The sequence below is a fragment of the Streptomyces sp. NPDC127197 genome, assembly GCF_042672405.1.
Classification (GTDB): Bacteria; Actinomycetota; Actinomycetes; order Streptomycetales; family Streptomycetaceae; genus Streptomyces; species Streptomyces flavusporus.
The window spans coordinates 1-56,423 of record NZ_JBHXVG010000013.1 but is presented as its reverse complement, the minus strand read 5'-3'; the positions used below and the strand labels follow the sequence as shown (position 1 = coordinate 56,423).

Annotated in this window: 51 protein-coding genes and 1 pseudogene (1 of these 52 running past the window's edge); 27 read left to right on the top strand and 25 right to left on the bottom strand. The window is 70.6% G+C overall.

What is annotated here, in order from left to right:
• Positions 1–1,024, bottom strand: partial view of an MFS transporter gene (locus ACFVJQ_RS21470; protein WP_385785890.1) — the 5' portion only. It extends 233 nt beyond the left edge of the window; the window shows 1,024 of its 1,257 coding nt (coding positions 1–1,024); its start codon is at positions 1,022–1,024; its stop codon lies beyond the left edge, outside the window.
• Positions 1,025–1,297: 273 nt separating this feature from the next.
• Between ACFVJQ_RS21470 and ACFVJQ_RS21465 the strand changes: the two genes are divergently transcribed.
• The 9 genes from ACFVJQ_RS21465 to era all read left to right on the top strand — a co-directional run bounded on the left by ACFVJQ_RS21465 (position 1,298) and on the right by era (position 9,465).
• A complete protein-coding gene (locus ACFVJQ_RS21465; protein WP_385785887.1) occupies positions 1,298–2,602 on the top strand; it encodes a glucarate dehydratase family protein in 1,305 nt (434 codons plus the stop codon).
• Positions 2,603–2,703: 101 nt separating this feature from the next.
• Positions 2,704–3,834 carry a carbohydrate kinase family protein gene (locus tag ACFVJQ_RS21460; RefSeq protein ID WP_385513768.1) on the top strand — a complete coding sequence of 377 codons (1,131 nt, stop codon included), beginning with the start codon at positions 2,704–2,706 and terminating at the stop codon, positions 3,832–3,834.
• Positions 3,835–3,998: 164 nt separating this feature from the next.
• The gene (locus tag ACFVJQ_RS21455; RefSeq protein ID WP_385513767.1) at positions 3,999–5,072 is read left to right on the top strand and encodes a PhoH family protein; all 1,074 of its coding nucleotides are present in this window, start codon (positions 3,999–4,001) and stop codon (positions 5,070–5,072) included.
• A 12-nt stretch (positions 5,073–5,084) separates the two neighbouring features.
• Positions 5,085–5,582 carry an rRNA maturation RNase YbeY gene (ybeY, locus tag ACFVJQ_RS21450; protein ID WP_224738738.1) on the top strand — a complete coding sequence of 166 codons (498 nt, stop codon included), beginning with the start codon at positions 5,085–5,087 and terminating at the stop codon, positions 5,580–5,582.
• Complete coding sequence (locus ACFVJQ_RS21445) at positions 5,579–6,886, top strand: hemolysin family protein (protein ID WP_385513766.1); 1,308 nt, start codon at positions 5,579–5,581, stop codon at positions 6,884–6,886. Before ybeY ends, ACFVJQ_RS21445 begins: the two co-directional genes overlap by 4 nt.
• Positions 6,883–7,242 carry an MmcQ/YjbR family DNA-binding protein gene (locus ACFVJQ_RS21440; protein ID WP_385785882.1) on the top strand — a complete coding sequence of 120 codons (360 nt, stop codon included), beginning with the start codon at positions 6,883–6,885 and terminating at the stop codon, positions 7,240–7,242. The genes ACFVJQ_RS21445 and ACFVJQ_RS21440 overlap by 4 nt, the downstream gene beginning before the upstream one ends.
• A 35-nt stretch (positions 7,243–7,277) precedes the next feature.
• Complete coding sequence (locus ACFVJQ_RS21435) at positions 7,278–7,631, top strand: cytidine deaminase (protein ID WP_385513764.1); 354 nt, start codon at positions 7,278–7,280, stop codon at positions 7,629–7,631.
• 261 nt (positions 7,632–7,892) lie between these two features.
• Positions 7,893–8,369, top strand: a complete 477-nt coding sequence (locus ACFVJQ_RS21430; RefSeq protein WP_224738734.1) for a hypothetical protein — start codon at positions 7,893–7,895, stop codon at positions 8,367–8,369.
• A gap of 142 nt (positions 8,370–8,511) precedes the next feature.
• Positions 8,512–9,465 (top strand): GTPase Era, encoded by a 954-nt coding sequence (era, locus tag ACFVJQ_RS21425; RefSeq protein ID WP_385513763.1) that lies wholly within the window; start codon positions 8,512–8,514, stop codon positions 9,463–9,465.
• Between the two features lie 3 nt (positions 9,466–9,468).
• Here the strand turns inward: era and ACFVJQ_RS21420 are convergent, their stop codons facing one another.
• Genes ACFVJQ_RS21420 through ACFVJQ_RS21410 form a run of 3 tightly spaced genes read right to left on the bottom strand, consistent with a single transcriptional unit; the run spans position 9,469 to position 12,228 of the window.
• On the bottom strand, positions 9,469–10,818 hold the full coding sequence (locus ACFVJQ_RS21420) for a GH1 family beta-glucosidase (RefSeq protein ID WP_385513762.1): 1,350 nt from the start codon (positions 10,816–10,818) through the stop codon (positions 9,469–9,471).
• A gap of 46 nt (positions 10,819–10,864) precedes the next feature.
• Entirely contained in the window at positions 10,865–11,131 is a 267-nt protein-coding gene (locus ACFVJQ_RS21415; protein ID WP_129801844.1) for a protealysin inhibitor emfourin, read from the bottom strand.
• Positions 11,132–11,151: 20 nt separating this feature from the next.
• Positions 11,152–12,228, bottom strand: a complete 1,077-nt coding sequence (locus tag ACFVJQ_RS21410) for a M4 family metallopeptidase (RefSeq protein ID WP_385786092.1) — start codon at positions 12,226–12,228, stop codon at positions 11,152–11,154.
• 319 nt (positions 12,229–12,547) lie between these two features.
• Here ACFVJQ_RS21410 and leuA point away from each other — a divergent pair, with 319 nt between their 5' ends.
• From leuA to ACFVJQ_RS21395, 3 genes are all read left to right on the top strand, one after another.
• Positions 12,548–14,269 (top strand): 2-isopropylmalate synthase, encoded by a 1,722-nt coding sequence (gene leuA, locus ACFVJQ_RS21405; RefSeq protein ID WP_385513760.1) that lies wholly within the window; start codon positions 12,548–12,550, stop codon positions 14,267–14,269.
• Between the two features lie 290 nt (positions 14,270–14,559).
• Positions 14,560–15,255: a TerB family tellurite resistance protein gene (locus ACFVJQ_RS21400; RefSeq protein ID WP_385513759.1), complete on the top strand. Its 696-nt coding sequence runs from the start codon at positions 14,560–14,562 to the stop codon at positions 15,253–15,255.
• 112 nt (positions 15,256–15,367) lie between these two features.
• On the top strand, positions 15,368–16,564 hold the full coding sequence (locus ACFVJQ_RS21395; RefSeq protein WP_385785877.1) for an exo-alpha-sialidase: 1,197 nt from the start codon (positions 15,368–15,370) through the stop codon (positions 16,562–16,564).
• Here ACFVJQ_RS21395 and ACFVJQ_RS21390 read toward each other — a convergent pair.
• The 5 genes from ACFVJQ_RS21390 to ACFVJQ_RS21370 are packed head-to-tail and all read right to left on the bottom strand — an operon-like array spanning position 16,561 to position 23,103.
• Positions 16,561–17,496 carry a dihydrodipicolinate synthase family protein gene (locus tag ACFVJQ_RS21390; RefSeq protein WP_385785874.1) on the bottom strand — a complete coding sequence of 312 codons (936 nt, stop codon included), beginning with the start codon at positions 17,494–17,496 and terminating at the stop codon, positions 16,561–16,563. The genes ACFVJQ_RS21395 and ACFVJQ_RS21390 overlap by 4 nt on opposite strands.
• Positions 17,493–18,515: an oligopeptide/dipeptide ABC transporter ATP-binding protein gene (locus ACFVJQ_RS21385; RefSeq protein ID WP_385785871.1), complete on the bottom strand. Its 1,023-nt coding sequence runs from the start codon at positions 18,513–18,515 to the stop codon at positions 17,493–17,495. The genes ACFVJQ_RS21390 and ACFVJQ_RS21385 overlap by 4 nt, the downstream gene beginning before the upstream one ends.
• A complete protein-coding gene (locus ACFVJQ_RS21380) occupies positions 18,512–20,494 on the bottom strand; it encodes a dipeptide/oligopeptide/nickel ABC transporter permease/ATP-binding protein (protein ID WP_385513755.1) in 1,983 nt (660 codons plus the stop codon). The genes ACFVJQ_RS21385 and ACFVJQ_RS21380 overlap by 4 nt, the downstream gene beginning before the upstream one ends.
• Positions 20,494–21,453: an ABC transporter permease gene (locus ACFVJQ_RS21375; protein WP_385513754.1), complete on the bottom strand. Its 960-nt coding sequence runs from the start codon at positions 21,451–21,453 to the stop codon at positions 20,494–20,496. Before ACFVJQ_RS21375 ends, ACFVJQ_RS21380 begins: the two co-directional genes overlap by 1 nt.
• A gap of 18 nt (positions 21,454–21,471) precedes the next feature.
• Entirely contained in the window at positions 21,472–23,103 is a 1,632-nt protein-coding gene (locus ACFVJQ_RS21370; protein ID WP_385513753.1) for an ABC transporter substrate-binding protein, read from the bottom strand.
• 228 nt (positions 23,104–23,331) lie between these two features.
• Between ACFVJQ_RS21370 and ACFVJQ_RS21365 the strand changes: the two genes are divergently transcribed.
• Together ACFVJQ_RS21365 and ACFVJQ_RS21360 are read left to right on the top strand one after the other, a co-directional pair.
• Positions 23,332–24,030, top strand: coding sequence for a FadR/GntR family transcriptional regulator (locus tag ACFVJQ_RS21365; RefSeq protein ID WP_385785866.1), 699 nt, complete (start codon positions 23,332–23,334; stop codon positions 24,028–24,030).
• Positions 24,031–24,113: 83 nt separating this feature from the next.
• The gene (locus ACFVJQ_RS21360; RefSeq protein ID WP_385513751.1) at positions 24,114–24,557 is read left to right on the top strand and encodes a protein phosphatase; all 444 of its coding nucleotides are present in this window, start codon (positions 24,114–24,116) and stop codon (positions 24,555–24,557) included.
• 1,387 nt (positions 24,558–25,944) lie between these two features.
• Here the strand turns inward: ACFVJQ_RS21360 and ACFVJQ_RS21355 are convergent.
• Entirely contained in the window at positions 25,945–26,178 is a 234-nt protein-coding gene (locus tag ACFVJQ_RS21355; protein WP_385785862.1) for a DUF397 domain-containing protein, read from the bottom strand.
• Positions 26,160–26,916 (bottom strand): annotated as a pseudogene (locus ACFVJQ_RS21350) (helix-turn-helix domain-containing protein). Before ACFVJQ_RS21350 ends, ACFVJQ_RS21355 begins: the two are co-directional and overlap by 19 nt.
• A gap of 97 nt (positions 26,917–27,013) precedes the next feature.
• Between ACFVJQ_RS21350 and ACFVJQ_RS21345 the strand changes: the two are divergent.
• Genes ACFVJQ_RS21345 through ACFVJQ_RS21325 form a run of 5 tightly spaced genes read left to right on the top strand, consistent with a single transcriptional unit; the run spans position 27,014 to position 29,659 of the window.
• Positions 27,014–27,238 carry a hypothetical protein gene (locus tag ACFVJQ_RS21345; RefSeq protein ID WP_385513750.1) on the top strand — a complete coding sequence of 75 codons (225 nt, stop codon included), beginning with the start codon at positions 27,014–27,016 and terminating at the stop codon, positions 27,236–27,238.
• Positions 27,235–27,450: a hypothetical protein gene (locus tag ACFVJQ_RS21340; RefSeq protein ID WP_385513749.1), complete on the top strand. Its 216-nt coding sequence runs from the start codon at positions 27,235–27,237 to the stop codon at positions 27,448–27,450. Before ACFVJQ_RS21345 ends, ACFVJQ_RS21340 begins: the two co-directional genes overlap by 4 nt.
• Before the next feature lie 43 nt (positions 27,451–27,493).
• Positions 27,494–28,240, top strand: coding sequence for a DNA repair protein RecO (gene recO / locus ACFVJQ_RS21335; RefSeq protein ID WP_385513748.1), 747 nt, complete (start codon positions 27,494–27,496; stop codon positions 28,238–28,240).
• 22 nt (positions 28,241–28,262) lie between these two features.
• Positions 28,263–29,099, top strand: coding sequence for an isoprenyl transferase (locus ACFVJQ_RS21330; RefSeq protein WP_385513747.1), 837 nt, complete (start codon positions 28,263–28,265; stop codon positions 29,097–29,099).
• Positions 29,100–29,128: 29 nt separating this feature from the next.
• The gene (locus ACFVJQ_RS21325; protein WP_385513826.1) at positions 29,129–29,659 is read left to right on the top strand and encodes a YcxB family protein; all 531 of its coding nucleotides are present in this window, start codon (positions 29,129–29,131) and stop codon (positions 29,657–29,659) included.
• 6 nt (positions 29,660–29,665) lie between these two features.
• Here ACFVJQ_RS21325 and ACFVJQ_RS21320 read toward each other — a convergent pair whose 3' ends face one another.
• Genes ACFVJQ_RS21320 through ACFVJQ_RS21305 form a run of 4 tightly spaced genes read right to left on the bottom strand, consistent with a single transcriptional unit; the run spans position 29,666 to position 32,808 of the window.
• Positions 29,666–30,082: a Fur family transcriptional regulator gene (locus tag ACFVJQ_RS21320; protein WP_385513746.1), complete on the bottom strand. Its 417-nt coding sequence runs from the start codon at positions 30,080–30,082 to the stop codon at positions 29,666–29,668.
• Between the two features lie 58 nt (positions 30,083–30,140).
• Positions 30,141–31,043, bottom strand: a complete 903-nt coding sequence (locus tag ACFVJQ_RS21315) for a metal ABC transporter permease (RefSeq protein ID WP_385513745.1) — start codon at positions 31,041–31,043, stop codon at positions 30,141–30,143.
• Complete coding sequence (locus tag ACFVJQ_RS21310; protein ID WP_385785857.1) at positions 31,043–31,819, bottom strand: metal ABC transporter ATP-binding protein; 777 nt, start codon at positions 31,817–31,819, stop codon at positions 31,043–31,045. Before ACFVJQ_RS21310 ends, ACFVJQ_RS21315 begins: the two co-directional genes overlap by 1 nt.
• A gap of 17 nt (positions 31,820–31,836) precedes the next feature.
• Positions 31,837–32,808 carry a zinc ABC transporter substrate-binding protein gene (locus tag ACFVJQ_RS21305; RefSeq protein WP_385513743.1) on the bottom strand — a complete coding sequence of 324 codons (972 nt, stop codon included), beginning with the start codon at positions 32,806–32,808 and terminating at the stop codon, positions 31,837–31,839.
• A gap of 194 nt (positions 32,809–33,002) precedes the next feature.
• Between ACFVJQ_RS21305 and ACFVJQ_RS21300 the strand changes: the two genes are divergently transcribed.
• The 3 genes from ACFVJQ_RS21300 (at position 33,003) to ACFVJQ_RS21290 (ending at position 36,175) form a co-directional block, all read left to right on the top strand.
• Positions 33,003–34,385 (top strand): glycine--tRNA ligase, encoded by a 1,383-nt coding sequence (locus ACFVJQ_RS21300; protein WP_224736662.1) that lies wholly within the window; start codon positions 33,003–33,005, stop codon positions 34,383–34,385.
• 171 nt (positions 34,386–34,556) lie between these two features.
• Complete coding sequence (locus ACFVJQ_RS21295) at positions 34,557–35,561, top strand: aldo/keto reductase (RefSeq protein WP_385513742.1); 1,005 nt, start codon at positions 34,557–34,559, stop codon at positions 35,559–35,561.
• 26 nt (positions 35,562–35,587) lie between these two features.
• Positions 35,588–36,175: a TetR family transcriptional regulator gene (locus ACFVJQ_RS21290; protein ID WP_385513741.1), complete on the top strand. Its 588-nt coding sequence runs from the start codon at positions 35,588–35,590 to the stop codon at positions 36,173–36,175.
• On the opposite strand, the gene ACFVJQ_RS21285 is transcribed toward ACFVJQ_RS21290, so the two are convergent.
• Together ACFVJQ_RS21285 and ACFVJQ_RS21280 are read right to left on the bottom strand one after the other, a co-directional pair.
• Complete coding sequence (locus ACFVJQ_RS21285) at positions 36,164–36,370, bottom strand: hypothetical protein (protein WP_385513740.1); 207 nt, start codon at positions 36,368–36,370, stop codon at positions 36,164–36,166. The genes ACFVJQ_RS21290 and ACFVJQ_RS21285 overlap by 12 nt on opposite strands.
• 173 nt (positions 36,371–36,543) lie before the next feature.
• Positions 36,544–37,998 carry an MFS transporter gene (locus ACFVJQ_RS21280; protein ID WP_385513739.1) on the bottom strand — a complete coding sequence of 485 codons (1,455 nt, stop codon included), beginning with the start codon at positions 37,996–37,998 and terminating at the stop codon, positions 36,544–36,546.
• Positions 37,999–38,076: 78 nt separating this feature from the next.
• On the opposite strand from ACFVJQ_RS21280, the gene dusB reads away from it, so the two are divergent.
• Positions 38,077–39,207, top strand: coding sequence for a tRNA dihydrouridine synthase DusB (dusB, locus tag ACFVJQ_RS21275; protein WP_385785851.1), 1,131 nt, complete (start codon positions 38,077–38,079; stop codon positions 39,205–39,207).
• Here the strand turns inward: dusB and ACFVJQ_RS21270 are convergent, their stop codons facing one another.
• The 3 genes from ACFVJQ_RS21270 to ACFVJQ_RS21260 all read right to left on the bottom strand — a co-directional run bounded on the left by ACFVJQ_RS21270 (position 39,208) and on the right by ACFVJQ_RS21260 (position 44,459).
• Positions 39,208–40,950 carry a CDP-alcohol phosphatidyltransferase gene (locus ACFVJQ_RS21270; protein ID WP_385513737.1) on the bottom strand — a complete coding sequence of 581 codons (1,743 nt, stop codon included), beginning with the start codon at positions 40,948–40,950 and terminating at the stop codon, positions 39,208–39,210.
• A gap of 123 nt (positions 40,951–41,073) precedes the next feature.
• Positions 41,074–43,011 (bottom strand): glycogen debranching N-terminal domain-containing protein, encoded by a 1,938-nt coding sequence (locus ACFVJQ_RS21265; protein WP_385785848.1) that lies wholly within the window; start codon positions 43,009–43,011, stop codon positions 41,074–41,076.
• Positions 43,008–44,459: a hypothetical protein gene (locus ACFVJQ_RS21260; RefSeq protein WP_385785846.1), complete on the bottom strand. Its 1,452-nt coding sequence runs from the start codon at positions 44,457–44,459 to the stop codon at positions 43,008–43,010. The genes ACFVJQ_RS21265 and ACFVJQ_RS21260 overlap by 4 nt, the downstream gene beginning before the upstream one ends.
• Positions 44,460–44,584: 125 nt before the next feature.
• On the opposite strand from ACFVJQ_RS21260, the gene ACFVJQ_RS21255 reads away from it, so the two are divergent.
• Both ACFVJQ_RS21255 and ppdK read left to right on the top strand, forming a co-directional pair.
• Complete coding sequence (locus tag ACFVJQ_RS21255) at positions 44,585–45,793, top strand: ROK family protein (protein ID WP_385785843.1); 1,209 nt, start codon at positions 44,585–44,587, stop codon at positions 45,791–45,793.
• A gap of 414 nt (positions 45,794–46,207) precedes the next feature.
• The gene (ppdK, locus tag ACFVJQ_RS21250) at positions 46,208–48,958 is read left to right on the top strand and encodes a pyruvate, phosphate dikinase (protein WP_224738409.1); all 2,751 of its coding nucleotides are present in this window, start codon (positions 46,208–46,210) and stop codon (positions 48,956–48,958) included.
• 127 nt (positions 48,959–49,085) lie between these two features.
• Here ppdK and ACFVJQ_RS21245 read toward each other — a convergent pair whose 3' ends face one another.
• From ACFVJQ_RS21245 to ACFVJQ_RS21225, 5 genes are all read right to left on the bottom strand, one after another.
• The gene (locus ACFVJQ_RS21245; RefSeq protein WP_385513732.1) at positions 49,086–49,499 is read right to left on the bottom strand and encodes an LAETG motif-containing sortase-dependent surface protein; all 414 of its coding nucleotides are present in this window, start codon (positions 49,497–49,499) and stop codon (positions 49,086–49,088) included.
• A 161-nt stretch (positions 49,500–49,660) separates the two neighbouring features.
• On the bottom strand, positions 49,661–50,095 hold the full coding sequence (locus ACFVJQ_RS21240; RefSeq protein ID WP_385513731.1) for a TIGR03668 family PPOX class F420-dependent oxidoreductase: 435 nt from the start codon (positions 50,093–50,095) through the stop codon (positions 49,661–49,663).
• Between the two features lie 72 nt (positions 50,096–50,167).
• Positions 50,168–51,112: an SMP-30/gluconolactonase/LRE family protein gene (locus ACFVJQ_RS21235; protein ID WP_385513730.1), complete on the bottom strand. Its 945-nt coding sequence runs from the start codon at positions 51,110–51,112 to the stop codon at positions 50,168–50,170.
• 167 nt (positions 51,113–51,279) lie between these two features.
• Entirely contained in the window at positions 51,280–52,779 is a 1,500-nt protein-coding gene (locus ACFVJQ_RS21230; protein WP_385785838.1) for a sensor histidine kinase, read from the bottom strand.
• Complete coding sequence (locus tag ACFVJQ_RS21225; protein ID WP_224738484.1) at positions 52,776–53,555, bottom strand: response regulator transcription factor; 780 nt, start codon at positions 53,553–53,555, stop codon at positions 52,776–52,778. Before ACFVJQ_RS21225 ends, ACFVJQ_RS21230 begins: the two co-directional genes overlap by 4 nt.
• 224 nt (positions 53,556–53,779) lie before the next feature.
• Here ACFVJQ_RS21225 and ACFVJQ_RS21220 point away from each other — a divergent pair, with 224 nt between their 5' ends.
• Both ACFVJQ_RS21220 and ACFVJQ_RS21215 read left to right on the top strand, forming a co-directional pair.
• A complete protein-coding gene (locus tag ACFVJQ_RS21220) occupies positions 53,780–54,397 on the top strand; it encodes a carbonic anhydrase (RefSeq protein ID WP_385785835.1) in 618 nt (205 codons plus the stop codon).
• Positions 54,394–56,280 (top strand): SulP family inorganic anion transporter, encoded by a 1,887-nt coding sequence (locus ACFVJQ_RS21215; protein ID WP_385785832.1) that lies wholly within the window; start codon positions 54,394–54,396, stop codon positions 56,278–56,280. Before ACFVJQ_RS21220 ends, ACFVJQ_RS21215 begins: the two co-directional genes overlap by 4 nt.
• The last annotated feature ends 143 nt before the right edge of the window (positions 56,281–56,423 follow it).

Sequence of the window (56,423 nt, the reverse complement as noted above, 5' to 3'; positions counted from 1 at the left end):
TGCCGGTCAGCGGGCCCGCCGCCGTGCCGAGCGATGACGCCGAGCCGACGAGTACCGCCCAGCGGCCGCGCGGGTCGAGCGAGGCGGCGAGGCCGATGACGTAGGAGAGGACGATCGGGTAGAGGGCGTTCCAGGTGATCTCACCCGCCGCGAACGTCGTCAGACCGGTCGCCGAGGCGCTGACGGCGATGCAGCCCGCGATGAGGGCGGTCCCCGCGCCGATGGGCAGCGCGTGTCCGAGCCGCGGCCCCAGCGCCCCGGCGCCGATCACGCCCAGCAGTCCGGCGCCCAGCCCGACCGCGAAGACGACGCCGACGGCCGCCTCCGTCAGATGCGCCTGGGTCAGACCGATCCGCCCGCTGACACCCCACAGGGAATTCTGGGCCATCGACCAGCAGGGCATCGCGGCCGCCAGTACGAGACCCGAGCGAAGGTGGGGGAGGCGGGGCCGGTCGTGGCCGCCGCCGTGCTGCGGGGGCGGCGTCCCACGGACGGCGAGGCGGCCGGTGAGTGGCCAGACCGCCAGCGCCGTCAGGGCGATCGCGGCCAGGGGCAGGCCGTGCCCGGGGCCGAGGTGGGGGACCGTCAGATAGACCGCGCCCGCCAGCGCGGAGACGCTGAGCAGTCCGAGGGTGGTGGTGCGGTGCGGTTCGCGCCGGCCGGCGATGCCGGTGGCGGCGACCGCGGTGGCCGTACCCGAGCCGAGTCCGCCGATCACCGCGCCGGTGACGACGGCCCAGACGGTGGTGGTGAGGGCGGCGCCGCCGTAGCCGAGGACGGCGAGAGCGAGGCCGGCGCGGGCGAGGATGCGAGGGCCGAGCCGGTCGACCCGGGATGCGAGCAGGAAGCCCGCCGACGCCGAACTCAGCAGCAGGGCACTGCCGATCGCGCCCGCCTGGGTGGCGGAGACGGACAGTCCGGAGTCCAGCCGGCCGACGACCGTCGGCAGCAGATACGGGGCGAGATACCCGGCCGTGAAAAGGGCGACGAGGGGCCAGGGCGTGGTGGTGCGGGGGGCGAGCACGGGCGTTCCCAGGGCATGCGAAAGGAGCGGCACAAAAGGGGGGATTGGGCGACGACCGTCGACGGACAGGAACGCGCGGGCAATTTGTATCAAGCAGGGGGTGGGGCGAGGGAGGGCGGGGGGTGTGATCTGGGGCACGTTCTGTTTGGGGCGGGGGAGGGCGGGTAAACGTGCGCGCTCTCACCGGCTCATGACGGTTCACGGCCCGCTGTCGCCATTGACGCCCGCCGTTCGCCTACCTAATCTCCATTCCCATACGTGTATGACGTCTGCATGGGGAGCCGTCCTGTGAACCTCGCCGTTACGGACGTACGGCTGACCCCGATCCTGGTCGCCGACCCGCCCCTGCTCAACACCCAGGGCGTCCACCAGCCGTACACGCCCCGGCTGATCGTGGAGGTCGTGACGGCCGACGGCATCGCCGGACTCGGCGAGACGTACGGCGACACCAGGTACCTCGAGCTCGCCCGGCCCTTCGCTGACAAGCTGATCGGCCACCAAGTCACGGATGTGAACACCCTGTTCACCATCGCCGACGAGGTGGCCGTCGATCGGTCCCGGGTCTCCGGCCAGATCGACGTCGGCGGGCTGCGCGGTGTCCAGACCGCCGACAAGCTGCGGCTGTCCGTCGTCTCGGCGTTCGAGGTGGCGTGTCTGGACGCGCTGGGCAAGGCGCTCGGCTTGCCCGTGCACGCGCTGCTGGGCGGCAAGGTGCGGGACGCCGTCGAGTACAGCGCGTACCTCTTCTACAAGTGGGCCGGCCATCCCGAGGGCGTCCCCGCCGAGAAGGACGACTGGGGTGCCGCCCTCGATCCGGCCGGAGTCGTCGAGCAGGCGCGGAAGTTCAAGGAGCGGTACGGGTTCACGTCGTTCAAGCTCAAGGGGGGTGTCTTCCCGCCGGACGAGGAGATCGCCGCCGTACGCGCGCTCGCCGAGGCCTTCCCCGGGCATCCGCTGCGGCTGGATCCCAACGGCGCCTGGTCCGTTGCGACCTCGCTGAAAGTGGCGAAGGAGCTGGCGGATGTCCTCGAATACCTGGAGGACCCGGCGCTGGGCACGCCCGCGATGGCCGAGGTCGCCGCCGGGACCGCCGTGCCGCTCGCCACCAACATGTGCGTGACGACGTTCGCCGAGATCAAGGAGGCGTTCACGAAGGACGCCGTCCAGGTCGTCCTCTCCGACCACCACTACTGGGGCGGGCTGCGCAACACCCAGCAACTCGCCGCCATCTGCCGCACCTTCGGGGTGGGGATCTCGATGCACTCCAACACCCACCTCGGGATCAGCCTCGCCGCGATGACCCAGGTGGCGTCCACCGTCCCCGGCCTCCACCACGCCTGCGACTCCCACTACCCCTGGCAGTCGGAGGACGTGCTCACCGAGCGACTGGTCTTCGACGGCGGCAGGGTCACCGTCTCCGACGCCCCCGGCCTCGGCGTCGAACTCGACCGTGACCGACTGGCCCTCCTGCACCGGCGGTGGCTCGACGACGACGGCACGCTGCGGGACCGCGACGACGCGGCGGCGATGCGGGTCGCCGACCCGCAGTGGCATACGCCGTCCGTCCCCCGCTGGTAGACGCCTGTGACGACCTGACGCGCCCCTCCACCGGACCATGGGCCCCTTGTCAGTGGCGTGGTGCACACTGGCCAGACCAGCACCACGTCAGGGAGCGCACCGTGACCGCGTCCACCGGAGAGGGGCCGACGCCCGTCGCACACGGATCGAACTGCCACGCCCACGTCGACCCCCTGGCCGCCGTGCGCACGCCGGACGACCCGCCCTGGGACGTCTACCTCACGGGCACGGTCTTCCTCGACATCGTCTTCACCGGGCTCGACTCCGCCCCGGTGCGCGGGACCGAGACCTGGGCGCGCGGGATGGGCTCCAGCCCCGGCGGCGTCGCCAACATGGCGACCGCGCTGGCCCGGCTCGGCCTGCGGACGTCCCTCGCGGCTGCCTTCGGCGACGACCACTACGGCGACTACTGCTGGGACGCCCTGGCCCAGGGCGAGGGCATCGACCTCACCCCGTCACGCACGGTGCGCGGCTGGCACTCACCGGTCACCGTCTCCATGGCGTACGAGGGCGAACGCACGATGGTCTCCCATGGCCACGAACCGCCCCCCGAGGAGCCGGCTCCCGACTGCCCGCCACGCGCCCATGCCGCCGTCGCCTCGCTCACCCCCGGCAAGCGCGCCCCCTGGATCGCGCAGGCCGCGAGCCAGGGCAGCCGCATCTTCGCCGACGTCGGCTGGGACGAAACCGGTGCCTGGGACCTGGCCGGCCTCGCCGACCTCGAACACTGCGAGGCGTTCCTGCCGAACGCCGAGGAGGCGATGCGCTACACCCGCACCGCCTGCCCGCGCGCCGCCGCGCAGGCCCTCACCGAGCACGTACCGGTCGCCGTGGTCACCCTCGGCGCGGAGGGCGCGTACGCGGTGGACCGGCGCACCGGGGAGAGCGCCGAGGTGCCGGCGATCGACGTGGAGGCGCTGGACCCCACCGGCGCGGGCGACGTCTTCGTGGCCGGCTTCGTCACCGGCACCCTCGCCGGCTGGCCGCTCGCCGACCGCCTCGCCTTCGCCGGCCTCACGGCAGCCCTCTCCGTGCAGGAGTTCGGGGGGTCCCTGTCCGCCCCCGGCTGGTCCGAGATCGCCGCCTGGTGGCGCCGGGTGCAGTCGTTCGACGACCAGGACCCGGCGGCGCTGCGCCGGTACGCGTTCCTGGAGGAGCTGATCCCCGCCACCGCCCGACCGTGGCCGCTGCGCCGCGCGGTCCCGACGATCGGCTTCGGCCGGTCGGTCTGACGCCGGTCGGTCTGACGCCGGTGTCCCGGACCCTGTGTGCCGTACAGCGCACGGAAAAGTCCTACGGCGATGTCAGTCGTCCGGCGTACCCTGGAAATCGCCAGGCCGCCCTTGTGGCAGGCGAGTCGTATCGAGGAGGACGTGCAGGCCTTAAGCGCCGGCCCATGACTCAGACACCCACAGCTCACACCCCCGCGCAGGGGCAGGCGAGAGCACAGTTCACCGTCCCCGCCCAGCACCCCATGGTGACGGTGCTGGGGTCCGGCGACTCCCTACTGCGCGTGATCGAGAAGGCCTTCCCGGCGGCCGACATCCACGTCCGGGGCAATGAGATCAGCGCGATCGGACCCGCGGCGGAAGTCGCCCTCATCCAGCGCCTGTTCGACGAGATGATGCTGGTGCTCCGCACCGGGCAGCCGATGACGGAGGACGCAGTGGAACGCTCGATCGCCATGCTCAGGGCCAGTGAGAACGGGGAGGGCCCGGAGGAGACCCCGGCCCAGGTGCTCACCCAGAACATCCTGTCCTCGCGCGGCCGCACGATCCGCCCCAAGACCCTCAACCAGAAGCGGTACGTCGACGCGATCGACAAGCACACGATCGTCTTCGGCATCGGCCCCGCCGGCACCGGCAAGACCTACCTCGCCATGGCCAAGGCGGTGCAGGCCCTGCAGTCCAAGCAGGTCAACCGCATCATCCTGACCCGCCCGGCGGTCGAGGCCGGCGAGCGCCTCGGCTTCCTGCCCGGCACCCTCTACGAGAAGATCGACCCCTACCTGCGCCCGCTCTACGACGCGCTGCACGACATGATCGACCCGGACTCCATCCCTCGCCTGATGGCCGCCGGGACGATCGAGGTCGCGCCGCTCGCCTATATGCGCGGCCGTACGCTCAACGACGCCTTCATCATCCTGGACGAGGCCCAGAACACGAGCCCCGAGCAGATGAAGATGTTCCTCACCCGCCTCGGCTTCGACTCGAAGATCGTGATCACGGGTGATGTGACGCAGGTCGACCTGCCGAACGGCACCAAGTCCGGCCTGCGCCAGGTGCGGGAGATCCTGGAGGGCGTCGAGGACGTCCACTTCTCCGTCCTGTCGTCCCACGATGTCGTCCGGCACAAGCTGGTGGGCCGTATCGTCGACGCGTACGAGAAGTACGACGACAAGTACGGCACGGAGAACGGCACGCACAAGGGCCGTGGCAAGACCGGCGCCAAGGGCTCCAAGGGGAAGTAGACCAGCACGACCATGTCGATCGACGTCAACAACGAGTCCGGAACCGAGGTCGACGAGCAGGCGATCCTCGACATCGCCCGCTACGCGCTCGCACGGATGCGCATCCACCCGCTCTCCGAGCTCTCGGTGATCGTCGTGGACGCCGACGCCATGGAGCAGCTGCACATCCAGTGGATGGACCTGCCGGGACCCACCGACGTCATGTCCTTCCCGATGGACGAGCTGCGCCCGCCGTCCAAGGACGACGACGAGCCCCCGCAGGGCCTCCTCGGCGACATCGTGCTCTGCCCCGAGGTCGCCGCGAAGCAGGGCGCCGAGGCACCGACGCAGCACACCATGGACGAGGAGCTCCAGCTGCTCACCGTCCACGGTGTGCTGCACCTGCTCGGGTACGACCATGAGGAACCCGACGAGAAGGCCGAGATGTTCGGCCTCCAGGCCGCCATCGTGGACGGCTGGCGCGGGGAGAAGGGCCTGACCGGTCCGTCTCCGGCCCCGACCGTGTCATGAGCCTCCCGCTCGTCACCGGCGCCGTCGCCCTGGTCGTCGTCGCCTGGCTCGCCGCCTGCGCGGAGGCGGGCCTCGCGCGCGTCTCCAGCTTCCGCGCCGAGGAGGCCGTACGGTCCGGGCGGCGCGGCAGCACCAAACTCGCCCAGGTCGCCGCCGACCCGACCCGCTACCTCAACGTGGCGCTGCTGGTCCGCGTCGCCTGCGAGATGGCCGCCGGCTCGCTCGTCACCTACGCCTGTCTGACGGAGTTCGACGCCACGTGGGAGGCCCTGGTCGTCGCGATCGGGGTCATGGTCCTGGTGTCGTACGTCGCCGTCGGTGTCTCCCCGCGCACCATCGGCCGCCAGCACCCGCTGAACACGGCGACCGCGGCGGCGTACGTCCTGGTGCCGCTGGCCAGGATCATGGGCCCGATCCCGTCCCTGCTCATCCTCATCGGCAACGCGCTCACCCCCGGCAAGGGCTTCCGCCGCGGCCCCTTCGCCTCCGAGGCGGAGCTGCGCGCCCTGGTCGACCTCGCCGAGGCGGAGTCCCTGATCGAGGACGAGGAGCGCCGCATGGTGCACTCGGTCTTCGAGCTGGGCGACACCCTGGTCCGCGAGGTCATGGTCCCGAGGACCGATCTGATCGTCATCGAGCGCTACAAGACCATCCGCCAGGCCCTCACCCTGGCGCTCAGGTCCGGTTTCTCGCGCATCCCGGTCACCGGCGAGAGCGAGGACGACATCGTCGGGATCGTGTATCTGAAGGACCTGGTCCGCAAGACGCACATCAGCCGGGACGCCGAGTCCGAGCTGGTGTCGACGGCGATGCGGCCCGCGTTCTTCGTGCCGGACACCAAGAACGCCGGCGACCTGCTGCGCGAGATGCAGAAGGAGCGCAACCACGTCGCCGTCGTCATCGACGAGTACGGCGGCACGGCCGGCATCGTCACCATCGAGGACATCCTCGAGGAGATCGTCGGCGAGATCACCGACGAGTACGACCGTGAACTCCCGCCCGTGGAACCCCTCGGCGAGGAACGCTACCGGGTCACCGCCCGCCTCGACATCGGCGACCTCGGCGAGCTGTACGGGCTGGAGGCGTACGACGACGAGGACGTGGAGACCGTCGGCGGGCTGCTCGCCAAGGCCCTCGGCCGGGTGCCCATCGCCGGGGCCTCCTCCGTCGTCGAACTGCCCGACAGCCGGGAGCTGCGGCTGACCGCGGAGGCCGCGGCCGGGCGCCGGAACAAGATCGTGACCGTGCTGGTGGAGCCGGTGATCCCGGCGGATCCGCCGGAGGAGGAGACGAGGCCGGAGTGACGCCCCAGGAGCTGCGCGCGTTCTGTCTGTCCTTCAACGCCGCCGTCGAGGACTTCCCGTTCCGCCCGGAGATCTCGGTGTTCAAGGTCCTGGGCAAGCTGTTCGCCCTGACCACTCTGGACGCGCGCCCGCTCACGGTGAACCTCAAGTGCGACCCGGAGGACGCGGTCCGCCTGCGCGCCGACCACCCCGGCCTGATCGTCCCCGGCTACCACATGAACAAGCGCCACTGGAACACCGTCACCGTCGACGGCGAGCTCCCGGACCGTCTGGTCCGGGAGCTCATCGAGGACTCCTACGACCTGGTCGTGGCCGGTCTGCCGCGCGCCGACCGGCTCCGCCTCGACCGCCCCTGAGCCGGGCGGTCCGTACGGCTTCGTATGCTCAGGGCATGACCGACACCAACGCGCTTGACCCCGAGGACCGCAAGATCGTCACCCTGGCCCGTTCCGTGCGGGCCCGCAACGGTGTGCCCGAGGGGGCTGCCGTACGAGACGAGACGGGGCGTACGTATGTTGCCGGGACCGTCGCCCTGGACTCGCTGCGGCTGAGCGCGCTGCAGACGGCGGTGGCGATGGCGGTGGCGTCGGGGGCGAAGTCGCTGGAGGCGGCGGCGGTCGTCACCGAGGCGGAGTCCGCGTCCGCGGAGGACCGGGCGGCGGTACGGGATCTTGGGGGGCCCAAGACGCCGGTGCTGGTTGCTTCGCCGGACGGGAATGTTCGGCTGACTGTCTCAGCGGGCTGAGGTCTCCCTGGGGGCTCCGCCCCCAGACCCCGTTCGGCCTGAACGGCCTCGTCCTCAATCGCCGGACGGCTGAAGAGTTAGGCCGGAATTCAACCTTGCCCTCCTCTGCCTCTCGCGCATCAATGGACCCGTAAGTTCCGACGGACCGTCAGATTCAGGCTCGCGCAGCGTGCCCGCACCCCGCTGCCGGGTGGTCCGTCGGCGTATCTCCCGTCCATCCCCACATGGCATTCCCAGACACGGGAAGGGAGCCGGATCCCCATGAGAGGCAAGCGCACAGCAACAGGTGCGGCACTGGCGGTCGGGGCCCTCGCGGTCACCGGCGTCGTCCTCGCGCCCGCCGCCGTGGCCGTCGCCCCGGAGTCGGCGACGATCACCGCCGACTGCGGCACCTTCGGCGGCGGCGAGGCCACGCTCACGGCCACCCAGAACGGCACCGCCGCCACGATGACCCTCACGTCCTCCGCGATCACCGCGCCGATCGCACTCGGCGAGGACTCGATCGCGTCCACGCTCACCCTGGTGAAGGGCAGCGGCGGCACGACCGCCTTCACCGGCACCGAGAACCCGGCGATGGCCGCCGGCGACAGCGTCACCGTCGGCCCGCTGAGCGGCACCGTGGCCTCCGGTGACAGCCTGGAGGCCTTCGGCGGTTCGCTGCGGATGACGGTCTTCGGCATCACCATCACCTGCACGGCGACCGGACCGCAGTCCCCGGGCCCGTTCGTGTTCGACTGAGAACGATCGGCTGAGAACGATCGGCCGAGACCGGAACAGTGCGCTGCGCGGCCCCCTCGCCCGGAAGGCGTGGGGGCCGCGCCCATGAGGTCGTGCGGGCAGGTGTGCGGCAGGGCGTCGGCGATCAGGGAGAATGGGCGGCATGAGCGTTCGCACCCCGTCATCCGAGCAGCCGGCCGACACTGTCCACCGGGCCGGCTTCGCCTGCTTCGTGGGCCGCCCCAACGCGGGCAAGTCCACCCTCACGAACGCTCTGGTCGGGCAGAAGGTGGCGATCACGGCGAACCAGCCGCAGACCACCCGGCACACCGTGCGCGGCATCGTGCACCGGCCCGACGCCCAGCTGGTCCTGGTGGACACACCGGGTCTGCACAAGCCGCGCACGCTGCTCGGCGAGCGGCTCAACGACGTCGTCCGCACGACATGGGCCGAGGTGGACGTGATCGGCTTCTGTCTGCCCGCGAACGAGAAGATCGGTCCCGGTGACCGGTACATCGCGAAGGAGCTGGCGTCGATCAGGAAGACGCCGAAGATCGCGGTCGTCACGAAGACCGACCTGGTCGACAGCAAGACGCTCGCCGAGCAGCTCATCGCGATCGACCAGCTCGGCAAGGAGCTCGGCTTCGAGTGGGCGGAGATCGTCCCGGTGTCGGCGGTCGGGGACAAGCAGGTGGGCCTGCTCGCCGACCTGATCGTTCCGCTGCTGCCCGAAGGCCCCGCCCTCTACCCCGAGGGTGATCTGACCGACGAGCCCGAGCAGGTCATGATCGCGGAGCTGATCCGCGAAGCCGCACTGGAGGGCGTCCGCGACGAGCTGCCGCACTCCATCGCGGTCGTGGTCGAGGAGATGCTCCCGCGCGAGGACCGTCCCGCCGACAAGCCCCTGCTGGACATCCACGCCAACGTCTACATCGAACGCCCCAGCCAGAAGGGCATCATCATCGGCCCCAAGGGCAAGCGCCTGAAGGAGGTCGGCATCAAGTCCCGCAAGCAGATCGAGGCCCTGCTGGGGACGCCGGTGTTCCTGGACCTCCACGTCAAGGTCGCCAAGGACTGGCAGCGGGATCCGAAGCAGCTGCGCAAACTGGGCTTCTGACCGTCACCTCTGCGCCCGCAGCATGTCCCTGAACCAGGCGTACGACGCCTTCGGTGTCCGCTCCAGCGTCTCCCGGTCGACATGGACCAGGCCGAAGCGGCGGGCGTAACCCTCCGCCCACTCGAAGTTGTCCAGCAGCGACCACACGAAGTAGCCGCGCACGTCCACGCCCGCCGCCAGCGCCTCGTGCAGGGCCCGCACATGCCCGTCCAGGTAGGCGATCCGGTCCTGGTCGTCGATCCCCTCGTAGGAGCAGCCGTTCTCGGTGATCACGACGGGCGGGAGCCGGTCGCCGTAGCGCTCGCGGAAGCCGGTGAGCAGCTCGGTCAGGGCCTCCGGGACGACCGGCCAGCCGAAGTCCGTCACCGGGACGCCCTCGATCTGCCGTACGGAGAAGGGGAGGTCGGCCGGCATCGTCAGTCCGCCGAACTCGATCTCCGTGCCCTGGGGTGCGCCCACCCTGGTCGGCGCGTAGTAGTTGATGCCGTACCAGTCGACCGGCTCGGCGATCACCTTCAGGTCGGCCTCGACGTCCCCGGGCATCAACTCGCCGATCCCCGCCGGGTATTCGCCCAGCAGGATCGGGTCCGCGAACAGCCGGTTGAGGAGTACGTCGTAGAAGTCCGCCGCCTCCACGTCGGCACTGTCCTGCGACGCCGGCCAGGTCGGCCCGTGGGAGTTGGCGATCCCGATGTCCGATGCGCCGGCCGCGCGCAGGGCGCGTACCGCCAGACCGTGCGCCAGGAGCTGGTGGTGAGCGACCGGGAGGGCGTCGAAGAGGAGCTGCCTGCCGGGGGCGTGGGCGCCCAGGGCGTGGCCCAGCAGGGTGTGTTCGGCGGGCTCGTTGAGGGTGATCCACTTCGTCACCCGGTCACCGAGCCGCTCCGCGACCACCGACACGTACTCCGCGAACCGCGCCGCCGTGTCCCGGTCCAGCCAGTCGAGCGTGACCGGCAGGTCCCAGTGGAAGAGGGTCGGAACCGGCCGTACGCCCGCCGCGCACAGCTCGTCCACCAGACGGTCGTAGAAGTCGAGGCCCCGCCCGCCCTCGAAACGCACCCTGGGCCATGAGATCGAGAAGCGGTACGCGTCCACGCCCAGGCCGGCCAGGAGGGCCACGTCCTCGCGGTAGCTGTGGTAGTGGTCGCAGGCCACCGCCGCGGTGGAGCCGTCCTTCACCCGTCCCGGCTCGGCCGTGAAGGCGTCCCAGACGGACGGCTCGCGCTCGTCCACCGCCCCCTCGATCTGGTGCGCCGAGGTGGACACGCCCCACAGGAAGGTGTCGGGGAACGCCGGGAACTCGGGTGTCGGGTTCGTCGCGGTGCGCGCATCAGTCGCCATGCGCCGGATCATCCGTACCGCCGGTAACGGAAGTCAACGGGCAGGCGTGAACATGCAGTTACGCACCTTCCTTCAGCACCCTGCTGATCAGCCTGCGCTGCTCCTCCGTCAGCCGTGGATCCGCGCAGTACACGGTGTTCCCGTCCACGGTGATCTGGTAACTGAAGCCGTCGGGCACCCCGACGGGGGGCGCGCCCCGGCCGGAAGCGACCGCGCGCTCGGCCAGGGCGTGCCACTCCTGGGCGTCGGGCCGCCCCGAGGTGTCCACCTCGGCGTGCCGCTCGATGCCCGCGAATCCGCCCGTGCGCCTCACCTGAATACGCATGGGATCTGTCTAGTACGGAACTACAGGGTGCGCACCCCCACCTGTTCCCAGGCCTTGAGCACGGCCTCGAACTCCTCGCCGCCGTCGCCGTACCGTGCCTTCGCGGCCGCGACGGTCAGCGTGGCGAACTCCGTGAAGTTCGCCTTCTCCTTCAGCTCGCCCCCGGTCAGCACGTCGTACCAGATCTGTCCCGCGCGCTCCCAGGCGTGTCCGCCGAGTGCGGTGGCGGCGAGGTAGAAGGCGTGGTTGGGGATGCCGGAGTTGATGTGGACGCCGCCGTTGTCGCGGCCGGTGCTGACATAGTCGTCCATCGTGCCGGGCTGCGGGTCCTTGCCGAGGACGTCGTCGTCGTACGCCGTGCCCGGCGCCTTCATCGAGCGCAGGGCCACGCCCGACACGCGGGGGGCGAGCAGTCCGGCGCCGATCAGCCAGTCGGCCTCGGCGGCGGTCTGGCCGAGCGTGTACTGCTTGATGAGGGAGCCGAAGACGTCCGACACGGACTCGTTGAGGGCGCCGGGCTGGCCGAAGTAGGTGAGGTTGGCCGTGTACTGGGTGACGCCGTGGGCGAGTTCGTGGCCGATGACGTCGATGGGGATGGTGAAGTCCAGGAAGATCTCGCCGTCCCCGTCGCCGAAGACCATCTGCTCGCCGTTCCAGAAGGCGTTGTTGTACTGCTCGTCGTAGTGGACGGTCGCGTCGAGCGGCAGGCCGTCGCCGTCGATCGAGTTGCGTTCGAAGGCCTTCAGGAACAGCTCGAAGGTGGCGCCGAGGCCGGCGTAGGCGCGGTTGACCGTGGCGTCCTTGCCGGGCTCGTCGCCCTCACCGCGGACCTTCCTTCCGGGCAGGTCCGTCTTGTGCCGGGCGTCGTAGATGGTGCGGTGCGGTTTGTCGGCCGCGGCCTCGGCGGGCGGGGCGACGGCAGGCGCGCCGAGGACCGTGGTCAGCCGGCGGTGGGTGCGCTCGTAGGCGTCGCGCTGCAGGGTCTGGCGGGCGGGGCCGGAGAGCGCGGGGTCCTCGGCCTGGGCGAGCTGGTCGAGGACGTGCGGTGGAACGATGGTGCAGAAGACGGGCGTGAAGCCCCCGTTGGTCGTCGTTATGCCCGGCACCCTTGCACTGAGTTATGTTGCTGTCACCACCTGCAACCATGATTGGTGAAATGTGCCGACAAGGTGCCCCTGCGGCCGACCCAAAGTGGTATAGCGCACTTTTTGTCCTGTTTGTCTTCCTGGTCCCGCATACTGATACGGACCCCCGCATCCGGAAGAGCTCGGCTAGCATGCTGCGCATCATGCGTTTCGGGCTGCTTCTTCTTAGCTGCCGCGGCGAGGGCCTGTAGTCGAGGCCGACTCCCTCCCCGCGGAGCTTGCCGTTGCGTCGTCGGCCGTCCTTCCGGACACCTTGAGGAGCCCACGCATCATGGCGAACCGCCAGCAGCCCAGTTCCATGCCGATCCACAAGTACGGCCGCTACGAGCAGGTCGACATCCCCGACCGCACCTGGCCCGAGAGCCGGATCACCGCCGCCCCCCGCTGGCTCTCCACCGACCTGCGCGACGGCAACCAGGCCCTGATCGACCCCATGTCGCCGGTGCGCAAGCGCGCGATGTTCGACCTGCTGGTCAAGATGGGCTACAAGGAGATCGAGGTCGGCTTCCCGGCCTCGGGCCAGACCGACTTCGATTTCGTACGGTCGATCATCGAGGATCCCGGCGCCATCCCCGAGGACGTCACGATCTCCGTACTCACCCAGGCCCGCGAGGACCTGATCGAGCGCACGGTGGAGTCCCTGAAGGGCGCACGCCGCGCCACCGTCCACCTGTACAACGCCACCGCCCCGGTGTTCCGCCGGGTCGTCTTCCGCGGCTCCAAGGACGACATCAAGCAGATCGCCGTCGACGGTACCCGGCTGGTCATGGAGTACGCCGAGAAGCTGCTGGGCCCGGAGACCGAGTTCGGCTACCAGTACTCGCCGGAGATCTTCACCGACACCGAGCTGGACTTCGCCCTGGAGGTCTGTGAGGCGGTCATGGACGTCTGGCAGCCCGGCCCGGGCCGCGAGATCATCCTCAACCTGCCCGCCACCGTCGAGCGCTCCACGCCCTCCACGCACGCGGACCGCTTCGAGTGGATGGGCCGCAACCTCTCCCGCCGCGAGTACGTCTGCCTGTCGGTCCACCCGCACAACGACCGCGGTACCGCCGTCGCGGCGGCCGAGCTGGCGCTGATGGCCGGCGCCGACCGCGTCGAGGGCTGCCTGTTCGGGCAGGGCGAGCGCACCGGCAACGTCGACCTGGTCACCCTGGGCATGAACCTGTTCTCGCAGGGCGTCGACCCGCAGATCGACTTCTCCGACATCGACGAGATCCGTCGTACGTGGGAGTACTGCAACCAGATGGAGGTCCACCCGCGCCACCCGTACGTGGGCGACCTGGTCTACACGTCCTTCTCCGGCTCCCACCAGGACGCCATCAAGAAGGGCTTCGACGCCATGGAGGCCGACGCGAAGGCCAAGGGCGTCACGGTCGACGACATCGAGTGGGCGGTGCCGTACCTGCCCATCGACCCCAAGGACGTCGGGCGGTCGTACGAGGCGGTCATTCGCGTCAACTCGCAGTCCGGCAAGGGCGGTATCGCGTACGTCCTGAAGAACGACCACAAGCTGGACCTGCCGCGCCGGATGCAGATCGAGTTCTCGAAGATCATCCAGGCGAAGACGGACGCCGAGGGCGGCGAGGTCACGCCGAAGGACATCTGGGCGACCTTCCAGGACGAGTACCTGCCGAACGCGGAGAACCCCTGGGGTCGTATCCAGGTCAAGAACGGCCAGTCCACGACTGACCGGGACGGCGTGGACACGCTGACCGTGGAGGCCGAGGTCGACGGCGTCGAGACGACGCTGGTCGGCACCGGCAACGGCCCGATCTCCGCGTTCTTCCACGCGCTGCAGGGCATCGGCGTCGACGTCCGTCTCCTGGACTACCAGGAGCACACGATGAGCGAGGGCGCCTCCGCGCAGGCCGCCTCGTACATCGAATGCGCCATTGGCGACAAGGTTCTGTGGGGCATCGGCATCGATGCGAACACGACGCGTGCCTCGCTGAAGGCGGTTGTCTCGGCCGTCAATCGGGCGGCTCGCTGAGGGTTCGCTCCGCTGGGGGTGCCGCGACAGGCAGTGCCGCGATGGGTTGTCGGTCGGGTGCGGCGCCGTTGTGGCTGGTCGCGCAGTTCCCCGCGCCCCTGAGGGGCGTTGCCGTGCCCGGCGTTCAGAGGCCCCGTCCGCCGTACCGGTGGGCGGGGTCCGTCGGTTTTCGGCCATTGACCTGTGCAGGTCACGGAAAGGTCTCGTCCTGGGTGCTGACTCCGCCTCACCGATGTGGCTAACATCACGCAAGCGCGGCGATGTTGCCGTGGGGTTACGGGAGGTGCGACGTGCTGCCAGGACGGGGACGAAACGGCCGTGCCACCAGGCGTTCGCGCATGCTGGGCACCCGTACCGCATGGACGGCCGTCGGCGACGGCGAGTTCTTCTGCCCCGGCTGCGGAGGCGACCGCAACTACCAGCGGCTGACCGGGCGCCGCCGCTTCATCCTGCTCGGCCTGCCCGTGCTGCCGCGCGGCAACACCGGGCCGGTCGTGGAGTGCGCGGCCTGCCGGCGCCACTTCGGTGCCGACGTCCTCGACCATCCGACCACCAGCCGTTTCTCGGCGATGCTCCGCGACGCGGTGCACACCGTCGCCCTCGCGGTGCTCGCCGCGGGCGGCACCCGCACCCGTACGTCGCTCACCACGGCCGCCGGCACGGTGCGTGCGGCCGGTTTCGAGGACTGCACGGAGGAACAGCTGGGTGCCCTCGTCGAGGCGCTGGCCGCGGACACCGGACGGGTCTTCGGGGCGCCCTGCGGACCGGGGCTGGCCATAGAGCTGCACGAGGCCCTCGACCCGCTCGCCCCGCACCTCGCCCAGGCCGGCCGCGAGTCGATCCTCCTCCAGGGCGCCCGCATCGCCCTGGCCGACGGCCCCTACACCCCCGCCGAACGCGAGGTCCTCACCACCGTGGGCGCCGCCCTCACCATCACGTCGGACGACGTGAGCCGTCTGCTGGCGGCGGCGCGGACGCCGTCCTGAGCGCGAACGTGAGGCGCAGGGCCCAACTGGTCATCGTGGCCTACGAGTCGGGGCAGGTGACTCCTGGGACGATGTGACCGACAACCGGTCACCGTCCTGGGGGGTTCCTGAGATGCCACGTCCGAGACGCGCCTTCCTGACCGCCGCAGCGCTCCTCACCCCCGTCGCCTTCAGCTCGCTCACCGCGCCCACGCCGGCCTCCGCCGCCGGCCGGTGCACGTCCTCCGTCCCGTACGTCTCCGGGGAGGGCGGCTACGACACGTACCGCATCCCCGCCGCCGTCAGCACCCCGCGCGGCACCGTCCTCGCCTTCGCGGAGGGCCGGCGCGGCGGTGCCGGTGACTCCGGCGACATCGACGTGGTCGTCCGCCGCTCCACCGACGGCGGCTGCACCTGGGGCCCGCTGACGGTCGTCGCCGCCGGGGACGGCGACACGCGGGGCAACCCGGCGCCGGTCGTCGACCCCGGCACCGGCGCGGTCGTGCTGCTCACGTCCTACAACAGCGGTGCTGTGACGGAGGCTCAGATCATGCGCGGCGAGGTGACGCCCGATCAGAGCCGACGGGTGTTCGTGCAGCGCAGCGTGGACGACGGACGTCACTTCACCCGCCCGCAGGAGATCACGGCGGCGGTGAAACGCCCGGACTGGCGCTGGTACGCCACCGGCCCCGGCCATGCGATCGCCCTCACCCGCGGCCCGCACAAGGGCCGGCTGGTGGTCCCCGCCAACCACTCCGCCGCCCCGCCCGCCGGCTCCCCCGACACCGGCGAGGAACCCCGGTACTACGGCGCCCACGCCCTCTACAGCGACAACGGCGGCCGCACCTGGCGACTGGGCTTCGTCGACGACTCCTACGACGGCCACAACAACGCCAATGAGAGCACGGCCGCCCAACTCCCCGACGGCAGGATCTACTTCTCCGCCCGCGACCAGCACGGCACCAGCGCCGGCAACCGCCTGGACAGCCACTCCGCCGACGGGGCGGCCTCCCTGGAACGGCCGTACACGGTCCAGCCCACCCTCGACGACGTGCCGATCGTGCAGGGCAGCGTCCTGCACCACCCGGGCGCCGGGCTGTTGTTCTCCGGCCCGTCCGTGCCCACCGCCCGTCAGGCGATGGCGGTCTGGCGCAGCACGGATGGCGGCACGACCTTCACCAAGGCGCTCACCCTGTCCCAGCAGCGGGCCGCCTACTCCGACCTCGTACGCCTCGACCGGAACACGCTCGGCATCCTCTACGAGACGGGTGTGACGGGGACGTACGAGACGATCGAGTTCCGCCGCCTGCCGCTCGACGACCTCACCTAGAGCAGTCCGGCCGCCGCCAGGAACTTCCCCACCCGCTCCACCTCGTCCGGCGACAGCGGCACCTGCGGTTCCGCCGTCGCCGGGCAGGCGATGACCCCCCGCAGATGCAGGGCCGCCTTGAACGCGCCCAGTGCCGAGGAGCTCCCGCCCATCCGCGCCGGGTCCCCGACACCGGCCAGGCCGAACAGGGTGCACAGGCGCTCCTGTTCGGCGCGGGCGCGCTCCCAGTCGCCGGCCCGGCACAGCAGGTAGAGACGGACGTAGCCGTGCGGGTCGACGTTGGCGAGGCCGGGCACCGCCCCGTCGGCGCCCAGCGCGAGCGCGGCGTCGACGACGACCTCGGAGCCGGTCAGCGCGGTGAACCCGGTGAGGCCGGGGTGCGTGCGGGCGGCGGTGACGACCCTGCGGAAGCCACCGAGGTCGCCGCTGGAGTCCTTCAGCCCGGCCAGCACGCCGTCCGCGGCCAGCTCCAGCACCAGCTCGGGGGCGAGCTTGGTGTGCACGGCGGGCGGGATGTCGTAGGCGAGGACGGGGACCGGGGAGGCGGCGGCGAGCATCCGGTAGTGGCGGGCGATCTCCGCGGGGTGGGTGCGGGTGTAGAAGGGGGCGGTCGCGACGACCGCGTCCGCGCCCGCCGCCGTGACCCGTCCCACGTGGTCCAGTACGCGCGGCGTGGTCATGTCGATCGCGCCCGCCAGGACCGGCAGCTGCCCGCCCACATGGTCCGCCACCGCCCGCACGACCCGCTCGCGCTGCCCGTCCGTCAGATACGCCGCCTCCGAGGTCGAACCCAGCACGAACAGCCCGTGCACCCCGCCGGCCATCAGATGGTCGACCAGCCTGAGCAGCGAGGGCACATCCACCTCGCGGTCCGGTGTCAGGGGCGTGCAGACGGGCGGTACGACACCGGTGAGCGGGGTGGGAAGGGTCATCTGGGCTCCTTCAGAACTTGCGCCTGGCCGACGAGTTCACGGGTCGGCTGGTCCTCCGCCACCGGATGGTGGCAGCGGAAGCGATGCCCGAAGGTGGACGAGACGGAAATCCCGGGCATCGACTCGGCGCACTCCTCGTCCGCCTTCCAGCATCGGGTACGGAACGGGCATCCGCTCGGCGGGCGGGTCGCCGACGGCACCGGACCGACGAGCGGGATCGGGTCGATGGGGTCGAGGAGGCCGGGGGTCGCGGAGAAGAGGGCGCGGGTGTACGGGTGCCTGGCCCGGTCCGTCACCCGGTCGGCCGGGGCCTCCTCCACGATCCGGCCGAGGTACATGGTGATCACCCGGTCGCTCATCCGCCGTACCGTCTGGATGTCGTGCGAGACGAACACCAGCGCCAGACCCAGCCTCTCCTTGAGGTCCAGCAGCAGGTTGAGGATCTGCGCGCGCACCGACACGTCCAGGGCGCTGGTCGGCTCGTCCGCCACCACCAGGTCGGGGTCGAGGGCCAGGGCGCGGGCGATGGCGACGCGTTGCCGCTGCCCGCCGGAGAGCTGGCCGGGCAGCCCGTCGGCGAGCGCCCGCGGCAGTCCCACCAGCGCCATCAGCTCCCGTACCCGCTCGTCCCGTTGGGCTGCCGTGCCCCGCTTGTGCACGTCCAGCGGGTCGCGCAGGATCTGCCGGACGGTCAGCCGGCGGTTCAGGGCGGTCGACGGGTCCTGGAAGATCATGCCGGTGTGGCTGCCGATCGCCGCCCGGCGCTCGTCGGCCGACATGGTCCACAGGTCACGGCCGCGGAAGGACACCGTCCCGGACGTCGGCCGCTGCACGCCCACCAGCACCTTCGCCAGCGTTGACTTGCCGCAGCCGGACTCGCCGACCACACCGACCGTCTCGCCGGGCGCGATGGCCAGGTCGGCGCCGGTGAGGGCGTACACCTTGTCCCGCTTGAAGACACCCCCCGTGCGGGCCTTGTGCACGACATGCACGTCGGCGAGTTCCAGCAGTGCGCTCACGTGACGACCTCGCTCTCGGCCTCGCCCTCGGTCACCAGCAGGACCGCCGGATGGTGGCAGGCCGCCGTGTGGGTGCGTGTGCCCAGCAGGTCCGGGGCCGTCGTCCGGCAGGTCTCGCTCGCCATCGGGCAGCGGTCCGCGAACCGGCAGCCCGCCGGGAAGTCCGCGGGGGAGGGGACGACGCCCTTGATCTGCGTCATCCGCTCCTGGGACGACTCCAGCGACAGCACGCTGCCGAGCAGTCCGCGCGTGTAGTGGTGGGCCGGCGCCTCCACCAGGTCCGCGGTCACGCCCGTCTCCACGATCTGCCCGCCGTACATCACCACCACCCGGTCGGTGATGTCCGCGACCAGGGCGAGGTCGTGCGAGACCAGGATCAGCGCGAAGCCCAGCTCCTCGCGCAGCCTCAGCAGCAGTTCCATGATCTGCGCCTGCACGGTCACGTCCAGCGCGGTCGTCGGCTCGTCGGCGACGATCAGCTTCGGGTCGCGGGACAGGGCCATGGCGATCAGGACGCGCTGGCGCTGGCCGCCGGAGAGTTCGTGCGGGTAGCTGCGCAGGGTGCGGTCGGGGTCGAGGCCGACCATGGTGAGCAGGTCGGCGGGGGTGCGGTGCCCGCCGCGCCGTACGACCTGCTTGAGCTGGGCGCGGATGGTCATCGCGGGGTTCAGGGACGACAGGGCGTCCTGGTAGATCATCGCCATCTCGTGGCCGAGGAGCCTGCGGCGTACCCGCATCGGCTCGGCGAGCAGGTCGCGCTGGTTGAAGCGGACCTGGCCGCGCACCCGCGAGCCTTTGGGCTGCAGGCCCATGACGGTCAGCGCGGTCAGTGACTTGCCGCAGCCCGACTCGCCGACCAGCCCGAGCACTTCACCGGCGTGCACCTCGAAGCTGATGCCGTCGACGATGTCCACCCCGTGGTGCCGGTGGTCGAAGCCGATGGCGAGGTTCTCGACCGAGAGCACCGGCTGCCCGTCGGGGAGCGGGCGGGCGCGGGAGCGGAGCCGGCGGGCAGCCTCGGCCAGGCCGGGGAGCTGGATGACCTTGCCGCTGCCGGGCTCGGGGGCCTCCACTCGGTCGGTCTCCTTGCGTACCTCCACCTCCCGTGCCGCCGGAGCCGCCCACGCGTCCGACACGCCCTCCGAGAGGATGTTCAGCGACAGCACGGTGACCAGCATCAGCAGCCCGGGGAAGACGGTCGCCCACCAGCCGCCGGTCAGCACCATGTTCTTGCCGTCCGCGATGACGCTGCCCCACGACGGGTCCGGCGGCCGGACGCCCGCCCCGATGAAGGACAGCGACGCCTCGAAGACGATCGCCTCGGCGACCTGCACGGTGCAGAACACCAGCACCGGGGCCGCGCAGTTGATGGCGACGTGCTTGAGGACGATGTGCGGGGTGCGGGCGCCGATGACCCGCTCGGCCGTTACATAGTCCTCGCCGTACTGATCCAGCACGTTCGCCCGTACGACCCTGGCGACCGGCGGCGTGAACAGGAACGCGATCGCGCAGATCAGCACCGTGATCCCGCCGCCGAACACGGCGACCAGGACGGCGGCGAGCGCGATCCCCGGGAACGCCATCACGACGTCCAGACAGCGCATCAGCGTCTCGTCCACCGCCTTGCGGGAGGTGGCCGCCACCGCGCCGATCAGCGCACCCGCGAGCAGGGCCAGCGCGGTGGCGCCGAGCCCGATCGCCAGGGACCAGCGGGCGCCGTACATCAGCCGGCTGAGGATGTCCCGGCCGAGGCTGTCCTGGCCCATCCAGTGCTCGGCGGACGGATGCCCGGTGCCGTCGACCGGCGGCAGCTGCTCCAGCGGGTCGTACGGCGCGAGCAGCGGCGCGAACACCGCGACCAGCACCACCAGCGCCAGGAAGCAGACGGCGACCTTCGACAGCAGCGGCAGCCGGCGCCAGCCGCGCAGCCGGACGCCGGGGCGGGAGAGCGCCTGGGTGAGGCTCTTGCGCGTGAACATCAGGCCGCTTCCCTCAGTCGCGGGTTGACCAGCAGGTAGAGGATGTCGATGACGAGGTTGACGACGACGAAGCCGGTCGCCGTGGTCAGGACGACGCCCTGCACGACGGCCGGGTCGCCGTTCTTCACGGCGTCGATCATCAGCTTGCCCATGCCGGGCAGCGAGAAGATCGTCTCGATGACGACCGCGCCGCCGAGCAGATAGCCGACCCGCAGCCCCAGCACGGTCAGCGGATTGATCAGCGCGTTTCTGAGCACGTTGCGCCCGACCACCACCCGCGGCGGCAGCCCGCTGCCGATCGCCGTGCGGACGTAGTCCTTGTCCAGCTCCTCCACGACGGCCGTCCGCACGATCCGGGTCAGCTGCGCGGCGACGGGCAGCGACAGGGCGAGGGCGGGCAGCGTCATGGTCTGCAGCCAGCCGGTGAAGGAGTCCGCCGGATTGATGTAGCCACCGGTCGGGAACCAGCCCAGGTCGACCGCCAGGTACTGGATCATCAGCAGCGCCAGCCAGAAGCCGGGCGCGGCCACACCGGCCAGGGACACCACCCGGATGATCTGGTCGGGCAGCCGGTCCCGGTAGATCGCCGCGGTGACCCCGCCGATCAGCGACAGCACCACCGCGATGCCGAGGCCGAGGAAGGTCAGCTGCATGGTGAGCGGCAGCGCGGTCATGACCTGGTCGATCACCTCGCCGCGGGTCAGTGCGCTGGTGCCCATGTCACCGTGCAGCAGGTCGCCGACGAAGGCGACGTAGCGCACGGGGAGCGGGTCGAGCAGGCCGTGCTCCTCGCGGAAGTCGTGCAGCTGCTCGGGCGTCGGGTTGGCGCCCTGGAAGAACGCGGACGCCGGGTCGACGTCCGAGAACCGCATCACCAGGAACACGAACAGCACGATGCCGAGCATCAGCGGCACGAGCAGGGCGATACGGCGGACCAGAATCCTGACGATGGCGACCACGGACCAACTCCCGGATGATTAAGCCCACTTGGCTTGGAGGACGTTGATTCCGGGGTACGGCTGGGCCCTTATGCCGGCGAGTTGGCTCGGGTTCCAGGCCGTCATGAGTTCGTTGTGGACGACCGGGTAGAGCACGGCCTGTTCGGCGACGACATCGATGTAGTCCTGGATCATCGCCTTCTTGCGGTCCGGGTCCGCCTCCCGGGTCGCCTGGTCCATGTCCCTGAACAGCTGCTTGGCGACCGGGTCGTCGGCCCAGCGGGCGTAACCCATCCACAGGTTCTCGGGCCCGTAGTTGTAGTGCATGATCAGGTCGGCGTCGAGGCCGAACTGGTTGGGGTTCGAGGCGGCGGCGACGACCTGGTAGTCCTGCTTCTGGTCCATCTTGGTGAAGACGGCCGTGGTCTCCTGCGGCGACAGCGTGGTCCGCACGCCGATCGCGTCCCAGGACGACTTGATGGTCGGCAGACAGTCGACGATCCAGCTGACGTTCACCGCGAGGATGTCGACCTTCAGCCCACTGACCCCGGCCTCTTTGAGCAGGGCCCTCGCCTTGTCGGGGTCGTGGTCGTAGACGGTCTTCGCGCGCCGGTACGTCGGGTTGCTCTCGTTGAGGAACGACGACGACGGCTTCCCGTGCCCCTTGAGGGCCACCTCCACCATCTTCTCGGTGTCGATGGCGTAGTGCAGCGCCTGCCGCACCCGTACGTCGTCGAACGGCTTGCGCCGCGTGTTGAACATCAGGAACAGGTTGTTCATCCCGGCCCCGCCGGCCACCGTCAGCCCGCTGCTCTCCAGCTGGCCGATGTTGGCGTACGGGATGTTGTCCGCGATCTGCGCGCCCGCGCTCGAGCCGGAGATCTTCGCGACGCGCGGAGCGGCGTCGACGATCGTCAGCCAGTTCATCTTCCTGAAGGCGGGCGGGCGCGGGCCGTTGTAGTCGGGATACGCCTCGAAGGTGGTGTTGGACTTCGGGTGGTGCGCGGTCTGCCGGTACGGCCCCGAACCCACCGCCAGCCCCTTGATCGCCTCGTCCCAGGCGCCGGGCCGGGAGAAGACGTGCTTGGGCATGATCTTCGCGAGGGTGAGCCGGGACGCGCCCTCCGGGAAGGGGAACTTCAGGACCAGCTCGACGTTCTGCGCGTCGATCTTCCGCACGTCCTTCAGCCAGGGCTCGAAGAACCCCTTGGCCAGGGTCTGGGTGTCCGGGTCGAGGATCCGGTCGAAGACGAAGACCACGTCGTCGGCGGTGACCGGCTTGCCGTCGTGGAACTTCGCGCCCGCCCGCAGGGTGAACTTCCAGGACGTGCCGGTGAGGTCCGTGGGCACCTGGGTCGCCAGGGCCGGATACGGCTCACGCGAGATCGGGTCGGTGTCGAGCAGCCCCTCGTAGATGTGGTTGTTGCCGGCCATGCAGAACGCGGACGCGGTCTGCGTCGGATCCCAGCTGCCGTCGTTCCCGTAGCCGATGACTGCCGTGAGCGTCCGGTTCGCGCCCTCGCCCCCGTCGCCGGTGTCGTTGGTGGACTCCGGGCCGGCCGAACACGCGGACAGCGACGCGGAGACCGCGGCGGCGGCACCGAGGGCGCCGGTGTACTTCAGGAACGAGCGGCGGTGCAGCGCCGGAACGTCGTTGGTCACGTCGCGCACGGGTCCTCCGGAAAGGTGGGGGAGGCGGTCGGATGAATCGGACGATCAGGAGATACGACGTCCTACGTCCTGCAGTCAGCGCGACCATAGGAGCGGCCGTTGGGGCGGTCAAGAGATCACACACGAATGGCGTATCTGCCAGAGGTCGCACCAATGGCGGCACGAAACGGCGGGAGTTGACGCAGCTCGCCACCGGAGGTGGGACGTGGGACGTCTCCCGCGCGTACGATGCCGCGCATGCCCGGGGAGCCCAGGAACAGCCGCATACAGCGCGCGGTCGTACAGCTGATCCTCGACCGCAGGCTCCGCCCCGGCGCGCCACTGCCCACCGAGGCGGAGCTGATGGACGCGCTCCGCGTCAGCCGCAACTCCGTCCGCGAGGCCCTCAAGGCGCTCCAGGCGCTCGACATCATCGAGATCAGACACGGCCACGGCACCTACGTCGGCCAGGCCTCGCTGACCCCGCTGATCGACGCCCTCACCTTCCGCACGCTCGCCCGCCACGACGACGGCACGGCCGCCCTCGCCGAGCTCCTCCAGGTGCGGGAGGTGCTCGAGGAGGGGCTGCTGCGCCGGGTCGCGCAGACGCTCACCGACGTGGAGCTGGACCGTCTCGACGCGGTGCTGGACCGCATGGCGGCGGCGGGACGCGCGGGCCGGCCCTTCGCCGAACTCGACCGCCAATTCCACGAGTTGCTGTACGCGCCACTCGGCAACGCGCTCGTGCCGCAACTGCTCGGGGCGTTCTGGACGGTGTTCCACCGGGTCGACGGCGCCCGCGGCGGAGCGGACGCCCCGTCCCCCGAGCTCACCGTTCACCGTCATCGCGCCATCATCACCGCCCTGCGCGCCCGGGACGTGGAGGGCGCGCAGCGAGCGATGGCGATTCACTTCCGTGGCATAGGGGCGCGGGCGGCCCGCACCTGACGGGCCGCGCCGGCGCCGTCTCCTGTCCCACCGGTCGGGCGGATTCGGTTGCCCCGGTTCGGCGGACGGGGTCGAATGATCCGATGGAGACGCAGGAACTGTGGGACGAGAAGGCGGCGGGCGTGCTCCGGCTGCCGTCGGGGCGGCTGGTGCGGGGCCGCGGTCTGCGCCGGCCCCTGGAAGCGGATGCGCCCAGCCCGTCGTACGGCCTCTACCTGCTCGGCAGGCAGCCTCCCGAGGTCCCCTGGGACTCCCGCTGGCTCCGCTGGCCCGACTTCCGCCTCCCCGCCGACCGCGCCGACGCCCTTGCGGCCCTCACCGAAGCCTGGGAACGTGCCGCCCGCGAGCGGGTCGAGCTCGCCTGCGGCGGCGGACGCGGACGCACCGGCACGGCGCTTGCCTGCCTGGCCGTCCTGGACGGCGTACCGGCCGAGGAGGCGGTGGCGTACGTCCGCGCGCACTATGACCGGCGGGCGGTGGAGACGTGGTGGCAGCGGCGGTATGTGCGGGGGTTCGCTGCCGGGTGAGGGTTTTCGTGGACCGCTGGGTCCTCGTGCACACCATTGCGGTCAGCGCCGGAACTCTCACCGGACTTCCCCCGCGGGAGGCGCCGTGAGCGCAGCAGCCGACGGAAGCGCACGGGCTGCGGAGGTGACCGCCCAGGGGTCGGCTCGGGGGCGTGTCTGGCGAGGTGACTGTCGGGGCCGCTCGCTTCTTGGCCAGTGTCGTGCTTCCGCGAGGCGAGTAAAGGGCGCTTCGCGTCGGCTGCGCCGATGGCCCTGCGGGCCACCCTTGACTCGCCTCTCTCCAGCACGGGTGAGAAGCGAGCGAGCGGCCCGGAAAGGCGGGTGGCCGAGGCAGGCGGTCACCTCCGTCGGCTGCGGGGCTGGCCGGGGTTGGCGGGCGCGGCAGCGGGGTGGCGGGACGCCGGGCCGGCTCAGCGGCTTGCGGCGGGTGGGGGCTGCGGTGGGCGCGGTCGCTCGCATGCACGCCGGGTGGGCTCAGCGGCGAGTGGTGAGTGGGTGGCTGCGGTGGGCGTGTGGTTGGCGGTCGCGTCGGCGGGGTGGGAGCACGCCGGTTCTGCTCAGCGGCTTTCGGTGGTGGGTGGCAGAGGCGCGCCAGGTGGTCGGGGCAGGCCGGGTCGGCTTGGCGGCTTTCCCCCGGACGGGAGGGACCACGTACACGGGCGTGGTGTACCGGCTGAGAGTGTGACACTTTCGGCGGATGTGTAACGTCTGCTGATTCCCTTACCGGTGGGCGACCGCTGTACACCATGTCTGCGGATACGGCCGCGGGAGGCGGAGGAAGGGACCGGGGGCGGGGCGGGGGCGCGGACTCGCCGGTGACCGCCCTGGCAAGTCACGGATGTCACACCAGTCCCATGGGTCGCACCCCAGGAGGCACCAGGAGGTAATTGGCCGATTTGACTCACGGGCAGGCAGTCCCCACCTGGGCTTTCTCTCCCGCTGGGTGAGCCAAATCGGCCAATTGCTGCTCCAGCGCCAGCGCCTGGCATCGGAGACCGAGGGCGGCTTACCGGACAACGACCCCGGATGCGGCCGTCACCGTCCGCCGCTCGCAAGTCGCCATACCCACCCGGCGTGCCCCCATCCGGCTGATGCGGCCGTCACCACCCGCCCATCGGGCCGCACGTCGCTGAGCCGACCCGGCGTGCCCCCACCCCGCCGACGCGCCCAAGCCACCCACCATGCGTCAGCCGCTGAGCCCGCCCGGTGTGCATGCGAGGCGCTGACGCGCCCCCAACCCCGGCCAACCCCCCCAGCCCACCCGCATGGTCGGCCGACCTGGGACACCCGCCTTTCCGGGCCGCTCGCTCGCTTCTCACCCGTGCCGGAGCGAGGCGAGTCAAGGGTCGGCCGCAGGCCGATCGGCGCAGCCGACGCGAAGCGCCCTTTACTCGGCTCGTGGAAGCACGACACTGGCAAAGAAGCGGGCGGCCCCGACGGTGCCGATGAACGCCGTCCACGCGGCCGACCCGATCACGACCACCGGACCGTGCGGCACCTTGCTGTCCCGGACGGGGACAACGCCGGGGACTCCGTCGGCGGCCTCGACGCAGTTGCCGCCTTCACCGTTGCTGTAGGTGCTCTTGCGCCAGTAGGTGTTGCTCAGGTCGTACTCGCGCATCGTCTGTGATCCTCAGCCGCCGACTCGATCAGGGCGAGGGACACCTCCGGCGACAAAGCGGCCCCCCCTATAGGCAGTTGGCGGTGCGTCGTCGAACTCCATGAGCTGCAACATGCCTGCCATGGAGGCGCACGCCCCTGCCGCGTAGGGCAGCACCATGACCAGTACCTTGCGCTCCCGCGCCAGTGTCGCTACGTGCGCCAACTGCTCGCTCATCGCAGCGTGCCCACCGACCGGGACGCGCAGCACGTTCTCACGCAGGATCGCCCAATACTCCGGCCTTGTAGCGTCCTTGAGGATGCGGGACCTCTCCAGCCGCGCGGCCACCATTTCCTCGACGTACTCGTCGGTGACGAACGGGTCGGCCGCAAGGGTGACCGCCCTCGCGTATGCAGCCGTCTGCAACAGGCCCGGCACCAGCATGGGTGCGAACTCGCAGATCTTCGTGGCAAGCGCCTCCGGCTCCGCCGCGTGCGCGAAGTACTCCGCGTATCGCTGTTCCTTGATGAGCTTTCGCCAAAGGCGCTCGAAAATACCGTCGGTTTGCAGGACCTCATCAATCCGCTGCGCCACATCAAGCTGAGGCTTCCGAATCGCCTGTTCGAACTGCCCGATGTATCCGCCGGAGACAAATACCCGGGCTCCTAACTCCACCTGAGTGATCCCGGCGTCCTCCCTCCGCCGCTTCAACTCTGCCCCGAAGAACTCCCACGCCGCCTGACGTGAACCGTTGGCCATGGCCAACCCCGTTGCCCTGCCCAGGCTTTGTAGTGCACAGGCTTCTGCCGAGTGTAGGGCGAGCAGGTCATTCTGGAGTCGCAAAGCGTGAAACTCGATGGCGAAGGGGAACCAGGTGGAAGCACGACACTCGGCGCTGTGCGTCGAAGAGGCGGAGGACACCTTGAACGAATTGCGGACGGCACTCGAAAAGGCCGGAATTACCCTGCCGTCACTGCGACTCGATCCGGCGAGCCTTGCCCGAGAGGCGCCCTGTCCGCTGGTGGAACTGGGCCGGTGTTCGACGGAGACCGCGCGTCGGCTCGCGGCGGTGATCCGGTGAAGCCCCCGGTCGGTTCGTATGTCGTGGACACCCGGACCGGGCGTCTGGGCGTCGTCATGGGGCATGAGGGACCGTACGTGCAGGTGAGACCGTACGGCGGCGGGCGGGAGTGGGACGCCGATCCCGGTGCCCTGCGCCACGCCACCGCGGCCGAGCGGCTCAGCGCGGCCACCGCGTACGCGAACGCCCGCAGCCGGGGTGAGGTTCCTTGAAGGAGACGAAGGAGGGGCCACCCGCGTAGGAGAGAATGGGCGCATGAGCCTGTTCCGCGACGACGGCATCGTGCTGCGCACCCAGAAGCTGGGTGAGGCGGACCGGATCATCACGCTGCTCACCCGCAGTCATGGGCGAGTACGCGCCGTAGCGCGCGGGGTGCGGCGGACCAAGTCCAAGTTCGGGGCGCGGCTCGAGCCCTTCTCGCACGTGGACGTGCAGTTCTTCGCGCGGGGCAGCGAGCTGATCGGGCGCGGGCTGCCGCTGTGCACGCAGAGCGAGACCATCGCTCCGTACGGCGGCGGCATCGTCACCGACTACGCCCGGTACACCGCCGGGACGGCAATGCTGGAGACCGCCGAGCGGTTCACCGATCACGAGGGCGAGCCGGCCGTCCAGCAGTACCTGCTGCTCGTCGGTGCCCTGCGCACGCTCGCCCGCGGGGAGCACGCACCGCACCTCGTCCTCGACGCCTTCCTGCTGCGTTCTCTCGCCGTGAACGGCTACGCGCCGAGCTTCAGCGACTGCGCGCGCTGCGGTCTGCCGGGGCCGAACCGGTTCTTCTCGGTGGCGTCCGGCGGATCCGTCTGCGTCGACTGCCGGGTGCCCGGCAGCGTCGTACCCTCGCCGCAGACCCTGGAACTGCTCGGCGCACTGCTTACGGGAGACTGGGAGACCGCGGACGCCTGCGAGCCGCGGTATGTGCGGGAGGGGAGCGGGCTGGTGTCCGCGTACCTGCACTGGCATCTGGAGCGGGGGCTGCGGTCCCTGCGGTACGTGGAAAAGTAGACCTGAGGGAGACGAGAAGCACATGGCCGTACGCGGGTTTCTGGGCCGCCAGCGCCGCGAGTACAAGACGCCGGAGCCGCACCCGTCCGGTGCCCGCGCGCCGAAGCTCCCCGGTGAGCTGATCCCCGGCCATGTGGCGATCGTCATGGACGGGAACGGGCGTTGGGCGAAGGAGCGCGGGCTGCCGCGCACCGAGGGCCACAAGGTGGGCGCCGAGCGCGTGCTGGACGTGCTGCAGGGCGCGATCGAGATGGGCGTCGGGGCGATCTCGCTGTATGCCTTCTCCACCGAGAACTGGAAGCGGTCGCCGGACGAGGTGCGCTTCCTGATGAACTTCAACCGGGACTTCATCCGCAAGACCAGGGATCAGCTGGACGAGCTCGGCGTGCGGGTGCGTTGGGTGGGCCGGATGCCCAAGCTGTGGAAGTCGGTCGCCAAGGAGCTCCAGATCGCCCAGGAGCAGACCAAGGACAATGACCGGCTGACCCTGTACTTCTGCATGAACTACGGCGGGCGGGCCGAGATCGCGGATGCGGCGCAGGCACTGGCGGAGGACGTACGGGCCGGGCGGCTCGACCCGTCCAAGGTCACCGAGAAGACCTTCGCGAGGTACCTCTACTACCCCGACATGCCGGACGTCGACCTGTTCCTGCGCCCCAGTGGCGAGCAGCGCACGTCCAACTACCTGCTCTGGCAGAGCGCCTACGCCGAGATGGTCTTCCAGGATGTGCTGTGGCCGGACTTCGATCGGCGTGATCTGTGGCGGGCCTGCGTGGAGTACGCCTCCCGCGACCGCCGCTTCGGTGGGGCGATTCCGAACGAGGAGCTGCTGGCCATGGAGGGGCGTCAGCAGGGCTGAGCGGTGCCGGTACGATCCGCCTCGTGGTCATGGACATGGGGCGGGACGCCGTACAGGACGGCGTGGTCGAGCTGGAGTACAAGCCGACCGTGCAGGATTTGACGCAGGCACTGCGGGCGCGGCTGCGCGCCAGCCGGTCGGGGCGGATGCAGCGGTGGCTGCCCGGCGCCATGGCCGTTCTCGCCGCGTTGCAGTTGGCGCTTGTGATCGCCGGAGGCGACGGGTCGCTCGCGCTCATCCTCTGGTCGCTCTTCGCAGCGGTGCTGGTGGCGGCCATGCCCTGGCTCCAGGCCCGTCAGGTGCACCGGCTCGCCGAACGGCAGGGCACATTCCGTGCGGTGGTGTCGGACACCGGGGTGAGCGTGGTCACCGACACCACCACGATGACGATCAGTTGGGCCGCGATGCCGCGCTTCGCGGAGACCCCGGACGTGTTCGTCCTGCTCAGCGGCGACAACAAGGCCGTCGGCGTTACGGTCCTCCCCAAGCGGGGCATTCAGGACCCCGCCGGCGCCGACCGGTTGCGGGCGATCCTTGACCGCCACCTGACCCGCGTCTGACCGGGCTCAGTCCTGCGCCGCCGCGCACTCCGCGCACGTACCGAAAATCTCCACCGTGTGCGCCACATTGACGTAGCCGTGTTCCGCGGCGATGGCCTCTGCCCATGTCTCGACCGCCGGGCCCTCGACCTCGACGGCCCTGCCGCAGGTGCGGCAGACGAGGTGGTGGTGGTGGTCGCCGGTGGAGCAGCGGCGGTAGACGGACTCGCCGTCGGAGGTGCGCAGGACGTCGACCTCGCCGGCCTCGGCGAGGGACTGCAGGGTGCGGTAGACCGTGGTCAGGCCGACGGCGTCGCCCTTGTGCTTGAGCATGTCGTGCAGTTCCTGCGCGCTGCGGAACTCCTCGACCTCTTCCAAGGCTGCCGCCACGGCGGCGCGCTGCCGAGTGGCGCGGCCCTTCACGGGCGGTCCAGCGGTCGTCACCGGTTGCCTCCTTGCGTTGCGTCTGCCGGGCCATTGTGCCAGCCCGGACTGTGCGCGGTCAGACGCCGATCTCGTCCTGCGCACCCCTGCTGGCCGGAATTGCACACTCCGCCGGGTCCCCGGAGGGGTGCGCGGCGGCCAGCGCCCGCGCGCGGCGCCGGGCGAGCGGAGTGGCCAGGGCGGTCAGCACGATGAACGCGCCGATCGTCAGCAGCACGATGGTCGCGCCGGGCGGAACGTCCTGGTAGTACGAGGTGATCGTGCCGCCGATGGTCACCCCGACCCCGATGGCGACCGCGATCGCGAACGTGGCCGCGAAGCTGCGGCTGAGCTGCTGGGCGGCGGCCACCGGGACCACCATCAGCGCCGAGACGAGCAGCAGGCCGACCACCCGCATCGCCACGGTGACCGTCACCGCCGCGGTGATGGCCGTGAGCAGGTTCAGCGCACGGACCGGCAGGCCCGTCACCCGCGCGAACTCCTCGTCCTGGCTGACCGCGAAGAGCTGCCGGCGCAGCCCCAGGGTGACCAGCACGACGAACGCGGCGAGGATGCAGATCGCCGTGACGTCCGACTCGCTCACCGTCGACAGGGACCCGAAGAGGTATGACGTGAGGTTGGCGTTGGAGCCGGTCGGCGCGAGGTTGATGAACATCACGCCGCCGGCCATACCGCCGTAGAAGAGCATCGCGAGGGCGATGTCGCCGCGGGTCTTGCCGTACCAGCGGATCAGCTCCATCAGGACGGCGCCGAGGATGGACACCAGGGTCGCCATCCACACCGGCGACCAGGAGAGCAGGAAGCCGAGGCCGACGCCGGTCATCGCGACGTGGCCGATGCCGTCGCCCATCAGGGCCTGGCGGCGCTGTACGAGGTAGATGCCGATCGCGGGGGCGGTGATGCCGACGAGGACGGCGGCGAGCAGGGCCCGCTGCATGAAGGCGTAGTTCAGGAATTCCATCAGCTCAGCAGTCCCGTGCGCATCGGTTCGGCGTCGTGCGCCGCGTGCGGGTGGACATGGTCGTGGCCGGGCAGCGCGTGCTGGCCGACCGCCTTCGGGGGCGGTCCGTCGTGCAGGACGCAGCCGTCGCGCAGGACGACCGCCCGTTGGATCAGGGGCTCGAGGGGGCCGAGTTCATGCATGACCACCAGGACCGTCGTACCGCCCGCGACCTGCTCCCGCAGCGTCCGGGCGAGCACCTCCTGGCTGTCCAGGTCGACGCCGGCCATCGGCTCGTCCATGATCAGCAGCTCGGGTTCGGAGGCGAGGGCGCGGGCGATCAGGACACGCTGGTGCTGGCCGCCGGAGAGGGCGCCCACGGAGTCCTTCGCCCGGTCCGCCATGCCGACCAGCTCCAGGGCGCGGTGTACGGCCGCGTGGTCCGCCTTGCGCAGCACACCGAAGCGGGCCCGGGACAGCCGCCCGGAGGACACCACCTCCGTCACCGTGGCGGGCACGCCGCCCGCGGCCGTGGTGCGCTGCGGGACGTAGCCCACCCGTGCCCAGTCGCGGAACCGGCGCTGCGGGGTCCCGAACAGCTCGATCTGCCCGGCGCTCACCGGCACCTGCCCGATGAGGCTGCGTACCGCCGTCGACTTGCCGGAGCCGTTCGCGCCGAGCAGCGCGACGACCTCACCGTGGCGCACGGTGAGGTCGATGCCGCGTAGGACGGGGCGCGAGCCGAGGGCGGCGCGTATGCCGCGCATCGATATGACGGGCTCTCCCGTGGCGCCCATGGCGTCCTCCGTAACGATCATGTGGTTCCCAGGGCCTTCTGCAGCGCCTGGAGGTTGGCTTCCATGACCTGGAAGTAGTCGTCGCCCTTGGACTTGTCGGTGATGCCCTCGAGCGGGTCGAGGACGTCCGTCTTGAGGCCCGCGTCCTGGGCGAGGGTCTTCGCGGTCTTGTCGCTGACCAGTGTCTCGTAGAAGACGGTGGTCACGCCGTCGGCCTTGGCCTCCTCCTGGAGCTCCTTGATCCGGGCCGGGCTGGGCTCGCTCTCCGGGTCGAGGCCGGAGATGGCCTCCTGGGTCAGGCCGTAGCGCTCGGCGAGGTAGCCGAAGGCCGCATGGTTGGTGAAGAACACCTTTGTCTTGCTGTTCTTCAGGCCGTCCGCGAACTCGGTGTTGAGGGCGTTCAGCTTCTTGACCAGGTCCTCGGTGTTCTTCCGGTAGTCCGCGGCGTTGTCCGGGTCGGCCTTCTCGAAGGCCGTGCCGACTCCCTCGGCGATCTCGGCGTATTTCACCGGGTCCAGCCAGACGTGCGGGTCGAGGGCGTGCTCCTCCTCCTCGGAGTGCTCCTCCTCGGCGTGGCCTTCCTCACCCTCATGGCTGTGCTCGACGTCGCCGTGGTCCTCGAGCTCGGTCAGCGTGGCCGCGTCGATCTTGGTCTTGACGCCGGACTGGCCGACGGCCTCGTCGACGGCCGGCTGCAGGGTCTTGAGGTAGAGCACCGCGTCCGTCTCGCCGAGCTCGGCGGTCTGCCTGGTGCTGAGCTCCAGGTCGTGGGGCTCCTGGCCGGGCTCGGTGAGGGTGGTGACGTTCACATGGTCCCCGCCGATCTGCTCGGCGAGGAACTGCATCGGATAAAACGAGGCGACGACGTCGAACTTGTCCGAGTTGCCCGCCGCGGAGCTGTCGTCGGAGCATGCGGAGAGGGCTCCGAGGCCGAGCGCGGTGGCCGCCGCGATCGCGATCCCGGATATGTGAGGTCGTCGTACGTTCATGACAGTCATTTTCACCGAATATGGAAACGATTGTCAACAAGCGCCTGGTGAGGCTCGGGTAAGCCCCTGGTAAGGGGTGATGTACGCCCGGAGGCCGGACCGATTTGATTGAGGGGGAGTCCCCGCCGGTAACCTGAAGCATTCGCTCTGAAGCATCTCGCTTCGTCGCCCGTCGTCGTAATGAAGAGAGCACCGTGGCCGCCGACAAGATCGACACCATCGTCAGCCTGAGCAAGCGCCGTGGCTTCGTTTTCCCGTGCAGTGAGATCTACGGCGGTCAGCGCGCCGCCTGGGACTACGGGCCGCTGGGTGTCGAGCTCAAGGAGAACCTCAAGCGTCAGTGGTGGCGCTACATGGTGACGTCGCGTGAGGACGTCGTCGGTATCGACTCGTCCGTGATCCTCGCCCCCGAGGTCTGGGTCGCCTCCGGTCACGTCGCCACCTTCACCGATCCGCTGACCGAGTGCACCTCCTGCCACAAGCGGTTCCGCGCGGACCACCTGGAGGAGGCCTACGAGGCCAAGAAGGGGCACGCCCCGGAGAACGGCCTCGCCGACATCAACTGCCCCAACTGTGGCAACAAGGGCCAGTTCACCGAGCCCAAGCAGTTCTCGGGTCTGCTGTCCACCCACCTCGGCCCGACCCAGGACAGCGGCTCCATCGCGTACCTGCGCCCCGAGACCGCGCAGGGCATCTTCACCAACTTCGCCCAGGTGCAGACCACCTCGCGCCGCAAGCCGCCGTTCGGCATCGCCCAGATGGGCAAGTCGTTCCGCAACGAGATCACGCCGGGCAACTTCATCTTCCGCACCCGCGAGTTCGAGCAGATGGAGATGGAGTTCTTCGTCAAGCCCGGCGAGGACGAGAAGTGGCACGAGTACTGGATGGAGCAGCGCTGGAACTGGTACACCGGCCTGGGTCTCCGTGAGGAGAACATGCGCTGGTACGAGCACCCCAAGGAGAAGCTCTCCCACTACTCCAAGCGCACCGCCGACATCGAGTACCGCTTCCAGTTCGGCGGCAACGAGTGGGGCGAGCTCGAGGGTGTCGCCAACCGCACCGACTACGACCTCGGTGCCCACTCCAAGGCCTCCGGCCAGGACCTCTCCTACTTCGACCAGGAGGCCGGCGAGCGCTGGACGCCGTTCGTCATCGAGCCTGCGGCCGGTGTCGGCCGCGCGATGCTGGCCTTCCTTCTCGACGCCTACATCGAGGACGAGGCCCCCAACGCCAAGGGCAAGATGGAGAAGCGCACGGTGCTGCGCCTCGACCACCGGCTCGCCCCGGTGAAGGTCGCGGTGCTCCCGCTGTCCCGGAACCCGGAGCTGTCCCCGAAGGCCAAGGGTCTCGCCCAGGCGCTGCGCCAGAACTGGAACATCGAGTTCGACGACGCCGGCGCGATCGGCCGCCGCTACCGCCGCCAGGACGAGATCGGCACGCCGTACTGCGTGACGGTCGACTTCGACACCCTGGAGGACAACGCGGTGACGGTGCGTGAGCGCGACACGATGAAGCAGGAGCGTGTGTCGCTGGACCAGATCGAGGGTTACCTGGCCGGCCGCCTGATCGGCGCCTGACCTCCCCGAAGTCCGCAAACGCCGGACGGGCTGAGTTTTCTCAGCCCGTCCGGCGTTTTTGCGTGGGGCCGTCGCGACCCGGCTGTGGCAAATGACAGATGACAGATATTGAAATCTGTCATCTGTCATGCGAGAGTGGAGGCAACCTCGGAACAAGTCCAAGGAGTCCTCATGCGAACCCGCCCCCTCGGAACCACCGGCCCCCAGGTCTCCGCCCTCGGCCTCGGCTGCATGGGCATGTCCGCGCTGTACGGCGACGCGGACCGGGCCGAGTCCATCGCCACCATCCACGCCGCCCTGGAGGCCGGCGTCACCCTGCTCGACACCGGCGACTTCTACGGCATGGGCCACAACGAGCTGCTGATCGGCGAGGCCCTGCGTACCGCCCCCGCCGCGCACCGCGAACAGGCGCAGATCAGCGTGAAGTTCGGCGCGCTGCGCGACCCGGACGGCGGATGGAGCGGCTACGACGGCCGCCCGGCCGCCGTGAAGAACTTCGCCGCGTACTCGCTCCAGCGCCTCGGCGTCGACCACATCGACGTCTACCGGATCGCCCGGCTCGACCCCGGCGTACCGATCGAGGAGACGGTCGGCGCGATCGCGGAGCTCGTCGAGAAGGGGTATGTCCGGCACATCGGCCTGAGCGAGGTCGGCGCCGAGACGATCCGCCGGGCCGCCGCCACCGCCCCCATCTGCGACCTGCAGATCGAGTACTCGCTGATCTCGCGCGGCATCGAGGACGAGATCCTGCCGGCCACGCGGGAACTGGGCATCGGCATCACGGCGTACGGAGTCCTCTCCCGCGGTCTGATCTCCGGCCACTTCACCCGTGACCGGCAGCTCGCGGCGAACGACTTCCGGGCGCTCTCGCCGCGCTTCCAGGGCGAGAACCTCGAGCACAACCTGAACCTCGTCGAGGCGCTGCGCAAGATCGCCGAGCAGAAGGGCGTGAGCGTTGCGCAGATCGCCATCGCCTGGGTGCTCTCCCGCGGCGAGGACATCGTGCCCCTGGTCGGCGCCCGCCGCCGGGACCGGCTGACCGAGGCGCTGGGTGCGCTGGACGTGACCCTGGACGAAGCCGACCTGCGGGCGATCGAGGAAGCCGTCCCCGCCGACGCGGCGGCCGGTGAGCGCTACCCGACGCCGCAGATGGCACACCTCGACAGCGAACGCTGATCCGGGAGACAGGTACGGTCGACCTCATGCCTGCGACCAGCCAGACCCTGACAGCCGAGCGCATCCTCGAGGCGACCGAGGAGGTGCTGCGCCGCCACGGACCGGCCAAGGCCACCGTGGTGGACGTGGCCCGCGCGCTCGGCGTCAGCCACGGCAGCGTCTACCGGCACTTCCGCACGAAGGCGGCGCTGCGGGAGGCGGTGACGAAGCGGTGGCTGGATCGCACGTCCGAGGCGTTGGCCGGCATCGTCGCCGAGGAGCGCGACCCGGAGGCCCGGCTGCGGGACTGGCTCCGGGCGCTCTTCGACGCCAAGCGCCGCAAGGCGGGCGACGATCCGGAGCTGTTCGCCACGTACATGGTGCTGACCGGCGAGAGCGGCGAGGCGGTCCCCGACCACATCGCCGACCTCACCGCCCAGCTGACCAGGATCATCGAGGCCGGCGTCGAGGCGGGCGTCTTCGTCGCCGCCGACCCGGGGAGGACGGCCCGCGGGGTGTTCCAGGCCAGCGGGCGCTTCCACGACCCCTGCTACGCGCCGGAGTGGGCGCAGCCGGGGATCGAGGAGGACTTCGACGCGGTGGTGGACCTGCTGGTGCGGGGGCTACGCCGCTGACGGGTCCACCGTCGCCTGGTGGGCCTCGGCGAGATGCGCTTCCGCCTTCAGCCAGGGCAGAAACTGCGCGCCCCGCCGCCAGCCGCAGGTCTCGCACCTGATCGTGCGCTGCACGCCGGTGCGCTGGACCCGTACGACATGCTCGCGTCCGTGCTGATCCCAGCGGCTGACCTTGCTCGTGTCGATCTGCGGCATGACGCCTCCAGCGTCCCCGTCCGGCTGTCTCTTCGGGCAGCAAGGAGTGTGCAGCAGGATCAACATCAACAGGGGTCATTTCACGGCGAGTTGTCCAAGCGGTTGGCTCCGCTGGATATGCGGTTCTGTATCCGCGGGTCGTTCGTGGCTGGTCGCGCAGTTCCCCGCGCCCCTCAAGGGGCGCGATCCCCCGCTCCTACCACCTGCCGCACCTCCTCCGACTCCAGCCGCTCGGCAGTCCGCTCAGCCGTCCCCCGGGCCCACCGCCCGCTGCTCACCGCACCGAACACCAGCACGGCCACCCCGCACCCCACGAGAATCCACCACCCCGGCCCGGCGGCCGACACGAACGCATCCCGGTACGACGACGCCCCGATCCCCGAGACCAGCACCGCCCCGACCACAGCGACCCCCAGGGTCTGCCCGAGTTGCCGACTGGTCGAGGCGACGGCCGCCGCAACACCCGCCTGCGCCCGCGGCATCCCGGACACCGCCGTATTGGTGATCGGTGCGTTCACGAAGCCGAATCCGATGCCGAACAGCAGGTACCCGAGGAAGAGCGTGACGTTCGACGTCTCCCCCTCGAACGCCGCGAACAGCAGCGGACTCGCGGTCATCGCGACGCCCGCGATCAGCAACGGCAGCCGCGGCCCCACGCTCGCCAGCAGCCGCCCGGCCAACGGGGCGCACACCAGCGTCGGTGCGGCCATCGGCAGCATCCACAGTCCGGCGTGCAGCGCGTCCAGGCCGCGCACGTTCTGCAGATACAGCGTCGACAGGAACAGGAACCCGCCCAGCGACGCGAACGCGCTGATGGCGATCACTGTGGCCCCGCTGAAGGGAGCCGACCGGAAGAAACGCAGGTCGACCAGCGGCTCCGCCCGGCGTGGCTCGTACGAGAGCAGGCCGATCAGTGCGATGACCGCGACCGCCGCGAACGGCAGTACCGTCGCGAGCCCCGCGTTCGGCGCCTCGATGATCGCGTACGTCAGGGAGCCGAACAGGGCGATCACCAGCACCTGGCCGACCGGATCGGGCCGCCGGGCCTTCGGGGCGCGGGATTCGGGGACGTACCGCAGCGTCAGCAGCAGCGCAGCGAGGCCCACCGGCAGGTTGATCCAGAAGATCGCCCGCCAGTCCACCGCCTCCACCAGCAGTCCGCCCACCAGCGGTCCCGCCGCCATCGAGATTCCGACGACCCCGCCCCACGCCCCGATCGCGCGGGCGCGCTCGCGCGGGTCGGTGAAGGTGTTGGTGATGATCGACATGGCGACCGGGTTGAGCATGGAGCCGCCCACCGCCTGGACCATGCGGAAGATCACCAGTATGTCCAGGTTGGGTGCGACGGAGCACAGGGCCGAGCCGATCGTGAAGACGATCAGGCCCGCGATGAAGACCCGCTTGCGGCCGATCCGGTCGGCGGTGGAGCCCGCGAGCATCAGCAGCGAGGCGAGGACGAGCGTGTACGCGTCTATCGTCCACTGCAGGCCCGAGGTGCTGGCGCGCAGGTCGTCCTGCATGGAGGGCAGGGCGACGTTCAGCACCGTGTTGTCGAGGCTCACGATCAGCAGGCTCGTACAGCAGATCGCGAGGACCAGCAGGCGGCGGCGTTGGCTGAGCTCGGGCATACGCCCCATCGTACGCCGATTTCGATAGTGCGACTAACTAATGAGTTTTACACACTCATTGCACGGCACAATGGAGGGATGTCCACGCCCCTGCAGATCGGTCCGCACACCGTCCAGCCACCCGTCGTCCTGGCCCCCATGGCCGGGATCACCAACGCGCCCTTCCGCACCCTGTGCCGGGAGTTCAGCGGCGGCAAGGGCCTGTTCGTGAGCGAGATGATCACCACCCGGGCGCTGGTCGAGCGCAACGAGAAGACCATGCAGCTGATCCACTTCGACGCGACCGAGCGGCCGCGTTCGATCCAGCTGTACGGCGTGGACCCGGCGACCGTCGGCAAGGCCGTCCGCATGATCGCGGAGGAGGACCTCGCCGACCACATCGACCTGAACTTCGGCTGCCCGGTGCCCAAGGTGACGCGCAAGGGCGGCGGTTCCGCCCTGCCGTACAAGCGCAACCTGCTCCGCGCCATCCTGCGCGAGGCCGTCAGCGGGGCCGGCGATCTGCCGGTGACGATGAAGATGCGCAAGGGCATCGACGACGACCACATCACCTACCTCGACGCCGGCCGTATCGCCGTCGAGGAGGGCGTCACCGCCATCGCCCTGCACGGCCGTACCGCCGCCCAGCACTACGGCGGCACCGCCGACTGGGACGCCATCGCCCGGCTGAAGGAGCATGTGCCGGAGATCCCCGTACTCGGCAACGGCGACATCTGGTCGGCCGAGGACGCGCTGCGGATGGTGCGGGAGACCGGCTGCGACGGGGTCGTGGTGGGGCGCGGGTGCCTCGGGCGGCCGTGGCTCTTCGCCGACCTGGTCGCCGCCTTCGAGGGGCGGGCCGACTTCCGTGAGCCCACCTTGCGCGAGGTCGCCGACGTCATGGTCCGGCACGCCACCCTGCTCGGCGAGTGGATCGGCGACGAGTCACGTGGCGTCATCGACTTCCGTAAGCACGTCGCCTGGTACCTCAAGGGCTTCGCGGTCGGCTCGGAGATGCGCAAGCGGCTCGCGATCACCTCTTCCCTGGAGGAACTCTGCTCCGGGCTGGACGAGTTGGACCTCGACCAGCCCTGGCCCACCGGCGCCGACGGCCCGCGCGGCCGTACGTCCGGCAACAACCGGGTGGTGCTCCCGGACGGCTGGCTGAAGGACCCGTACGACTGCGCGGGGATCAGCGAGGACGCGGAGCTGGACACCTCCGGCGGCTGATCACCCGCTGGGCTTGGAGCCGTACGCCGTCAGGAACCGGTCCCGGAAGTCGCTCATCTTCCACACCGGCGCGTCCTGGTCCGGCCTGAGGCCGTCCGTCCAGCCCCAGCCGGAGATCTTGTCGAGCACCTTCGGGTCCTTGGCGACGATCGTGATCGGCACGTCCCGGCTGGCGCGCTGGCCGCTGACCCGGGCGATGGGCTGGTGGTCGCCGAGGAAGACCAGGACGGTGTCCTCGGTGCCGTAGCGCTCCAGCCACTGGGTGAGGCTGGTGAGCGAGTAGGCGACGGACTTGCCGTACTCCTCCTTGGACCGGTTCGAGTCGGCGATCACCTCGGAGGGGTCGGTGCCCGCCTTCTCGATGCCGTCGAAGACCGAGCCGTCGCCCAGCTCGTCCCAGCCGACCATCTTCGGGATCGGCGCCCACGGCTGATGACTGGACGTCAGGATGATCTCCGCCATCAGCGGCTGGTCGCGCTTCTTGCCGTGCTCCAGTCGCTGGAACGCCTCCAGCGCGTACTGGTCCGGCATCGTCGACCAGCTGAACTTCGGCCCCTTGTAGCCGAGATGGAAGGCGTCGTAGACGTTGTCCAGCCCGTAGAACTTCGCCTCCGGCCAGCCCTTCTGCACACCCGGCACCACACCGACGGTCCGCCAGTCGCCGGTCTTCTGGAAGGCCTTGGTGAGGGTGAGGTGGTCGCCGGAGGTGACGGTGCGGAAGCGCTGCTGGCTGCTGATCCACAGGCCCGACAGGAACGTGGAGTGCCCCAGCCAGCTGCTGCCCCCGTAGGTCGCCGAGGTCAGCCAGCCGCTCTTCGCGGCGTACCCCGCCTCGGTCAGCGCCTTGTCGCCGGTGTCCAGGGACTTCAGCACGCCGGGCGAGATCTGCGGGTCCTCGAGCGCGCTGCGGCCGTAGCTCTCGATGAACGTGAAGAGGACGTCCTTGCCGCGCAGGTCCGGCACCAGCTGGTCGCCGGGCGTGCTGCCGAAGACGTCCTCCTTCGCCTCCCGCTCGAACGCCGCCTCGTCGCGCAGCGTGGTCTGCACCCGCCGCGCCTGGATCTCCAGCAGCGCCGCCGCATGGTCGGAGGCGATCGGCAGCCCGGCGAACTGCACGCCGAGCGCGTACGCCAGCGTCCATACGACGGCGGCGGCGAGCGTCGAGCGGACGGCGACGGTGCGATGCCGGACGAGCAGGTTGCTCAGCCGGACCGTCGCCAGCGTCATGACCGCGAACAGCAGCACGGCGAGCACGATCGCGCCGATGGCCAGCCCGGTCGCGCCCGCCCCGCCCACGGTGTCCTTCATGTAGGACTGGGCGTCGTCGAGCAGACCCCAGTCGAGGACCAGGTTGAAGCCGCGGCCGAGGTATTCGTTGAAGCCCATGTCGAGCAGGTTGAGCACGGTCAGCGCGGCGAGCCCGACCCCGGCGACGATCGCCGCCACCAGCCGCGGACGGCGGGGCAGCACGAGCAGCACCGCGGCACCGATGATCGCCTCCACCGGGATCCGCACGAACTTGCCCCATGCGAGGGCGGCGAGGGTGTTCGGCACGAGCAGCGCGAACAGGACCAGGGCGACGGAGAGGGCGGTCGCGGTCCAGCGCAGGGCGCGGGCGGCGGTGGGGTGGGCGGCGCGCCAGCGGGCCAGGCGGCCTTCGGGGGCGGCGGGTTCCGCGGTCTGATCCGAGGATTGTGGGGCGTCATCGGTCGTGTGCTGCGGTTGACGCGTGAAGACAGCCACCCGAGGGTCCCTCCGTACGAAAGCACTGTGAAGCGGCGGACCCGGCGTGGGGGAACGGGTCCGCCGCAGTGTCGTACGGCTGGACCCCGGACTCCGTTCACCCGTTCCGTCAGGAACCTGCGGCTACGCGCCTCCCACGGCCGTCAGCAGCGCCAGCGGCGCCGCCGCCGAGCGGGACTCCCGTTCGCACGCGTGCGGGTACGGCACCGGCTCGGCATGCGTGTCCCGGCCGTACCCGGCGAGCACCTCCGGCAGCCGGTGCCCGGTCGCGGTCGCCGCGTCGACCAGGGCGTGGGCGACGGTGCGGGCCTCGTCGTGCAGGCCGTAGCGGGCCAGGCCCAGCGTGATCAGCGCGTTGTCGTGCGGCCAGACCGAACCGCGGTGGTACGACAGCGGGTGGTACGCCGCTTGCCCCCCCGCCAGCGTGCGCACCCCCCAGCCCGAGAAGAAGTCGGGTTCGAGGAGCCGCCGACCGACGAGCTCGCCGTACTCCTTGTCCAGCAGCCCCGACCAGAGCAGATGCCCGGCGTCCGACGCCAGCGCGTCCACCTGGCGCCCGTCGCCGTCGAGCGCGAGCGCCGGGAAGGAGCGGTCCGGCATCCAGAAGTCCCGCTGGAAACGGTCCCGCAGATCACCGGCCGCCTGCTCCAGCAGCGCCGCGTACGTCTCGTCGCGCCACACCGCGCGGGCCAGCCACGCCGTGCGGCGCAGCGCGTCGTACGCGTAGCCCTGCGCGCCCGCCGCCATCACCGGCCCGGTCGGCCGGGTGCCGTCGGCGCAGCAGATCGCGCCGGGGGAGTCCTTCCAGTTCTGGTTGGCCAGGCCGCCCTGGTCGGCGCGGTAGACGAGATAGCCGCGCGAGGTCAGCCCGCCGTGGTCCAGCATCCAGCCGACCGCCGCGCGGGCGTGCTGCTGAAGCCGGCGGGCCGGCCCGGTGTCCCCGGTCTGCTCGACGTACGCCCCGAGCAGGACGAGGAACAGCGGGGTCGCGTCCACCGAGCCGTAGTAACGCCCGTACGGCACCTGCCCGAAGTGGGCCAGCTCGCCGCCCCGCACCTCGTGCACGATCTTGCCGGGCTGGGCGACCGACTCGGCGTTCGTCCCGGTCGCCTGGGTCGCGGCCAGCGCCGGGAGCGTGGCGGCGGCGAGCTGGGGGCGGTACGGGAGGGCGAACAGGGAGGTGAGCAGGGCGTCGCGGCCGAGCAGGGTCAGGAACCAGGGCGCCCCTGCGGCGGGGACGCGCAGTTCCTCGCCGTCCGGTCCGGTGGCCGGTACCTGCAACGCGGCCAGGTCGGCGAGGCCGCGCGCACAGGCCGCCGCCAGTTCCGGCCAGCCGGTCGGGAAGGCGATGCCCTCGACGAACCTGCCCTCCTTGTCGAGGAGTTGCTCGGTGACGGCGGCGGGGGAGCGCGGTACGCGCAGCGCCCGCTTCTCGCCGTGCGGGCGCGCCATGACCCGCAGGGTCAGCTCCGCCGTGCCGTGCGGTTCCAGGTCGAGGGTCCAGACGAGGCGGCGCGCGCCGGTGCCGGTCTCCTCGACGGCGTCCGGCGGGGGCTCGGCCGTCACCGTCGTACAGGAACGCCACTCGCCGCGCCGGTAGGTGAACTCCACGCCGTCGTCGAGGACCTGGCGGGAGCGCAGGGCGCCGGGCTTGGTGTAGGTGCGGTGGTCCGAGCGCAGTTCGAACTGGTCGGTGAAGTCGGCGTCGGCGGTGATGGCGAGGCGGATCGTGGTCGGCACCGGGCGGTTGCTGGTGACGCGCAGCGACTCGACGAACGAGCAGTCTCCGACGGCCTGTTCACGGAAGAGCGCGTACGCGGCCGGTTCCTGGCGGCCGCCCCGCGGGACCAGCACACAGCGCGTGGTGTCCCCGCCGGTCACGGGGCTCAGGGCCTCCGGCACGGCGCCGTCGACCGTGAGCTGCCAGCGGCTGAGGTGTCGGCCGTCGCGCACGAACAGCCCGTCCGGGGAGCTGCCGCTCCGCACACCGCTGATGTCTCCGCTGTCGCCCACGGCGGCGAACGTCCCGCCGTGCACGAGCAGATGATGCCGGTTCGTCATCCCAGGTCCCCTCCCTTGGCTCCGTTGGTTGCGTCGGCCACCTTGGCTTCCAGCAGGTCGAGTGTGAGCGCGGCGGTCCAGCTGAAGCCGGTGGCTCCGCAGGCCGCGCCGGTGTACGGGTCCACGTACTCTGCGAACCCGGACGCGTCGGCGGTGTCGAGCATCGCCTCGCGCAGCGCGTCGGCCCGCTCCGTCTCGCCGTGCACCCTCAGGCCCCGCTCCAGCAGCCAGCTCGTGTTGAACCAGGCAGGGCCGCGCCAGTACCGGTGCGGATCGAAGGCCTCGCCGAGCAGGTCGTAGCTCGGCACGAGCCGGGTGCCGGTGCCGAAGTGCGGGCCGGTGAGCGTGCGCACGAGGGCGGCGACGAGGGCGCGGGGGAGGGTGGGCAGGAGGAGGGGGACGAGGCCGGAGACGCTGCGTTCGGGGATCAGGTCGCCGCTGCGGGCGTCCTGGCTGCTGGGGGCGTCCTGGCCGTTTCGGATGTCCCGGCCGCTGCGGACGTCCCGGCAGAAGAACATCCCCTCCGCCGGATCCCACAGCCGGTCGATGAGGACGCCCGTCAGGCGCTCCGCGCGGGCCTGCCGGGCCGTGCCCGTCGCGCCCAGCTCGCGGGCGATCCGGGCCAGCGCGTGCTCGGAGGCGATCAGCAGTGCGTTGAACGCCGGGTCCTCCACGGCGAACGCGCTGTCCCCGTCGGCGTAACCCCGGTCCCGGTAGTCCGTCGCCAGCCGCACATACCGCCCGTAGTCGAGGTCCGTCGGCCTGTCCTCGGGCGCGCCGTGGGCGAGGTCGGCGCGGCGGAAGGAGCGGGCAGGGGCCGGGGTGACACGGGCGAGCGGGGCGTCCCAGCAGGGGCTGTTGTCCATCCCCTGCTCCCACGGGTGCACGACCGACGCGAGCCCGCCCCCGCCCAGGTCACGCCGGTGCAGCAGATAGCGGTGCCAGGCCGCCAGCCGCGGATACACGCCGGCGAGGAAGCCGCGCGCCCGCGACAGCCCCGGGTCGGCGCAGTGCACCAGCCAGGCCGCCAGCGCATGCACCGGTGGCTGCACGATGCCGGAGGTCTGTACGGTGCGCGGGGCACCCGCAGCGCGTCCCGCGGTCGAGGAGCGCCAGAAGTCGGGGCTCGGGAAGTACGCGTCCAGCGGCACGGAGGGGTTGAAGACGATGTGCGGGATCCGCCCGTCGCCCCACTGCGCGGCCAGCAGCGTCTCCAGCTCCGTCTGGGCCCGTAACGGCGACAGATGCCGGAGCCCGATCGCGATGAACCCCGAGTCCCAGGACCACTGGTGCGGGTACAGGCCGCGCGAGGGCACCGTCGACGTTCCGGTCCAGTTGCCCTCCAGGACGCGCGCGGCCCTGAGATGCGGCGAGTCCGGCGCCGGGCCCGGATCGTATACAACCTCCCGCGCGGCGGGACGGAATGTGAGCTGGGCAGTGCGATCCACTCGGGGCTCCCCGAAAAGACGTCCAGGCGACCGGTTTGACCATCGCTACCGTAGGGTTACGTCTATTTAACACGCAAAACCCAATATGTAATGCAGGGTTGAGAAACACAAGGGGGTGCGCAGGTATGGCTGGACGGAGCGCGAGCCAGGCGAGCGCCGGGGAACTGCTCGAGCTGGTGCGCAGCGGCCGCGCCACCACCCGGGGTGCGCTCCAACAGGTCACCGGTCTCTCCCGCGCCACGGTCGGCCAGCGCCTGGACCGCCTCTTCCGCGCGGGCTGGCTGCGCGAGGGCGCCGGCGGCCCGGTCGACTCCCCCCTCGGCGGCCGGCCCTCCATCACCCTGGAGTTCGACGACGCCCACGCGGTCGTCCTCGCCGCCGACCTCGACACCCGGCACGCACGTGCCGCCGTCCTGACGCTGAGCGGCGAGATCCTCGCCGAGCACGGCGGCACCCTGGTCATCGAGGACGGCCCGGAGCAGGTCCTCGGTGAGCTGGGCCGCTGGTTCGCGGAGCTGCTGGTCAAGGCCGGGCGCGGTGCGCAGGAGGTCTGCGGTATCGGTCTCGCCGTGCCGGGCCCGGTCGACACCGAAACCGGCCGGGTGGTCCAGCCCCCGATCATGCCGGGCTGGGACGGCTACGACATACGCACCCGCCTGGCCCGGGCGTTCAGCGAGCACACGGGCGCCGGTGAGATACCGGTCCTGGTGGACAACGACGCCAACCTCATGGCGTACGGCGAACAGCGCACCGGCTACCCGGACTGCTCGGCGTTCGTGCTGGTCAAGGTGTCAACGGGTATCGGCGCGGGAGTCGTGGTGGACGGCTCGCTGTACCGGGGCATCGACGGCGGCGCCGGCGACATCGGCCACATCAGGGTGCCGGAGGGCGCGGATGCGCTCTGCCGCTGCGGCTCCTACGGCTGTCTGGCCGCCGTCGCCAGCGGGGGCGCCGTGGCCCGGCGGCTGGCCGAGACCGGGGTGCCGGCCACCTCCGGCGCAGATGTGCGGGACCTGCTCGCGGCCGGGCATCCGGAGGCGACGGGGCTGGCCCGGGAGGCCGGGCGCCGGGTCGGGGACGTACTGGCGACGGTCGTGACCCTGCTGAACCCCGGGGTGCTGATGATCGCGGGCGACCTGGCCGGAACTTCCTTCGTCACCGGCGTACGGGAGCTGCTGTACCAGCGGGCGCTGCCCCGCTCCACGGCCCGGCTGGACGTCGTGACCTCGCGGCTGGGGGAGCGGGCGGGGCTGGTGGGGGCGGGGGCACTGGTCGTGGAGCACCTGTACGCGCCGGAGCGGGTGGAGGAGAGGCTGCGGGCGCTCGGGGTGTGACGGTGTGACGCTCCGGTTGCGGTCTCTCGCGGTCGTCCGCATGGTGAAATCCCGCCCCCTGTGGCAGCGTGATTCTCGCCACCCTTGATAAGGGTCGCGCTCAGATGAGCGGATCATGCGCGACTGCACTTCTCCAAGGGGTGGCACTGAGTGCCACCCCTTGATCGTTCATCGATCGAAATCAGACGTGCTGTAGACCGCTCATATGAGCGAGAATCCTGGCCTCTGGGTAGGTGTGCGTTCAAGAAGTGAAAACATCCGCCCGCCACCGCTTACCAAGCTTTGACTTTCGATCCGGTGGCGGACGCCTGGTTACAGGCGCATGACGGGCAAGTGGACGTACCCAGGCGCCTTCGATCTGGGTATGTTCCTCGCCGTCAGGGCAGCCACCGCGTCCTCAAGGAGTTGGGACCCGTGTCGGAAAACAAAGATCCCCACGTAGCAGCTCAGGCTGGTTCGAGCGTTGAGGGCGTGAAGTTCGTTTACGACTTCACCGAGGGCAACAAGGACCTCAAGGACCTCCTCGGCGGCAAGGGCGCGAACCTCGCCGAGATGACCAACCTGGGCCTCCCCGTCCCGCCCGGCTTCACCATCACCACCGAGGCCTGCAAGGTCTACCTCGACAGCGGCGAGGAGCCGGCGGCACTGCGTGACGAGGTGAGTGCGCACCTCGACGCGCTGGAGCAGCGCATGGGCAAGAAGCTGGGCCAGGCGGACAACCCTCTGCTCGTCTCCGTCCGCTCCGGCGCCAAGTTCTCCATGCCTGGCATGATGGACACGGTCCTCAACATCGGCCTGTCCGACAAGTCGGTGCAGGGCCTCGCCAAGCAGGCCGGCGACGAACGCTTCGCCTGGGACTCCTACCGCCGCCTCATCCAGATGTTCGGCAAGACCGTCCTCGGCGTCGACGGTGACCTCTTCGAGGAGGCGCTGGAGAAGGCCAAGGAGGCCAAGAAGGTCACGGTCGACACCGAGCTGGAGGCCGCGGACCTGAAGAAGCTGGTCACCCGCTTCAAGAAGATCGTCAAGACCGAGGCCGGCCGGGACTTCCCGCAGGACCCGCGCGAGCAGATGGACCTCGCCATCAAGGCGGTCTTCGACTCCTGGAACGGCGACCGCGCCAAGCTCTACCGCCGCCAGGAGCGCATCCCGCACGACCTGGGCACCGCGGTCAACGTCTGCTCCATGGTCTTCGGCAACCTGGGCCCGGACTCCGGCACGGGCGTCGCCTTCACCCGCGACCCCGCCTCCGGCCACCAGGGCGTCTACGGCGACTACCTCCAGAACGCCCAGGGCGAGGACGTGGTGGCCGGCATCCGCAACACGGTCCCGCTCGCGGAGCTGGAACAGATCGACAAGCAGTCGTACGACCAGCTGATGCAGATCATGGAGACGCTGGAGAACCACTACAAGGACCTCTGCGACATCGAGTTCACCATCGAGCGCGGCCGGCTGTGGATGCTCCAGACCCGCGTCGGCAAGCGCACCGCGGGTGCGGCGTTCCGTATCGCCACGCAGCTGGTCGACCAGGGGCTCATTGATGAAGCCGAGGCGCTCCAGCGAGTCAACGGCGCCCAGCTCGCCCAGCTGATGTTCCCGCGCTTCGACGAGCACGCCAAGGTCGAGCAGGTCGGCCGGGGCATCGCGGCGTCGCCGGGTGCGGCGGTCGGCAAGGCGGTCTTCGACTCGTACACCGCGGTGAAGTGGTCGCGTTCCGGCGAGAAGGTCATCCTGATCCGCCGTGAGACGAACCCGGACGACCTGGACGGCATGATCGCGGCCGAGGGCATCCTGACGTCCCGCGGCGGCAAGACCTCCCACGCGGCCGTGGTGGCCCGCGGCATGGGCAAGACCTGTGTCTGCGGCGCGGAGGAGCTGGAGGTCGACACCAAGCGGCGCCGGATGACGGTGCCGGGTGGGCATGTGGTGGAGGAGGGTGACCTCATCTCCATCGACGGCTCCAGCGGCAAGGTGTACCTCGGTGAGGTGCCGGTGGTTCCGTCTCCGGTCGTGGAGTACTTCGAGGGCCGGATGCACGCGGGTGCCCAGGACGCCGACGAACTGGTCGAGGCCGTGCACCGGATCATGGCGTTCGCCGACCGCAAGCGGCGCCTGCGGGTGCGCGCCAACGCGGACAACGCCGAGGACGCGCTGCGCGCCCGTCGCTTCGGCGCCCAGGGCATCGGTCTGTGCCGTACGGAGCACATGTTCCTCGGCGACCGCCGTGAGCTGGTCGAGCGCCTCATCCTGGCCGACACGGAGGCCGAGCGTGAGGAGTCCCTGAAGGAGCTGCTCCCGCTCCAGAAGCAGGACTTCGTGGAGCTGTTCTCGGCGATGGACGGCCTCCCGGTGACGATCCGTCTCCTCGACCCCCCGCTGCACGAGTTCCTCCCCGACATCACGGAACTGTCCGTCCGTGTCGCCCTGGCGGAGTCCCGTCAGGAGCCGCACGAGAACGAACTGCGCCTCCTCCAGGCGGTGCACCGCCTGCACGAGCAGAACCCGATGCTCGGCCTGCGCGGCGTACGTCTGGGCCTGGTCATCCCGGGCCTGTTCACGATGCAGGTACGGGCGATCGCGGAGGCCGCTGCCGAACGCAAGTCCGCCAAGGGCGACCCGCGCGCCGAGATCATGATCCCGCTCGTCGGCACGGTCCAGGAACTGGAGATCGTCCGCGAGGAGGCCGACCGGGTCATCGCGGAGGTCCAGGCCGCGAGCGGTACCGAACTGAAGCTGGCGATCGGCACGATGATCGAACTGCCGCGCGCAGCGCTGACCGCCGCTCAGATCGCCGAGGCGGCCGAGTTCTTCAGTTTCGGCACGAACGACCTGACGCAGACGGTCTGGGGCTTCAGCCGCGACGACGTGGAGGCGAGCTTCTTCACCGCATACCTGGAGAAGGGCATCTTCGGCGTCAGCCCCTTCGAGACCATCGACAAGGACGGCGTGGGTTCGCTGGTCGCCGCCGCCGCGAAGGCCGGCCGCGAAACCCGCCCCGACCTCAAGCTCGGCGTCTGTGGCGAACACGGCGGCGACCCCGAGTCGGTCCACTTCTTCCACGAGGTGGGACTGGACTACGTCTCCTGCTCACCGTTCCGGATTCCGGTGGCGCGCCTGGAGGCGGGCCGGGCGGCGTCCCAGTCGACGGGCAGCGACCACCGCTGACCCACCGACCCCGGAGCCGCCGCTGATCCCCGACCCTCACCGATCCGGCGGCGGCTCCGGCACGCAGGAAGAGGGGGCGGCACCCTGTGCGGAGGGTGCCGCCCCCTTTGCCGTGCCTCGGGGGTGGTCAGCGGGCGTCGCGGCGCCTGCGTGCCACGAAGAGCACGCCGCCCCCGGCGAGCAGAACGGCCGCGCCGCCGCCCGCGAGGTACGGGGTGGCGCTGCTGCCGCCGGTCTCGGCCAGGTCGGTGTCCTCCTGCGCCCCTGCGTCGGAGGAGGCGCCCTCACCGCTGTCGGTCGCCTCGTCATCGGCGGGCACGAAGTCCGCGGGCGGTTGGTCGCAGCCCACGCCGTCCCCGTCGCGGTCCAGATGGTCGCCGTAGTGCTCGTCACCCTCGGGGATGCCGGCGTACCCGTTCTCGTACGCCTCGGTGCAGTTCTTGAACGGGTGGCTGCCGTCATGGGCCTCGGCGGTGGCCGGCAGAGCGGCCAGCGCCAGCGCGGCGACGGCCACGGCGGCAGGCTTGCGGAACACGTTCACAGGGAGCCCCCAGCTTCATGCGGATATCCATGCGCACGATCACGGAGAGGTGATCGGCGTGGACAGCGAGGTGATGAAGGTATGGGAGGGCCTGGTCGATACTGCGGCGAAATGACGGACCCGTGATGCGAACGTGACGTGACCGGACGGTAGCCCTCCGCTCATGAAACGCCATTCTGTGAACGAGCCGCCCAGCCGCTCCACCGCTCCACCCGAACGGCGACCACAGGGCCCTGCGGAGGGGAGTCCTGGTACTGCCCGTACTTGCCGCACAGCAACTCCACCGCCGAAAGCCGTTCCCGCCCGTCCTCCAGTACCTCCCCGCGCCCGTCCGCACGGGCCCACCACAGGGTCGACCAGTCCTCGTCGTAGTGGTCGACCAGCACCGTCACCGAGGGGTTTTCCCGGATGTTGCGCAGGCGGCGCAGGTCCCAGGTGCTCTTGGGCTTGTCGTCCACCGCGAAGTACACGACGTCGTGCTCGACCACGAAGGTCACGGGGACTGCATGGGGCACGCCCCGGGTGTCGGCTGTCGCCAGCCGGGCGACCGGCGACGCGACGAAGCGTTGCCGGGCATCGAGGGGCGAGAGCTTCATGTGTCCACCGTAGGGCGGCACCTGTCCGGAGGTGCCGCCTCGGTGTGCGTGCGTGTCGTCAGAGAGGGACCGTCAGAGAGAGACCGCCACCCCGTTGAACGTCGTCTCCGGTGTCTGTGGGCTCGTGAAGCGGGCGTTGACCAGGTACAGGCGGTTGCCGTAGCGGGCGGCTGTGCTGGGGACGTCGAAGCGGGGGTCCGTGATCGTGGTGCGGAGGGTGGCCGTGCGGAGGTCGCGGGCCAGGTCCCAGACGCTGATCAGGTTCAGGCGGTTCTGGACCACGTACAGCGTGTGGCCGATGCGGACCAGGCCGTCGCCGTTCACCACCGAGTCCGCGCCGGAGAGGGTGATTTCGCGCGCCTCGCCGGTCTTCAGCGAGACGTGGTAGAGCGTGCCCGGGGTGCTTTTCACGACTATCAGGCCCCGGCCGTCCGGCGTGCCGACGATGCCGTTGGCGTTGTTGACGTCGGGCAGCTGGACCCAGTCGCCGGTCAGCGGCAGGACGCGGATCTCGCCGGAGTGGCCGCGCCGTACGCCGTAGAGGATCGGGTTGCGGGAGTCGGTGAACCATGCGCGGTCGCCCTGCAGGATCACGTCGTTGATGAATGTCGGTGTGGACGTGGTGAGTTGGTACGTCCTCAGCAGTTCGCCCGTGCGGGAGTCGACGATCCTCGCCGTACCGCCTCCTCCACCGGCCATGTAGAGCAGGCCGTCCCGGTCCAGCTTCAGGCCGATCGACGCTGTGCCCGTGGCGCCCGGGTGGAGGACCCTGCCCTCGCCGGTGCGCAGGTCGGTGCGGTAGACGGCGCCGTTGGCGCGGGAGCCCATGTAGGCGTACGGCTTGCTGCCGATGGTGATGCCCTCGGGGAGCCAGCCGTCGGGGAGCGGGAACTCCGTCGGCCAGTCGGTCTTCGTGCCCGCGTGGGCCGTGCCGGTGCCGGCGGCCACCGTGAGCGCGGCGACGGCGGTACCGCCGAGGAAGGCGCGCCGGGACGGCTGGGGGCGGTTCCGAGTCATGGTTCGGACCTCCGTGAAGGGTGGCGCAGGAAGGGTCGGTGGGACCCGATGTAACTCGATGACTTCGGCGAACTCGACCGACTCGGCAAACTCGACAGGAACTCGACAGCGTCACCATCGTCGCAGCCCTCATCGGTCACCGCAGAAACACCAGCTGAAACGACCTCCTAGGAGAGCGGAGTGGACAGGTCGTGGCCGGGTCGTGCCGCGTCGGCGTATACGGGGGCGGGGCGGCGTGGGCGTACGGGCGGGGGCTCTGCGGAGGGGAGGCGGACCACTGCGTCCAGGCCGCCGGTGGCCGCCGGGCGCAGGCTCACCTCGCCGCCGCTGGCGTGGGCGAGGCGCTGTACCAGGGACAGGCCCAGGCCGGTGCCGCCCTTCGGGGCGCCGGGCGCGCGCCAGAAGCGGTCGAAGGCGCGGGCGCGCTGTTCCGCCGTCATCCCGGGGCCCTCGTCGGTGACGTGCAGGTCGACCCAGCAGGGGCGACTGTCGCGCAGCGGGCGGCGGGAGGGGGTGTGCAGCCGCAGCTCCATGGTGACCGTGCTGTCGGCGGGGGAGGCCCGCAATGCGTTGGACAGGAGGTTGTCCAGGATCTGTTCCACGGCGCCGGGGACGGCGAGTACCGGGCCCACGCTGCCGGCGAACAGGACGAGGGAGACGCCCTCGCGTTCGAACAGCGGCAGCCAGGCGCGGTGCCGTTCTGCGCACACCTCGCCCACGTCGACCGGGCCGGGTGTGGCGGCGTCCTCCTCCAGGCGGGCCATCGCCAGCAGGCCCTCGACCATCCGGGCCAGCCGGTCGGTCTCGGTGATGGCGGCGGCGAGGCGGGGCCGGGCGCGCCGGGCGACGGCGGGCTCCAGGTTCTCCAGGCGCAGTCGCAGGGCGGCGAGGGGGGTCTTCAGCTGGTGGGAGGCCTCGCCGGCGAAGGCGCGCTGGGAGGCGAGGAGGTGTTCGAGACGGGCCGCGGTGCGGTTGAACGCGGCCGCCAGGCTGCGTACCTCCGGTGGGCCCGATGTGACCGGCACCGGGGCGGCCGGGCCGCCGTCGGCGAGCCGGTGCGCGGCCTCCTCCAGCCGCCGGAGGGGGCGGCCCGCCCAGCGTGCGAACGCGAACGCCACCGCCCCGACGCCGGTGAGGACGGCGAGGCCCACCAGGGCCAGCAGCAGCCACACCCGGTGCACTCGGGCGTTCACCGCGTCCGTCGGCAGGGTGACCCGTACCGCGCCCTGCGCCGAGCCGTCGGGCGCGCGGTGGCCGACCGGAGCCGCTACCGACAGGTAGTGCACGCCGCCGATCGTGGAGGCGTGGACGTCCGTGCTGGGCCTGCCCTGCAGTGCCGCCGTGACCTCGGGGCGGGTGGCGAGGTCGCGTTCCTCCGCGCCGGACAGCCGGGGTGCGGCGGCCAGCAGGCTGCCGTCCGCAGCGAGGACGACCACCTGTCCGCCGATGCGCTCGGCGCAGTGCTCGGCCCGTTCGGCGAGCTGGTCTCGGCGCCGGGCTGCGACCGACAACTCGGCGTACGCGGCGACCGAATCGGCCTCGCTCTTCGCGGAGTTGACGATCCGTTCGCGCTCGGCCCGCGTGTAGACGAACCCCAGTGGAATCTCCAGGCCGAGCAGGACGAGCGCGGCCAGGCTGAGGTGGCTCAGCAGCAGCCGGCGGGTCATGAGGCGGTGGGGCCGTGCGGGGGGTCCGGTGCGGGGCTGCGCACGGCGAGCCGGAAGCCGACGCCCCGCAGGGTCTGGATCCACGCCGGGTGGCCCAGCTTGCGGCGCAGGGTGGCGACGTGCACGTCCAGGGTCTTGGTGGGGCCCTCGTAGTGGTCGTCCCACACCCGGTTGAGGATCTCCTGTCGCGAGTAGACCGCTCCGGCGTCCTCGGACAGCAGCGCCAGCAGTTCGAACTCCTTCGGCGTCAGCGTCACGGGCACGTCCCCGACCCACACCTGCCGGGTCCGCCGGTCCACCACAAGAGGGCCGGCTGATGCGGGTGGGGTGTCGTCCGCCGGATCGGTGTACGGCGTCTCGTGGCCGGCCGACTCGCCCTCGTACGACGACTGCTGCGCGTACGGGTCGGCGGCGGGCGGCAGTCGGTGGCGGCGGTGCGCGGCGCGGATCCGGGCCACCAGCTCCCGTACGCTGAACGGCTTCGCCAGATAGTCGTCGGCGCCCAGCTCCAGACCCAGCACGCGGTCGGCCTCCTCGCCCCGCGCGCTGAGGATGATGACGGGGACGTCGGAGGACCGGCGGATGCCGCGGCAGACGTCGATGCCGTCCATGTCCGGCAGGCCGAGGTCGAGCAGCACGACATCGCCGTACGGTCCCGCCAGTCCCTCCGCTCCGGTGGCCACGTGGTGGACCGTCAGGCCGAAGTGCCGCAGTCCGTCGGCGAGCGGTTCGGCGATCGACTCGTCGTCCTCGATGAGCAGCACTCGTACGCCCATGGCGTCCTGTCTCTCCATAAAAAATCCGGACAACACGAATCCCTTGTTGTGGGAGTCGACACGCTACAAGGAAATACACACGAGGGTGTCCTGATCCCGGCCTTTGTGAAATGGCCCTCAGAAACCGCTTGTGCTTCTTTTCCTTGGGGTTCGCTTAACCTTCCTCTGGGGTACACCCCCCTACCTTCGTGACTCCTGGTCGGAACCAGTGTCATGGAGGCACAGTGAAGGCGTTGCTGGACCGCGCCCGCTCGTTCAGGCGACGGGTCGACTTCGAGGGCGACGAATACCGGAAACTGGCCGTCGGGCAATTTCCCGAGGCCTTGTTCATTAGCTGCTCGGACTCGCGGGTGATTCCCGCGTTGATCACCGGAGCGCGGCCCGGGGAGATATTCGAGCTGCGCAATGCGGGCAATATCGTGCCGCCGTACGACGAGCAGGGCGCGGCCTCCGGCGAGGCCGCCACCATCGAGTACGCGCTCGAAGTGCTGGGCGTTCAGGACGTCGTGGTGTGTGGCCATTCCCACTGCGGTGCTATGAGCGCGCTCACACACGGCACCGATCTGTCCGGGCTGCCGCGCGTCGATGCGTGGCTCGAGCATGCGCGGCCGGGGCTGGAACCCGTACTCGGCGGGGCGGGACGGCGGTCGGGGGATCCGGTGCTGCGTGAGGTCGTGCAGCTCAACGTCCGCAATCAGCTCGCCGTCCTGCGCGGCTATCCGGTCGCCCGGCGGATGATCGACACCGGCCGGCTGCGGCTGCACGGCTGGTACTACGAGATCGACACCGGCACGGTCCACGAGCTGGACGAGGACGGCCGGTTCCGGGTGCACGGGTCATGAGCGGGGCGCACCGGCGGGCGGCCGGGCCACGGAAGGGCGGCTCCGCGCCCCGGAAGGGCGGCTCAGGCTCCGGCGTCGACCTCGGCACCGAGATCACCGCCTCGCTCGTCGTGTTCCTGGTGGCGCTGCCGCTGTGCATCGGCGTCGCGGTCGCCTCCGGGGTGCCGGCCGAGCTGGGGATCATCTCCGGGGTCATCGGCGGGCTGGTGGTCGGGGCGATCCGGGGAAGCACCCTCCAGGTCAGCGGTCCGGCGGCCGGTCTCGCCGCCCTCGTCGCGGAGACCGTGCTCGAACACGGCGTCGTCATGCTCGGAGTGATCGTCCTGTTCACCGGCATCCTCCAGATCGTGCTGGGGCTGGTGAAGCTCGGCCGGATGTTCCAGGCGATCTCCCTCGCCGTTGTCCAGGGCATGCTCGCCGGCATCGGGCTGCCGCTGATGTTCAGTCAGCTGTATCCGATGTCCGACGCGAAGGCCCCGGGCACGCCGTTCGAGAACATCGCCGGCGTCCCCGGGCTGGTCGCCGACGTCGCCGCCGATCCGCAGGCGATGACCGCGGCCGGGCTCGGCGTCGTCACGATCGTGCTCAGTTTCGTCTGGAAGAAGGTGCCGGGCCCGGTCAGGAAGATCCCGGCCGCGCTCGTCGCCGTCGGTATCGGTATCGCGGTCGCCGCACTGCCGGGCGTGAACGTGAAGACGCTCCAGGTCGGCAACCTCGCGGACGCGGTCGACATGCCGGGGCCGGAGCAGTTCGCGGGGCTCGCCGACGCCGGGATCATCAGCGCGATCCTCACCTTCACGGTGATCGCGTCGGCGGAGAGCCTGTTCACCGCGGCGGCCGTGGACCGTATGCACACCGGACCGCGCACCAAGTACAACACCGAGCTCATCGCCCAGGGCGCCGGCAACACCGTCGCCGGCATCTTCGGCGCGCTGCCGGTCACGGCGGTCGTCGCCCGTAGCTCGGCGAACGTCCAGGCCGGGGCGAAGACCCGGATCTCCCGCACCCTGCACGGGCTGTGGCTGCTCGCCTTCGCGCTGCTGCTGCCGCAGGTCCTTGCGCTGATCCCGATCTCAGTGCTCGCGGGGGTGCTGGTGCACAGCGGCTGGAAGCTGTTCGCGCCGGAGGAGTTCCCCAAGATGTGGCGCCAGGACCGGGGCGAGTTCGCCGTCATGACGCTGACCACCCTCGTCATCACGGCCACCGCGCTGCTGGAGGGCGTCCTCGTCGGCCTTGCGGCCGGAGTGGTGCTGGCCGCGCTGCGGATGTCCCAGGCGGTCGTACGGCAGCACATCGAGGAGGACACCGCCAAGGTCGTCATGGCCGGCAACGCGACCTTCCTGCGGCTGCCGCGTCTGATCGAGGCCCTGGAACAGGCCGCCGCCTCGGGCAAGCCGCGCATCCGGCTCGACCTGCTCGGCGTGACCCACCTGGACCATGCCTGCCGCACGCAGATCGACGAGTTCGTGAGCCAGCAGCGGGGGGCGGGGCTTCGGGTGGAGCTGCTGATGCCGGAGCTGACGGACACAGGGGTGCGGGTGCCGGAGGCGAAGGACGCGGGGGAGAGGGTGACGGGCTCGGCGGGCGCGGGGGCCGAGGCGGTGGAGTATCCCGACGCGGCAGGCGTCCCCACGGGGCATCCCGGCGCGGCAAGTGTGCCGACGGGGTATCCGGACGCGGCAACCGGGCCGGTCGGGTATCCCGATACGGCAACCGGGCCGGTCGGGTATCCCGATACGGCAACCGGGCCGGTGGGCTGTCCCGACGCGGTAAGCCTGCCCGCCTATCCCGGCGCGGAGTCCTCACCCGCCCCGAGCCCCACGGCCGAGTGGTTCTACCTGGACACCCGCCCCCTCCCGGAAGCGAGCGACCGCGTGGGCTGAACCTGGGCTGAACGTGGGCCGAACCAACCGAGGGCTCCGCGGGGGGCGGGGGGCAAACCGCCCCCCCCCCCCCCCCCGGGAGGTATAAAAAAAAAACAAACCCCCCCACCCCACAAAATAAACGATTGGGGGGGGGTGGTGTT

Bases quoted from the DNA above. Each gene is read 5' to 3' on its own strand.
- ACFVJQ_RS21465 (WP_385785887.1), top strand. From the start codon at position 1,298: ATGGGGAGCCGTCCTGTGAACCTCGCCGTTACGGACGTACGGCTGACC.
- ACFVJQ_RS21455 (WP_385513767.1), top strand. From the start codon at position 3,999: ATGACTCAGACACCCACAGCTCACACCCCCGCGCAGGGGCAGGCGAGA.
- ybeY (WP_224738738.1), top strand. From the start codon at position 5,085: ATGTCGATCGACGTCAACAACGAGTCCGGAACCGAGGTCGACGAGCAG.
- ACFVJQ_RS21445 (WP_385513766.1), top strand. From the start codon at position 5,579: ATGAGCCTCCCGCTCGTCACCGGCGCCGTCGCCCTGGTCGTCGTCGCC.
- ACFVJQ_RS21435 (WP_385513764.1), top strand. From the start codon at position 7,278: ATGACCGACACCAACGCGCTTGACCCCGAGGACCGCAAGATCGTCACC.
- ACFVJQ_RS21430 (WP_224738734.1), top strand. From the start codon at position 7,893: ATGAGAGGCAAGCGCACAGCAACAGGTGCGGCACTGGCGGTCGGGGCC.
- era (WP_385513763.1), top strand. From the start codon at position 8,512: ATGAGCGTTCGCACCCCGTCATCCGAGCAGCCGGCCGACACTGTCCAC.
- ACFVJQ_RS21420 (WP_385513762.1), bottom strand. From the start codon at position 10,818: ATGATCCGGCGCATGGCGACTGATGCGCGCACCGCGACGAACCCGACA.
- ACFVJQ_RS21415 (WP_129801844.1), bottom strand. From the start codon at position 11,131: ATGCGTATTCAGGTGAGGCGCACGGGCGGATTCGCGGGCATCGAGCGG.
- leuA (WP_385513760.1), top strand. From the start codon at position 12,548: ATGGCGAACCGCCAGCAGCCCAGTTCCATGCCGATCCACAAGTACGGC.
- ACFVJQ_RS21395 (WP_385785877.1), top strand. From the start codon at position 15,368: ATGCCACGTCCGAGACGCGCCTTCCTGACCGCCGCAGCGCTCCTCACC.
- ACFVJQ_RS21390 (WP_385785874.1), bottom strand. From the start codon at position 17,496: ATGACCCTTCCCACCCCGCTCACCGGTGTCGTACCGCCCGTCTGCACG.
- ACFVJQ_RS21380 (WP_385513755.1), bottom strand. From the start codon at position 20,494: ATGTTCACGCGCAAGAGCCTCACCCAGGCGCTCTCCCGCCCCGGCGTC.
- ACFVJQ_RS21365 (WP_385785866.1), top strand. From the start codon at position 23,332: ATGCCGCGCATGCCCGGGGAGCCCAGGAACAGCCGCATACAGCGCGCG.
- ACFVJQ_RS21360 (WP_385513751.1), top strand. From the start codon at position 24,114: ATGGAGACGCAGGAACTGTGGGACGAGAAGGCGGCGGGCGTGCTCCGG.
- ACFVJQ_RS21355 (WP_385785862.1), bottom strand. From the start codon at position 26,178: ATGCGCGAGTACGACCTGAGCAACACCTACTGGCGCAAGAGCACCTAC.
- ACFVJQ_RS21345 (WP_385513750.1), top strand. From the start codon at position 27,014: ATGGCGAAGGGGAACCAGGTGGAAGCACGACACTCGGCGCTGTGCGTC.
- recO (WP_385513748.1), top strand. From the start codon at position 27,494: ATGAGCCTGTTCCGCGACGACGGCATCGTGCTGCGCACCCAGAAGCTG.
- ACFVJQ_RS21330 (WP_385513747.1), top strand. From the start codon at position 28,263: ATGGCCGTACGCGGGTTTCTGGGCCGCCAGCGCCGCGAGTACAAGACG.
- ACFVJQ_RS21325 (WP_385513826.1), top strand. From the start codon at position 29,129: ATGGACATGGGGCGGGACGCCGTACAGGACGGCGTGGTCGAGCTGGAG.
- ACFVJQ_RS21315 (WP_385513745.1), bottom strand. From the start codon at position 31,043: ATGGAATTCCTGAACTACGCCTTCATGCAGCGGGCCCTGCTCGCCGCC.
- ACFVJQ_RS21310 (WP_385785857.1), bottom strand. From the start codon at position 31,819: ATGGGCGCCACGGGAGAGCCCGTCATATCGATGCGCGGCATACGCGCC.
- ACFVJQ_RS21305 (WP_385513743.1), bottom strand. From the start codon at position 32,808: ATGAACGTACGACGACCTCACATATCCGGGATCGCGATCGCGGCGGCC.
- ACFVJQ_RS21295 (WP_385513742.1), top strand. From the start codon at position 34,557: ATGCGAACCCGCCCCCTCGGAACCACCGGCCCCCAGGTCTCCGCCCTC.
- ACFVJQ_RS21290 (WP_385513741.1), top strand. From the start codon at position 35,588: ATGCCTGCGACCAGCCAGACCCTGACAGCCGAGCGCATCCTCGAGGCG.
- ACFVJQ_RS21285 (WP_385513740.1), bottom strand. From the start codon at position 36,370: ATGCCGCAGATCGACACGAGCAAGGTCAGCCGCTGGGATCAGCACGGA.
- ACFVJQ_RS21280 (WP_385513739.1), bottom strand. From the start codon at position 37,998: ATGCCCGAGCTCAGCCAACGCCGCCGCCTGCTGGTCCTCGCGATCTGC.
- dusB (WP_385785851.1), top strand. From the start codon at position 38,077: ATGTCCACGCCCCTGCAGATCGGTCCGCACACCGTCCAGCCACCCGTC.
- ACFVJQ_RS21265 (WP_385785848.1), bottom strand. From the start codon at position 43,011: ATGACGAACCGGCATCATCTGCTCGTGCACGGCGGGACGTTCGCCGCC.
- ACFVJQ_RS21255 (WP_385785843.1), top strand. From the start codon at position 44,585: ATGGCTGGACGGAGCGCGAGCCAGGCGAGCGCCGGGGAACTGCTCGAG.
- ACFVJQ_RS21240 (WP_385513731.1), bottom strand. From the start codon at position 50,095: ATGAAGCTCTCGCCCCTCGATGCCCGGCAACGCTTCGTCGCGTCGCCG.
- ACFVJQ_RS21235 (WP_385513730.1), bottom strand. From the start codon at position 51,112: ATGACTCGGAACCGCCCCCAGCCGTCCCGGCGCGCCTTCCTCGGCGGT.
- ACFVJQ_RS21230 (WP_385785838.1), bottom strand. From the start codon at position 52,779: ATGACCCGCCGGCTGCTGCTGAGCCACCTCAGCCTGGCCGCGCTCGTC.
- ACFVJQ_RS21225 (WP_224738484.1), bottom strand. From the start codon at position 53,555: ATGGGCGTACGAGTGCTGCTCATCGAGGACGACGAGTCGATCGCCGAA.
- ACFVJQ_RS21215 (WP_385785832.1), top strand. From the start codon at position 54,394: ATGAGCGGGGCGCACCGGCGGGCGGCCGGGCCACGGAAGGGCGGCTCC.